Source organism: Streptomyces sp. WMMB 714 (assembly GCF_900090125.1).
GTDB lineage: Bacteria > Actinomycetota > Actinomycetes > Streptomycetales > Streptomycetaceae > Streptomyces > Streptomyces daqingensis.
This window is the reverse complement of the sequence record NZ_FMHJ01000004.1, coordinates 454595-511025: the sequence shown is the minus strand read 5'-3', so window position 1 is coordinate 511025 and position 56431 is coordinate 454595. Positions and strand designations below refer to the sequence as shown.

The window sequence follows — 56431 nt, the reverse complement described above, 5'->3', positions numbered from 1 at the left end:
GGGCGGCGCCGTCGTGCGGTACGGCGCCGAGGTCACGGCCGTCGACCGGCGCCTGGGGAGGGGCGTGGCCGTCCGCGTCCGCGGCGGCGGACCCGCGCGATCCGCCTCCCCGGCCGGCGCTTCCCCATCGGAATCCCGTTCCGGCGCCTCCCGTTCCGGGGCACCTTCGGGCGGCTCCCGTCCCGGCGTCCGTGCGGAGACGGCGCCCGGTGACGGCACGGTCGTGCGCGCCCGCGTGATGGTCAACTGCGCGGGCCTGTACTGCGACAGGCTGGCGCGGCTGACGGGGGACGACCCGCCGGCGCGCATCCTCCCGTTCCGCGGCGAGTACTTCGAACTGCGCCGCGAGCGTGAGGATCTGGTGCGCGGCCTCGTCTACCCGGTGCCCGACCCCGCGTTCCCCTTCCTCGGCGTCCACCTCACCCGCGGCGTCGACGGGGGCGTGCACATCGGCCCGAACGCCGTACCTGCGCTGGCCGTCGAGGGATACGACTGGCTGACGGTTCGCCCGCGCGAGCTGGCGGGGGTGCTCGCCCATCCCGGCACGTGGCACGTCGCCCGGCGCCACTGGCGTTACGGGGCAGGGGAGTTGCACCGGTCGCTGTCGAAGCGGGCCTTCACCGGGGCGGTACGGCGGCTGCTGCCGGAGGTCGCCGAAGCGGACCTCGTACCGTCCCCCGCGGGTGTACGGGCACAAGCGGTGCTGCACGACGGGACGCTCGTCGACGACTTCCTCATCACGGAAGGGCAGCACGCCGTCCACGTCCTCAACGCGCCCTCCCCCGCTGCGACGGCCTCGCTGCCGATCGGCCGGGAGATCGCGGGGCGGGCGCTGGCGGCGCTCGAGTCGCTGCGCCCGGCGGCGCGCACCGCGGCCGCCGCACGCGACCCCCACTGAGAGGCGCCGCCGGTGCGCGGCAGCCGTCCCCCGCCACGTTCCCGGCCCTGTCGGCGGCGCCCGTAGAGTGGAAGCACTGTGTCTGAGAAACCTGCCATGTTCCCCGACGGCACCGGCCCCTCCGCGGACCCGGCCGGTTCGCACCACGAACGGCGCATCCGCAGCTTCCAGCCCCGCCGCAGCCGCGTCACCCCAGGGCAGCGGGCCGCGCTGCGACGGCTGTGGCCGCGCTGGGGCTTCGAGATCGACGGGCTGCGGCGGCTGGACCTGGACGAACTGTTCGCGGAGGACGAGCAGGAGGCGTCCGGCCCCGGGCAGCCGGACCGTCCGGCCGAACGCCCCGTCGTGCTGGAGATCGGGTTCGGCATGGGGGAGGCGACCGCGGACATGGCCGCCGCCGATCCGGGGACGCGCGTCCTCGCCGTGGACGTGCACACCCCCGGCCAGGGCAACTTGCTGCGCCTCGCGGACGAACGCGGGCTGGCCAACGTCCGCGTGGGGAACGGGGACGCGATCATCCTGCTCCGCGAGATGCTCGCGCCCGGCTCCCTCTCCGGGCTGCGGGTCTACTTCCCCGACCCGTGGCCGAAGAAGCGGCACCACAAGCGGCGTCTGATCCAGCCGGAGTTCCTCGACCTCGCCGCGGAACCGCTCCGTTCAGGCGCGCTCGTCCACTGCGCGACGGACTGGGAGCCCTACGCCGAGCAGATGCTCGATGTGCTCTCGGGCCATCCGGCGTACGAGAACACGCAGCCCGACGGGGGGTTCGCCCCGCGGCCCGACGTCCGCCCCCTCACCCGTTTCGAGGAAGCCGGGCTGACGAAGGGCCACAAGGTCCGCGACCTGCTGTTCCGCCGCCGCTGACACGCTGACTTCCGCCCCGGCAAGCGCGGATGAAAAGCCGCCGCTGCAACCGCTGTTGACGCCCCCGCCGACCGCGGGATCGCGTCGGCCGGGCCCCGCCTCGGCGAGGCCCGGCCGACGGGCCTGCTGCCCGTCCCGCACCAACGGTGCGGGTCGGATCAGACGGTGCCGTAGGACGTGTCGTCGATCCCCTCGACCTCGATGCGCTCCTTGCGGACCTGGCCGTGCACGGTCTCCTGCTCGACGTGCTCCTCCGTGACGAGCCGGATCCGCTCCACGGGAACGGTCTCGGTCTCCACGACCGGACGCTCGTCGTGCAGGACGACCTCGTAGGCGTCCTCCGTGATCGCCGGGCCGCTCAGCGCGTCGTCCCTGTTGGCCTCGCTGATCGGCTCGCGTTCGATGCGCACCTCCTCGTGGCGCACCGGCACGGTCTGCTCGACGTCCTCGGTCACGACGTACTTGCGCAGCCGCGCGCGGCCCGTCTCGTAGCGCTCGGTGCCCACGCGCAGACGCTCCTCGGAACGCGTCATGGCGTCCTGGGCGCTGCCCATGCCGTAGCCCGTCGCGCTTCCGGTTCCGGCACGTTCGCTGCCGTACGGCATCGCGCCGGTGGACGTGGCTCCGGCCGTGGACGCCGAGCTCTCCTCGCCGGCCGCCGACCCGGCTGCCGCCGTGGATCCCGCTGCCGCCGTACCCGCACCGGCAGCGGTCCCCGCCGCGGTGCCGGCCGCGCCGGTGCCGCCTGCCGAGGTGTCCTCACCGCGGGACGGCATGGGCTCGTCCCAGTCGAAGCCGTAGAAGTTGTAGAGCTCCCGCTCCTGCTGCTCGGTGAGCCGCCCCTTCGAGACGTCCATGTGCGGGGCGTCCTTCACCTTGGTCTTCGGGACCGGCACCTCGAGGTAGTCGCCGACCACGCGGCCCTCGTGGATCGGTACGAACGTCTCCTGCGTACCGAACAGGCCCGTGCGGACCGTCGCCCACTCCGGCTCCCCCGTGCGCTCGTCGAGGAAGACGTGCCGGGCCTCACCGATCTTCTTGCCGTCCGCGTCGTAGATCATGTGGTCGACCACGGCGGGAATCTGCTCCTGGGAGATCATGAAGAGCCTCCTACTCCCAATGGCGTATCACTCCACTTCCAAGGCAAACGCCGTGCGGCACACCCCGCACCTCCCAGCCACACATCAGCGCGCAAATTGGGCCATATGAGTGAAAAACACCCTTCGAGGCTCTGAGTGGGGCTTGGTCCCCGGCGATCTCCGGCAATCCGGAACACCTGCCGCGAGCAGGCCTCCGCCTCGTTACTGTCGAGTGGTGGACGACGAGGCTTCCGGCGCGGCTGACGCGCCCACGTATGCGGAAGGCGCCGGTGCGGCCGACGGAGGCCGCGGCACCGGCGAGACCCCGGGGACGGAACCGAGGACGGGACCGGGGACGGGACCGGTCGGGGGCGCGGCCACGGGCGGGGACCAGGCCACGGGCGCCGGCCCCGGAGGGAGCGGTCCCTCATCCGACTCGTCCCGGAGATCCCAGCCTTCCCAGTCGTCACAGCCTTCCCAGTCGTCCCAGCAGTCTCTGCCGCCCCTGCCGTCGCGTCCGCCCCGGAGGCCGTCACAGACCGCGCCCGGGCAGGACCCGCTGGCACAGGGCCCCCTTTTTCCGCAAGCGGGGGCGGCGGCGCAACCGCGGGACGGCGGGCAGCCCCCGTCCCACATTGCGCAGCCCGCTCAGCAGGCCCCGTCCCACCCGTACCAGGAGCCGCACCCGCAGCCGGGACATCCGTACGGCGGACCGCCAGGACCCGCCGCGGGGTTCTCCCCGCCCCAGCAGCCCGCGCACCACCCTCCGCAGACGCATCTCGCCCCGGTGCCCGCCTACGCCCAGCAGCCGCAGTTCCCCGCGATGCCGGCCTCCCCCGAGGAGTGGCGCTACCACCCGCCCAAGGCCCCGTCCTGGTGGCACCGGCACCGGCGGACGCTGCGCGCTCTCGCCCTCGTCTCGCTCCTCGCCCTGTGCGGGCTGATCATCCTCGGGCTCGTCCGCGAGCAGACCGGCACCGTCGGCCTGCTCGTCGGCCTCGGCCTGGCCGTCCTGCCCGTGCCGCTTCTCGTCTCCGCGTTCCGGTGGATAGACGGCGTGGAGCCGACGCCGTGGCGCAACCACCTCTTCGCCTTCGCCTGGGGGGCCTGCGCGGCGACGCTCGTCGCGCTGCTCGCCAACAGCTTCGCCACGGACTGGCTCACCGGCGCCTCCATAGCGGACTCCGCCGGGCAGGCCGACGCCCTGGGCGCGACGGTCATCGCCCCCGTCGTGGAGGAGACGGCCAAGGGCACCGCCGTGCTGCTGCTCTTCTGCTTCCGCAGGCGCGACTTCGACGGGGTGACGTCCGGACTGGCCCTCGCGGGGATCACCGCCACCGGATTCGCCTTCACGGAGAACGTCCTCTACCTGGGCACCGCCTTCGGCGAGGACCAGATCCTCTCCCCCGACGGGCTGCACGAGTCCGTGACCGCGATGACGTTCTTCATCCGCATCGTCCTGGCCCCCTTCGCGCATCCGCTCTTCACGGCGCTCATCGGCATCGGTTTCGGCATCATCGCCGCCGTCCCCTCCATGCGCCGGGGGCTGAAACTCCCGCTCCCCCTCCTGGGATTGCTGACAGCCGTGCTGCTGCACGCCATCTGGAACGGCTCCGCGTCGCTGCCGGACTGGACGTTCGTCGCCGTCTACGCCCTCTTCATGATCCCGGTCTTCGTCACCCTCACGTGGCTGGCCGTCTGGTCGCGACGGCAGGAACTGCACACCATCCGCGACACCCTGCCCGCGTACGCGGCCGCGGGCTGGTTCGAGGAAGGCGAGCCCTGGGGCCTGTCGTCCATGCGGGCCCGGGCGCTGGCGCGTTCGACGGCGCGCCGTACGCACGGGACGGCCGCCGCCCGCACGGTCGCCGAGTACCAGCACTTCGCGACGTCGCTGGCGCTCCTGCGCGCCCGCGCCCAGCACGGCACGTCCCCGCCGGACTTCCACGCGCGCGAGCAGGAACTCCTCCACCACCTCTGGCAGCGCCACGCGCTCGCCGGCCCGGCCACGGCCTCGGCGGCGTTCAGCCTCAACCCGGCCTTGAACGGGAGGGGCTGGGGCCCGGGTCCAGGACCTGGCCCGGGACCGGGGCCAGGGCCAGGGCCAGGGCCGGGTGCTGGTGCCGGCCGCCCGAGTCCATACGCCGCTCCTCTGCAGTTCCCGGTGCGCTGAGCCCCCGGCGCCCCACCACCCGCGCCGATCCGGCCCCGGCCAGGCGGCGTCCGCCCGCACGCCCGGCCCTCCCCGGCATCGCCCGGACCACGCCCGTTCGGGACGGGGCATAGCCCGTACGGCGGCCGTCGGCGGGGCGGTGGGTCCAGGTCGTGGCAGCATCGGCACCGGCCCCACCACGCGACCGCGGAACACCCCCGAGCCGAGCGGGAAGTGCGAACCGACGATGCTGTCCCTGAGCGAAGCCCACCACGCCGCCCGCCGGTTCCTCGAAGGCGTCTACGTGGACGACTCGATGACGATCGTGATCCGGACGGACCTCACGGAGGACTACCCGTGGGCGTGGGCGGTCCGCTTCGACTCGCAGGAGCACATCGGCAGCGGCGACCCCGGCCGGGCGCCCTCCGTCAGCGTGGTCGTCGTCCCCAAGACCGGCGAGGTGCCCTACTTCCCCCCGAAGGACATGACGCCGGAGGAGTTCGCCGAGTACGCCTCGGCCATCCGGCCCACGGCACTGTGAGCCTTCCCCGCAGTGTCCTACGGCAGCGCGTATGCCACGGCCGCCCTCTGTCCCTCTTCGCGATCGCCGGGGGGTAGCAGCGGCTGAACGCTACGCGGCACGCACCACAGAGCCCAACATGTCTTACAGCAGGCCGAGTTGCCCCCGTAGAGCTACCGGGGCCCCACAGGGCCAACCGCCGCCGCGAACTAGGCTGACAGTATGACAAGTGTCTCCACTCTTCAGCCTGGCAGTGTCCACACCCGCGCCGAGATCTGCGCCGTTTTCGGGGGAAGCTCGCAAGGCGGAATTTGCCCTTCTGTAGAGACAAAACGCGTCATGCTCTTCTCTGATCCGAAAGTAGCGAAGAAGAACGGTTACCACCACGATGGCTGGCTGGCAGAAGAAGATGCACTCGGCCCGATATTCGAGTACACAGGGGCAGGACGCTCAGGCGACCAGGGGTTTGTCGGTCAAGGCGGCCCCACGGGGAACAAGGCCGTCCTCATTCACGCTCAGCAAGGCCGTACTCTCGAGGTATTTGTACGTGAGGGCACCGCTCCCAACTCGGAGGCTGCTACTCACCGATACCTAGGAACTTTCGCGGTAGACGAAGACCAGCCGTATGTACCACGGCAGGGCGCGGGAGCCGACGGCAAGATGCGAACCGCAATAGTCTTCCGCCTGCGCCCAATTGACGCCGTCGAAAAAACTGCTCGAGACGCAATAGTGCCAGCTTCGGATACCTTCGCTACGGAAGTTCCTCGCGCAGTCACAAGTGACATGCTGCAAACAGCAGTGAACAGCGGTGAATTCTTTGCCGCACCCGACATTAGAAGACAACACAATTCAGAAGCGCTCAGGGCTGCCGCACAAGGAAAACTTGTGCCCATGAGGGCGAGTAATGTCACAGAGTTTAAACGCGCAGCAGCCGTAGCAACAACTGTGCGTCGAGAAAAGGCCATTTTGATTGAGGAATATGTCAATCACCTTGAGTCAAATGGCCACATTGTCAATTGCTTGCAAATCACGATCAAGGGCAAGACTTCGATCTTGCGAACTGACTTCTTTGATTCGACAGAAAACGTTCTGTACGAAGCACAAGGAGCAAGTGACCGCGACTCAATAAGGCTCGCCCTAGCCCGCCTACTCGACTATCGGCGATACTCTGCAGATATCGCCAACCAAGATGGGCTCCCAGAATCTACCATTCTCCTACCTTCACACCCAGAAGACACTGACCTTCTGAAACTCTTGGAACACCACGAAGTCTCCCTCATCTATAGGTCACATGAGGGATTCATCAAAGCCGTGTGACCTTGTTAAGTTTCATCAACCACCAGAGCGCCTTCAAGCTCTGCTAGCCGCTGGGCCACTCTTGTGTGATCTTCCCGAGGAGGGTCTCCGAGCCAGCATATGGCACTAGATCGAGAGGGTCCATCCAGGCTTCTGAGAAATGCATATTCAGGTGAAGCAGCAAGGGCAAGAGGATGTCATCCTCAGAGGCATCAATGCGTATCAGCTTCGATCCCGGCACGGGTGTTCGCGTGATCTTCTTGCTCTGCTCATCCCACCATTGAAAATAGCCCTTCCCTAGAACCCAGACACTGTCAGGCCAATCATAGACCGGGCGAGAAGAACACCAATTCCAAAGGTGATCCCCAAGAGTCTCCAAATTTATGCTGTCGAATGCGACCACGATTCCACAAGTAGGAAAGTGCGAGAACGTTGCGCCGTAGGCGGTTATTTTTCGCTCGATCGGGCTCCGTATTCTCCGGTAGGCAGACTTCTCTAGGCTCCTGGCCCTACGCACCTTCTCGCAAGCATCAACCAATTGGTTGCCATTCAGAGTCGTCTTCACCTCGACTACGCCGTACACGCTTTCATTGGGGATTACCTGGTAGCCCTCAAGTGTGGTCAATGGCGGCGTTCCTCGATTGATGATGACTATGTCACATTGCGAGGAAACCTCCCCCGAGGCGGAGACAATTTCTGCATTCCGAACTGCCTTGACATGTCCGGGAAGGTAGGAGCGCAGAAAGTCATGAACTGTAACTTCTCGCGAAGTCCCGGCTTCACCGTTGTGCTCGAATACCGACGACTGTCTAAATTCTGCCCGCATTTTCTGCGCGACTGAACTTAGTATCCTTACAAGTTTCTCTTGTGACATCCGTAGATCCTAAGGTTTCTCGGGCGGTGATTCAGCGAAGGTGCGGGTCGCCCAACGCTTCGACCACCGCCGCCACCGCCGGCCGGTCCTGGTCGAGCCAGTCCACGTCGAAGGCCTCTTCAGGGGCGAGCCAGCGCAACTCGTCGTGGTCCTGCAGGGGTTGAGGTAGGCCCTTCAGCAACCGGGCCCGCCAGACGTGCAGCACCAGCCCCGGCGTGAGGGGCCACTCGCCCGCCACCCGGGCCACCGGCTCGACCTCGATCCCCAGCTCCTCACGGAGTTCACGCACGAGGGCCTCGTCCACCCGCTCCCCGGGCTCGACCTTGCCTCCCGGGAGCTCCCAGCGGCCGGCGAGTGCGGGCGGTGCCGTGCGCCTCGCCGCGAGCAGCCTGCCCTTGTCGCAGACCGCACCCCCGACGACCACGCGTCGCCCGTCCGTCCCGTCATCCATGGTCGACGAACCTAGGACACAAGGGCGTTCTCGCGGGCTCAACCGTCCAGTTCGCACCAGATCGTCTTGCCCGCGCGGTGTTGGACGACGCCCCAACGGTGCGTGAGGGCGTCGAGGAGGAGCAGCCCGCGGCCCGACTGCGCCTCCGTGCCGGGCGGCCGCGGGGCCGGCAGAGGGCCGGGCAGCGGGTCGGTGAGGGAGAGGCGGGGGCGGGGCCCGGCCATCGACGCATGCAGCGTGACCGGGGTGCCCGGGCCGACGTGGACGATGACGTTGGTGAGCAGTTCGCTGACGCAGAGCCGTGCCGTTCCGGCCGGCTCCGGCAGGCCCCACAGCTCGAACCAGGCGCCGACGCGGTGCCGTACCGGGGCGAGGGCCTCCGCCTCCGCGAGCAGCGGGATCGTCAGCGTGACGCAGCACCGGCGGGCGAGATGACCGCGGTTCTCCTCGGCCCGCAGCGCCGCGGCCGAGTCGTGGGCGGACGCGGGGGGCGGGGCCGGGTGCTCCGGCTGCGGTTCGGGGACCGAAGCCGACCGGGCCTCGTGCGGTGACGGGTGCATGGGACGCCTTTCCGTGCGCTGTGTGACGTTTCGCTCACAGCCTGGAAGAAGCGCGCGTAATGTGACAGGGAGTTACGTTCAGCTACGAACCGCGCTGAATCCGGAGGTCGTCAACTATGCCGCCACGCAAGGACGTCGACGCCGCGGCGAGCGTGCCCGCGTTCTACGGCGCCGAGTTGCGCTGGAAGCGGGAGCATGCCGGGCTGACGCTCCAGGAGCTGGCCGAAGGCTGCTTCTACAGCGTCGCCTTCCTGAGCCAGATCGAGATGGGCGACCGCCGGATGCCCCTCGACCTGGCACGCCACGCCGACCAAGTGCTCGGCACGGACGGCTTCTTCGAGCGTCGCTGCGGCGATGCCCGCAAGGCGCGCCGGGGCGGTCACGCCGAGTACTTCGCCGACGTCGTCGAGCAGGAGAAGCGCGCCCATACGATCGAGGAGTGGTCGCCGACGCTCCTCCCCGGGCTCTTGCAGACGGAGGCGTACGCGCGGGCCGTTGTGAGGGCGCAGTATCCGCTCGACCTCGCGGAGGACGTCGACCGGAAGGTGACTGCTCGCCTGGAGAGGGCAAGCCTCTTCGACGACCCCAGGACCCCGGAGTACTGGGTGATCCTTCACGAGTCGCTGCTCCGGCAGCCGATCATGGAAGCCGACGCCACTGCCGAACAACTCCGTCATATCGCGGAGTTGGCGCGCCGGGGCCGGATCATTACGCAAGTGCTTCCGCTGAACACCGGCGCGCACCCTTTCATGATCGGACCGGTGATGATGATGACCTTCGCCGACGCTCCGCCGCTGGCGTACACCGAGTCGCTGCACAGCGGTCAATCCATCGACGATGTGGCCCTCGTGGCGAAGTACACGAAGTCGTACGATCTGTTGAGGGCCGCCGCAGCACCGCCGAGGGCGTCCCTCACCATGCTCGAGGCCGCGGCAGAGGACTACGGACATGATCACTCGCGTTGACCTGAACGGCGCCGCTTGGCGCAAGAGCAGTTACAGCAACGGCGACGGCGGAAACTGCGTCGAGGTGGCCCACGGCGTGTCCGGTCACGTGCCCGTACGCGACAGCAAGCACAGTGGCGGCAGCAGCCCCGTCCTCGTCTTCCCCACGAACGGCTGGGGCGCATTCCTGACCGCCGTGAAAGACGGCCGGCTCTGACGTCGAGAGGACCGACCCGTGGACGAAGAACTGCTCGCACTGCTCTCCGAGCACAGGCTTGGCGTACTGGCGACGCTGAAGCGCGACGGGCGGCCTCAGCTGTCGAACGTCAACTACACGTATGACTCCGCACGCCGGCTGATCCGCGTCTCGGTGACGGCCGACCGGGCGAAGACCCGCAACCTGCTGCGCGACCCGCGCGCGAGCTTCTATGTCACCAGCCAGGACGGCTGGGCCTGGACGGTCGCCGAGGGCACCGCCGAGCTGACGGCCGTCGCCGCGGAGCCGGGCGACGACGCGGTCGAGGAACTGATCGACGTCTACCGGGCCGTCCAGGGCGAGCACCCCGACTGGGACGAGTACCGCGCGGCGATGATCTCCGATCGCCGCCAGGTCGTACGGCTCCGCGTCGAGCACGCTTACGGCCAGCCCCGGCGCTGACCCCGGAACCGGCATCCCCATCCCCTGAAGCGGACGGGAGCGTCACGACGCATCACGACGCATCCCTGTTCCCAGCTATTCAACTTTGACTAGAGTGACCCGGGTGAGCGAGAAGACGATCCCCATCCTTCCGTGCCGGACCATCCAGCCTGTTCTCGACTTCTACACCGCGATCGGCTTCGAGGTGACCTACCAGCAGAAGAGCCCGAACCCCTTCGCGGTCGTCGAGCGGGGCGGCATCGTGCTGCAGTTCTTCGGGATGAAGAAGTACGAGCCGGCCGAGTCGTTCAGCACCTGCTACGTCCTCACCGACGAGGTGGACGCGCTGCACGAGGCGTTCCGGGCCGGGCTGAAGGCGGCGTACGGGAAGATCCCGACCAGGGGGCTGCCCCGTATCGGGCCGCTGAAGGACATGTCGTACGGCGTCCGGCAGTTCCTCATGACGGACCCCGGCGGCAACTGCATCCGCATCGGGAAGAAGACGAGCGAGGACCAGAGCCACCGTCCGGCGCCGAAGGAGACCTTCGCGCGCGCCGTGCACAACGCGGCGCTCTTCGCGGACTCGCGCGACGACCCCCGGGGCGCGGCCAAGATCATCGACCGGGCGCTGGCACTCGACGGCGAGCACCCCACCCCCGTCCAGCTCATGCGCCTGCTCGTGATGCGCTCGGACGTCGCCGGACGGCTCGGCGACGACGCGACCGCAGCCCGGGCCCTGGAGGAGGCGGAGGCGGTCCCGCTCACGGACGAGGAGCGGGAGTCGGCCCGCGACGACCTGGCGCGGCTGCGCGAACTGCGGGACCAGGGCGCGTAGCCGCCGGTACGGGCAACGCCCTGCCGCCCCGGCCCCCCGTCGCCGCGGGGACCAGGGCCCAGCCGGGCCGCATCTGGTTCGGCTACGCGGACGCCGCCGTCAGCCGGTCGGCCTCCTCGGACGTCAACTCGACGTCGGCGAGGGCGAGTAGCGGCCTGAGCTGCTCCAGCGAGCGTGCGCTGGCGATCGGCGCGGTGACCGTCGGGCGGGTCAGCAGCCACGCCAGGGCCACGGTGGCGGGCTCGGCGCCGCGGGCAGCGGAGACGTCGTCGAGAGCGGCGAGGACGCGCCGCCCGCGCTCCGACTCCAGGTAGCCGGCCGCCCTCTCCGCGCGCGGGCTCCCTTCGGCCGCCGCGCCCGGACGGTACTTGCCGGTGAGGAAGCCCATCGCGAGCGCGAAGTACGGCATGACGGCGAGGCCGTGCGCGCCGGCGGCCTCGGCGGGAGCGCCCTCGTACGTGTCGCGGGACACGAGGTTGTAGTGCGGCTGAAGGGCGGTGTAGCGGGCGCAGCCCGACTGCTCGCTGAAGTCGAGGGAGGCGGCGAGGCGTTCGGGCGAGATGTTGGAGGCGCCGATCTCGCGGACCTTGCCGGCGCGCACCAACTCGTCGAGAGCGGTGATGATCTCGGAGACCTCGACGCTCTCGTCGTCGAAGTGCGTGTAGTACAGGTCGATGTGGTCGGTGCGCAGGCGGCGCAGTGAATCGTCCGCCGCCGCCTTGATGTTGGCAGCGGACAGGCCCTTGCGGTCCGGGTGCGCGCCGACCTTCGTGGCGACGACGACGTCGTCGCGGTTGCGGCGGAGGGACATCCAGTCGCCGATGACGGTCTCGGAGTCCATGCCGCCGCTCACACCGTGGCGGATTCCCGAGTAGACGTCCGCTGTGTCGACGAAGTTGCCGCCGGCGGCCGTGTAGGCGTCCAGCACGTCGCGGGAGGCGGCTTCGCCGGCCGTCCAGCCGAAGACGTTGCCGCCGAGACACAGCGGGGAGACGGAGAGGCCGCCGAGTGGGCGGCGCCGGGAGACGCCGGACGCCTGCGTACTCGCGGCTGCTCGGGCGTGCGCTCCGGAGCTGCCGCCGGTGCGGGCTCCGGGGTGGCTTCCCGCGTTCGGGGCGGATTCGCCGTTGCCAGGCTCGGCGTTGTCACGTTCGGCGTTGTCATGCTCGGCGTTGTCAGGCATGACCTCGACCGTAGCGCCGCCGCGCGGCCGCCCGCCCCGCACGGAGGCATGTGGCGGGAAAAGACCGACGACCCTGGTGTCGGGGGGTGGTCCACCAGGGCCGCCGGGGTATGTGAGGGGTTCGGAAGCCCCCGTCCGCCGCCGCCTCGTCCCCTCCTTGCTGCATGCCGGGGGGGCAGGGGCGAATCGTGCGTCGATCCAGCGCACCCCGGCGGTGCGAGGCGGCGGCGGCGCGGATGGTCTTCGGGACGGTACGCCCGGCGGAGCCGGAACGGAACCGGTGGAACCGGGGACGCCCGCCGTCACCTTGCGGGGCGGTCCACGGGTCCCGGGCCGGAGAGCGCGCCAGGTGCGTACGCCGGATGCGTCCGGTACGTCACGCGCCGGACGCCGCCTCCAGTACGTCGCGTAAGGCCGCCGCGGTCCGCGACCGGCCCGGCGGGAGGGCCCCCTGCCCGGCAGGGGGCGGGCAGGGCAGCCCGGCAGCGCTCCGCGGAGGAAGCAGCGGATGCGCCGCGTGAGCCGTCCGGGCCTGTGTCATCGCAGCACCGACCGTCAGATGCTGAGGCCCTTGCCCCTCAGCCAGGACAGCGGATCGATCGGGGAACCGCCCCCGGGCCGTACCTCCATGTGGAGGTGGGCGCCGGTGACGTTGCCGGTGGCGCCGACGCGTCCGATGGTGTCGCCGGCGGCGACCTTCTCGCCCGCCGAGACGCTCACGGACGACTGGTGGGCGAACCACACCTCGGTGCCGTCGTTGAGTTCGAGGATCGTGCGGTAGCCGTACGAGCCGGCCCAGCCGGCCTCCTTGATGGTGCCCGAGCCGACGGCCTTGATGGGCGTACCGGTGGAGGCGGCGAAGTCCTGGCCCGTGTGGTCGTTGCTCCACAGGCTGCCCGACTCGCCGAAGCTGGAGGTGAGTTGGGAGCCGGAGACGGGAAGAGCGAAGCTCTTGGCCAGCTTGGCGAGGCGGGCCTTCTCGGCCTTGCGCTTCTTCTCCGCCTCGGCCTTGGCCGCCTTGGCCTCGGCGGCCGCCGTGGCCTTCTTCGCCGCCGCTTCACGTGCGGAGGCGTCCGCCTGTGCCTGGGCCTGCTGTGCCTGGGCGAGGATGCGGGAGCGCAGTGCCTCGCCGGCGTCCGTACGGCCGGCCTTGGCGTCGTCCTCGGTGACCGCCGCCTGCGTCAGCGGCGAGCCCGCCACGGTCTCGTCGGAGTCTCCGCCGAAGAGGCTCGCGGCGGAGTCGGTGGCGGCGGAGACGTCCTGCATGGAGATGGCCGGCGGCCTCTCCTGCGCGGTGGCGATGCCGCCGGCGCCGACCGCCGCGATCATGCCCACGCCGAGGACCGCGCCGCTGCGGGCCATGCTGCCGCCGCGCTGCTTGACGACCTTGTGGCGCCCGCGGACGGGGCGCACCGAATCGGCGGTGGGGTTCCACTCCTCGCGGGGAGGCTCTTCGTCGTCACGGGCGGCGAAGAGGGAGGCCGGGACGGCGCTCGCGTCGAAGCGGGGTGCCGTGTCGCCGGCTGAGCCGCCCTCCGGCGCCCGGGCCTCGTCGGTGACAGCCGGCTGCTCGTACGTCTCGGTCAGCTGCGAGGCGTACGTGTCGAACTGGCCGGTCTGCGCGAGGTCGAACTGGCCGGTGTCGAACTGACCGGTCTGCGCGAGGTCGTACTGGCCGGTCTGCACCGCGTCGAGCTGACCGGTGTCGAACTGACCGGTCCGGACCGCGGCGAACTGACCGGTGTCGAAGTGACCCGTGGCGTACTGGCCGGTGTCGAACTGGCCGCCGTACGTGCCGTAGTCGTGCTGGGCGCCGAAGGAGTCGTGTACGGCGCCGTACGTGCCGGACTCGTCATCGTCCCGGTACGGGCCGTACGTGCCCTCGGGGGCATACCTGTTGGACGCCACGGGGGCGTTCTCCTTTCCTTCCTTCTCGCCTACCGGGTTAGCTGACGGGTTCGGAGCAGGAAGGTCTCCTACGAACTGCCCGCCCATGAACGGGACTTGTCGATTCACCCCATCCTCGCCTGGATGTCCGGCAAGGGTTGGTTCCCCGGTTCCTTTGGTGCATCTGTATCGAGTTGTGGCTCGCGGTGGTGCACTTTCAGGATTCGGCGACGGCGCACGGTGCCGTCTTTCGTGACGGCAGTGACGACCGCGCTGCGTTATCGAACGTTAATAGGCGCGCGGCTCGGATTCCAAGCGCTTCCGGCGGAATTTGTAGCGGCTTGACAGTCACCTACCGGACAGCCATGGCCAATCCAGACACATGCTCACCCGGAGCGGTGCGTGGCGTCGCTGCGAGTGACGGGTGAACCTGCGGTGAAAGACCGTCAGTTGAGGCTCTCGTCCGGAATGCTCCAGCCGCTCTCCTGCCGGGTTCGGGACACCGGCAGCCGGTCCCGGACGGGGGACCGGACCGCCAGCAGCGCCATGTCGTCCACCGACTCCCCGCCCGTGTGCGCTCGTACGTCCTTCAGCAGTGCGTCGAGCAACTCCTCGGGGCCGGGGAAGAAGCGTCCGGCGAGCCGCGCCTCGGGCTCGTAGAAGCGGCCGTGCCGGTCACGCGCCTCTGACAACCCGTCCGTGTACAGCAGCAGTTGGGCGCCGGAGGGGAAGGGCACCTCGTCGGCGCGGTCCGTCCGGCGGGCGAGGTCCGTCATGCCGAGAGGCAGAGCCGGTACGGAGGGCTCGACGTAGCGTGCGCCGCCGTCGGCGAGAAGCAGCGGCGGCGGATGCCCCCGGTTGACGACGCGCACCGACTCCCGTGCGGCGACGGGGATTTCGACGAGGACTGCCGTCGTGAAGCCTTCGTGGCCGTCGATGTCCCCGCGCTGTGCGGCCTCCCGCTCCAAGGCGCGGTCCAGGCGGCGGGCGACGCCCTCGAGGCTCCCCTCCTGCTCGGCGGCCTCCCGGAACGCACCGATCACCAGCACGACGGTGGTGACCGCGGCGGTTCCCTTGCCGCGCACGTCTCCGACGATGAGGCGGACGCCGTACGGCGTGCGCTGCGCCGCGTACAGGTCCCCGCCGATCCGGGCGTCGACTTGTGCGGCACGGTAGCGGGCCGCCAGGTCGAGTCCCCCGAGCCGGGAAGGCGGCGCCGGCAGTACGGCGAGCTGAGCCGCCTCGGCGATGTTGCGGGCCGACGCGAGGGCCGCCCCGCTGCGCCGGAGAAGCCTGTTGACGCCGACGGCGAGCAGGGCCACGACCGCGACGGTCGCCGTCTGGACCAGGACGTCCATGCTGCTGAAGTCCTCATCGTGCGACCGCACCAGCGCGACGCCCACCACAGAGGCGACGCCCGTGAGGACGGTGACGCGGGTCCGGGTGAACGGCGCGGCCACCAGCGGAGCGATGAGGAAGAGCGGCGATCCGGGCAGCCCGCTGTCGAAGACGGTGTTGAGCAGGACGCCGGAGAGGATCAGCAACGGCGGCAGCCAGAACGCCATCCGGCGGACGGCGCGCACCCCGCCCGTGCGCCTCTCCGGGACGGCCCGTCCTCCCCACCTGTCCACCGGGTCGAGGTTCCGCTGCGCGCTCCTCTCGGCCGTCTTCCGCCTCCGCTGCCTGCTCCGTGTCTCCGTCCAGGGCCTCACCGTCCCAATCTGTACGGTCCCGGAGTCCGCGGCCAGCGGAACCCCTCCCTCGGGCGGGCGGGCGGACGGGCGGACGGGCGGACGGGCGGACGGGCGGACGGGGCAGCGCACACCGTCGGGGCCCGGTCCCGGCGGCGCCGGTCGACGCGATTCTCCGACGCGGCTCGGCGGGCCGCGGGACGGTCCGGCAATCCCGACGGCGTCGTTTGCCGGTGCCCCAGAGGGGCACCGGGCGGTATGTCCTATTCACAGAAGCTCCTCGCCTGCGCGACCGCCGTCCGCTCGGTGCTCCCCGACCCGCAGCGGCCGGGGCGCGTGCTGTCCGCCGTCGACAAGATCGAGAAGGCCGACGTCCTCGATCCCGCCCTCATGAAGCTCCGGCAGGCTGTGAAGTCGCTTCCGATCGGGGAGGACCTGCGCGACGTCATGCACGGACGGTGGCTCGGCCACCCCGTCCACCCGCTTCTGGTGCAGGTCCCCGTCGGCACCTGGGTCTCCGCCGCCGTCCTCGACCTGGTGCCCGGCAAGCGGTACACGGCCGGGCTCCTCGTGGGCACCGGCCTCGTCGCCGCCCTGCCCGCCGCGGTGACCGGCTGGGTCGACTGGGCCGAGATGCGGAAACCGCAGATGCGGGTGGGCGTGGTGCACGCCGCCGCGAACAGCGTCGCGGTGGGCTGCTACGCCGCCTCGCTCTTCTCGCGGCTGCGCGGCCGGTCGATTCGCGGACGCGCCTGGGGATACGCGGGACTGGCGGCCGTGGGCGTGGGCGGCGCGCTCGGCGGTCACCTGGCTTACCGGCAGGCAGCGGCCGTCAACCACGCGGAGGACATCTCCGTACGGACGGAGCCCGGCTGGCACTCGCTCGGCGCGGCGTCGGACCTGCCCGTCGGCGAGGCCGTGCGGCGGCACGTGGGCGACGTACCGGTCGCGGTCGTACGGGAGAGCGGCGGCGCCGTGCACGTGCTCGCGGACCGGTGCAGCCACATGGCGGGCCCGCTCTCGGAGGGGAAGGTCAGCGACGGCTGCGTGACCTGCCCCTGGCACGGGAGCGTCTTCCGCCTCACCGACGGCTGGAACGTGAGCGGGCCCGCTACGTCGCCGCAGCCCGCCTTCGAGACGCGGAACGTCGACGGGCGCGTCGAGGCACGCCTGAACCAGTGATCCGCGGGACCACCCAGCCGCGGAACGGCAGCATCCATGCGCCGCGGAGCGGCCGGTGGTACCCGCACCCCTCCTCCGAGCGCCCGCACTCCGAGCCGGATGGCTCCGCGTACCCGAGACTGAGGGGAGCCGGAGCAAGCGGGCAGTGGTGCCCGGCGCCCGACGGAGGGACGAGGGAACGTGGGCACGGGCAGTGTGATCGCCGAACGGCAGGACCACGCGGGGCACGCACAGCGCGGCGGGCGTACGGCGTGGCTCCCCCGGTGGGTGCGTCTGCTGCCGCCGGGTCTGCTGCTGGTGGCGCTCGTGATGGAGCTGTCCGCACCGCCCCGCTACTCGTTCGCGTCGCTGCTCACCGCGGCCGTGGTGCTCGCGGCGCTGCTCTCACGCTCCCTGCTCACGGTGGTGCTCGGCTGCATGGCGGTCGCCCTGCTGGTGTCCATGCACGTGCTCGTGGAGGACGTCTACCCCGACGACATCACCGGGCCCGTGATCACCCTGGTGCTGGTGACCGGTTTCGCCACAGCGCTGGCCCGGGTCCTCGAACGCACCACTCTGCAGCTCGTCCAGGTGCAGGCCGTCGCCGAGGCCACCCAGCGCGCCCTGCTGCGCCCCCTCCCCGACTCGCTGGGGCCCGTACGCCTCGCCGGCGTCTACCGCGCCGCCGACGAAGCGGCCCTCATCGGCGGCGACTTCTACAGCGCGCGGAAGACACCGCACGGCGTACGCGTGATCGTCGGCGACGTACGCGGCAAGGGCATCGGCGCGACCGAGTCGGTGGCCACGATCACCTCCGCGTTCCGCGAGGCCGCCACGTCCAGCCCGAGCCTCCAGGGGGTCGCCGAGCGGATCGAGAGCGCGATGGCCATGGACCGGCTGGACCTCGAGTCCGGCGGTTCACTGGCCGGGAACGGCCCGGGCGGGACTCCGTCAGGGCTGGCGGGAGAGCTGTTCGCGACGGCCGTGCTGCTGGAGTTCGCCCCGGACGGCGGCCTGCTGCGGGTGCTGGACCGCGGCCATCCGCCGATGTGCCTGATCCGCGCGGACGGCGGTGTCACCCGCCTCGACCCCGGGCCGGACTACGCGCTGCCCCTCGGCTACGCCGACCTCGCCCCCGCCGCGGACCCGGAGCCGAAGGAGTACCGCCTGGCCGAAGGGGACACCCTCGTGGCCTACTCCGACGGCGTCACGGAAGCCCGCAGCAGCCGCGGCGGCTTCTATCCGCTGGAGCAGCGGCTGGCGGAGCGCTACGGCGGTGCGGACGGCGCCGGCGCGGGGGCGGCGGCCGTCGAACCCGCGGAGGTCGTGGGCTTCGTCAGCCGGGACGTCACCCGCTGGGCCGACGCCGTCAACGACGACATGGTGGTCGTCGTCATGCAGTACCGGCCGCGGGGCGGCGAAACGCGACCGCCCGGGCACGGCGCCGGATGACGGCCGTGCCCGGGCGGTCGGTGTGCTGCGCCCCTCCGCGCCGGGTGATCCTCGGCGCCGGGGTGGTCCTCGGCGCCGGGACGACCCCCGACGCCGGGACGGTGCCGGTCAGTCCCGCTCGGCGCCCTTGGGAAGCTGACGCAGGTCGAGCTTGGCGGTCTTCTGCTCGAAGGCCCAGTCGAGCATCTTCTTCGCGTCGGGGTAGCGCTCGCCGCTGTTGAGGATCGCGCCGACCACGGAGCGGTCGCCCTTCGTCGCGGCGAAGACGAGGCAGGGCCCGGCCTTGGTGCCCGTGCCGGTCTTGATGCCGATGACGCCCTTGTACGAGCCGAGCAGCTGGTTCGTGTTGTACCAGGTGTACGTGCGGCCGTTGGTCGCCTTCTGCTTCGTCGACGTCGACTTCGCGACCTTGCGGATGTTGGTGCTGCCCAGCGAGTACTTGCCGAGCTTCGCCATGTCGCGCGCGGTGGAGTAGTTCTTCCCCTTCTTCGAGATGCCGTCGAAGGAGTCGAACTCCGTGTTCTTCATGCCCAGTTGACGAGCCTTCGCGTTCATCTTGGCGATGAAGGAACTCGTCCGCGCGGACGTGGTGCTCCCGGTGCCCACCGCGTCGGCCAGCGCGTACGCCGCGTCGCAGCCGGAGGGGAGCAGCAGGCCGTACAGCAGCTGCCGGAGGCTGAGCTTGTCACCGGTCCGCAGGTCGGCGGTGCTGCCGCCCCACTTCGCGACGTAGTCGCGGTAGGCCTGCTTGACGGTCACCTTCCGGTCCAGGTCGATGCCCTTGGTGCTCACCACGACGGCGGCGGTCATGACCTTGGTGGTGCTGGCCATCTGGCGCTTGGTGTCGGCGCCCTTGCCCCACATCTCCTCACCGGACGAACTGTCCAGCAGGAACGCGCCCTTGGCCTTCACGCCGGAGGGACCGGCGGCCTGTGCCGGTACGACAAAGGGCCCGGCGGCCAGGACGGCTCCGGCCACCACCCCGGCAGCACCCAGCCGGCGGGCCCTTTTCGATACACGAATCAACTCAACGCTCCATCGTCGTCGAGGCCGGTCGGCTCCGGCTCGCGGTGCCGTTCGGCCGTCGGAAGGCCTGTCGCTCCAGAGACAGCGCAGCACCCCGTTTGGTTGCACGGGACCCGTCCCGGATTTCTGTTCGCTGCCGACGTCTGCCCCGGCTCGTCGCGGAGACACACGGACACGTGAACCGATCCTTCGATTGCCCGAAAACTTGGCGACGGGCGACGGGCGACGGGCGGCGAGCGGGGCCCCCGGAACACCGACTCGCGCGTCAACCGGCGTGCGGCGGCGGCCAGTTGCCGCCGCACTGGCGAGACCGTACACGACGGGAGCCGCGCTCGGCACAGCCGCACCGGGCCTCGGGACGGCCGCTTCAGGACGCACCGCGCCAGGGCCTGGAGAGGCGGGACGTTCAGGGGCGCGAGGTTCAGGGGCGGGAAGTCCTGCCGGACGTGCGTGCCGGGATGGCGTCACCGGCCGGCGCGTCCCCGCGTCCGTAGTGGTGCGTGGTGAACATGTAGAGCAGCCCGGTCCCCAGGACCACTCCGCCGCACAGCAGCACGATCCAGTTGTCGTACCAGGGCTGGTCCGGGTTGCGCGCCCAGGAGATGTTGACGATGGCGAAGATGCCGTACGCCAGTCCCGCCGCGTTGATGAGCAGCCCCCAGCGGCCGAGTGTGAAGTCGCCGCTGGGCCGCCAGCCCTTCAACCTGGCCCGCAGGGCCGCGAGGACGACCATCTGGAAGGCGCCGTAGATGCCGAGGATGGCGAACGAGACGATCTTGGTGAGGGCGTCCTCGGAGATCAGCGATCCGAAGGCGATGACGGCCGGGACGACGGCGGCGACCAGCAGCGCGTTGTGCGGCACGGCGCGCGCGTAGGAGAAGGACCGCAGCATCCGGTGGCCGACGATCATCTTGTCCCGCGCGTAGGAGTAGATGAGTCGTCCCGCCGCTGCCTGGAGGCTGACCGTGCAGGACAGGAACGAGATGAGCACCACGCCCATCACCATCCTGGCCCCCACCTCCCCCAGCGCGTCGAACAGCACCCGCACCACCGGGTCGGTGTCCTTCCCGGCGATGACCGCCTGGTAGTCGGAGACGGCGAGGAGCAGCGTCAGGCAGGTGAAGGTGGCGGCCGCCCCGCCGACGTAGACGGTCCTGCGCATCGCCCTGGGGATGACGATGCCGGGACGTGCGACCTCCTCGGCGAGGTCCCCGCACGCCTCGAAGCCGTAGTACTGGTAGAAGCCGATGATGGCCGCCGAGAGGAAGACCGGAAGGTACGAGCCGTCCCCGGAGGTGCCGAAGTCGTCGAAGACGACGCCGAGTCCGTGGAAGCGGTGCGTGGTCAGCAGGTAGACCCCGACGACGACGGCGCCGACGAGTTCCGCGGTGAAGCCGATGACGGCGGCCTTCGAAAGGGCCCTGGTCCCCGCGTAGTTGATGAGCGCGGCGACGACGATGAGCACCACGGTGCACAACACCGTGGTGTGCACTCTCGGTTCGAAGCCGAACAGGATGGCGATGTAGGGGCCGGCTCCGTAGGCGACCGCGGTGATCGTCACCAGCAGCGCCCACATGTAGACCCAGCCGGTCATCCACGCCCAGCGGATGCCCCACAACCGGCGGGCCCACGGGTAGACGCCCCCGGCGATGGGGTACTGCGCGACGATCTCGCCGAAGACGAGGGCCACCAGGAACTGGCCGGCGCCCGCCAGCACGAACGCCCAGATCATCGGAGGGCCGCCGGTCGCCAGCGCCGTCGCGAAGAGGGTGTAGGTACTGACGACGGGGGAGAGGTAGGTGAAGCCGAGCGCGAAGTTGGCCCAGGGCCCCATCTCCTTGCGGAACTCCGAGCCGTGCTCGGCGGATCCCCCGGGGCCTCCTGCGGCGGCAGGCATGCCGGCGTCGGTCATCAGCGCTCCATTCCCTGCGTTCCCGGCGTTCCCGGCATCCCCTGCGTCCCCGGTGTTCCCGGTGTTCCCTGTGCTCCTGGCGGCCAGCCCGCCCCCGCGTCCTCGCGCTGCGGGGCCGCACGGCCGGTGATGAGGTCGACGGCCCGCTCCGCGGCCAGCAGCACCGTCACCATGGGGTTGACGGTCGGCTGCGTCGGGAAGACGGAGGCGTCCACCACGCGGACGCCCCGCTCTCCGCGCAGCCGCAGCTGCGGATCGAGTACGGCCAGCGGGTCGCCGTCCGCGCCCATCCGGCAGGTGCCTGCGGGGTGGTAGACGGTGTGGGCCGCCCGTCGCCCGTACTCGGAGAGCTCCTCGTCCGTCGTCAGTCCTGGTCCCGGCGCGACCTCCCGCACGAGCCAGTCCCGGAGCGGCCCGGTGGCGGCGACCTCGCGCGCGATGCGCAGACCGTCGACGACGGTGCGCTCGTCGTGGCCCTCGGGGTCGGTGAAGTAGCGGAAGTCCAGGGCGGGTTGCGTGCCGGGGTCCGGGCCGCGCAGCCAGATGCGGCCCCGGGAGCGGGACTTGGGGATGTTGGGCGTCATGCAGACGCCGTGGGGCGGCGTCGGATAGCCCAGCCGTTCGGTGTTGGCCGTGAACGGCACCTGGTAGAAGTGGAACATCAGGTCGGGGCCCGGCTCCCGCGGGTCGCGCCGCACGAAGAGGCCCGCGTCCGAGTCCATCGCGGAGTTGGGCGGCAGCGGCCCGGTCTCCCAGACGATGACCGACTCCGGGTGGTCCAGCAGGTTCTCGCCCACGCCGGGAAGGTCGGTGAGCACGTCGACGCCCACCTCCCGCAGGTGCCCGGCGGGTCCGATCCCGGAGAGCATCAGCAGCCGCGGTGTGTCCACCGCTCCCGCGCACAGCAGCAGTTCACGTTCCGCCCGGACCGTGACATCGGTGCCGTCCGCGCCTCGGACCAGGGCCCTCGTCAGCCGCCCGTCCCCCGCCCGCATCAGCCGGTACGCGCGGCTCTCCAGCTTCAGCGTCAGGTTGGGCCGGGTGAGGACGGGATGCAGATACGCCACGGACGCCGAGGAGCGGTGGCCCGTCGCGGGGTCGTACGCGAGGGAGAAGAAGCCCGCGCCCTCGGTGAAGGGGCGCGCGTTGAAGTCGTCGACGACGGGGACGTCGAGGGCGTCGACGGCGGCCGTCACGAAGTCGTGGGCGATGGCGTTGCGGTCCTTCTCCGCCACGGGCCGGATCGTGTTCCGCAGCCGGGCCCGGTAGGGCAGGACCGTCTCGGGGTCCCAGCCCTCGGCGCCGAGCTCCACCCACTCCCGCAGGTCCTGGGGGAACGGCAGGAAACTGATGAGGGTGTTGTGGGACGAGCAGCCACCCAGGACGCGCGCCCGCGAGTGGACGATGTGGGAGTTGCCGCGGGGCTGCTCGACGGTGGTGTAGCCGTAGTCGTACTCGGTCTCGAGGAGGTTGATCCAGTTCCGCAGCCTCAGCACCCGCTCGTCGCCGACGTCGCTGGGACCGCCCTCCACCACGCAGACCCGGCAGTCCGGGTCCTCGCTCAGCCGGGCGGCCAGTACGCATCCGGCGGTGCCGCCGCCCACGATGACGTAGTCGTAGGGCTCGTCACCCCTGCTTCCGTCGCTCATACGTTCACCTGTCTCCGGCCGTGCGGGGCCGTGAAGCGGCCGGTCATCCCTTGAACCAGCCGGACGGCGCGGGCGACAGGTTCTGGTAGATGTGCTTGGCCTCCTGGTACTCCCGCAGACCCGTCGGCCCCAGCTCGCGGCCGATGCCGGAGCGGCCGAAGCCGCCCCACTCGGCCTGCGGGACGTAGGGGTGGAAGTCGTTGATCCAGACGGTGCCGTGCCGCAGCCTCTCGGCGACCCGCTGGGCGCGGCTCGCGTCGCTGGTCCACACGCCTCCCGCCAGCCCGTAGCGGGTGTCGTTGGCCAGCTCCACCGCCTCCTCCTCGGAGTAGAAGCGCTCGACGGTCACGACCGGCCCGAAGATCTCCTCCTGCACGACGCGCATCGAGGACTTGCAGTCGGCGTAGACCGTCGGCAACAGGAAGAAGCCGCGGGAGAGTTCGGGATCGTCCGGACGCCGCCCGCCGGTGACGAGCCGCGCTCCGTCCATGCGGGCGATCTCGAAGTAGGCCTCGACCTTCGCCCGGTGCTCGGCGGAGCTCAGCGGCCCGCTCTCGGTGAGGGGTTCGAGCCCGTCGCCGAGGCGTACGGCCTCTGCCCGCGAGGCCAGCTCCGCGAGGAAGCGGTCGTGGATCCCGTACTGGACGAGGAGCCGCGAACCGGCCGAGCAGACCTGCCCGGAGTGGAGGAAGGCGGCGTCGAGGGCGTAGTCGAGCGCGGCGTCGAAGTCGGCGTCGTCGAACACGATGTTGGGGTTCTTGCCGCCCAGTTCGAGCGCGATGTTCTTCACGCCGGAGGCCGCGTTCTCCATGATCTTCCGGCCGGTGGCGAGGCCCCCGGTGAACGAGACCATGTCGACCTCGGGATGCGACGTCATGGCCGAGCCGACCGTGCCGCCCGCGCCGAGCACGAGGTTCGCGACGCCCGGCGGCGTACCGGCCTCCGCGAGCAGCCCCATCAGGGCGATCGTCGTCAGCGGCGTCGTCTCGCTCGGCTTGAGGACGAAGGTGTTCCCCGCAGCGAGCGCCGGCGCGATCTTCCACGACGCCTGGAGCAGCGGATAGTTCCACGGCGCGATCAGCGCGCAGACCCCGACGGGCTGGTGGACGACCCTGCTGAGCACGTCCGGCCCCACGTCGACGACCCGTCCGGCGTCCTTGCCGACGATCTCCGAGAAGTACCGGAAGGCGTTCGCGATGTCCTCGATGTCGAGCCGCGACTCGGCGAGGGTCTTGCCCGTGTCGAGGGTCTCCATGCGGGACAGCTGCTCCAGATCGCGCAGCAGCAGCTCGTGCACGCGGTAGAGCACGTCCGCGCGCCGCCGCGAGGGCGCCCACGCCCAGTCGGCCCGCTGGAACGCCCGTTTCGCGGCCCGCACGGCGAGGTCGACGTCCGTCTCGTCCGCCTCGTCGACGGTGGTGATGACGGACGAGTCGAAGGGGTTGACGACCTCGCGCCGCGCGCCGGACACGGCCCCCGTCCACTCGCCGTCGATATACAGCTCGGCCATCGCGATGCCCCTCACTCTCCGGCGGCGTCCACCGCCCGCCCGTAGCAGGCAGACGGGCACCAACATCGTGCGGCGCACCGCCGCCAGCCACGGGGCGCACCGTGGGGGGCGGCCGGGGGTGAGGGATGTTGACCCGCGTGGACTAGGGCCTCTCGGGCGTTTCGCCCGGATCAACGCGGATCAGGTCGCGGCCCGCGGAGCTGCGAAAGGCAGGCCCCGGGGCATGGCGTTCGCATCCACGTGGCGCGGCCGGGCCCCGCCGGCGTGTGACGGGGCCCGGCCGTGGATCTCGCCTTGGACCCGGCCGTGGACCTGGCCGGCGTCCGCCCGCACGGCGTACGCGGGACGCACGCGCGGGCCCGGCCGGCCGAGCGGGATCAGGAGCGGCGTGCCGCGTTCGCGAGGATCGCGGAACGCAGGTACTCCGCCATTCCCGGCTTGATCGTCTCGAAGTGCGCGGTGAAGCGCTCGTCGGCGACGAACATCTCCGCGAGGCAGGTGTGGATCTCGTAGGTGCAGTCGTAGTGGTAGCGGCAGATCTGCTGCCGGTGCTCCTCGGCCAGCTCCATCGCCGCCTCGGACTCCGGGCCGTCGCCGCTGTCCATCTGGGCGGCGAACCGGCGGCCCCACTCCTCCTGCTCCTGGGTGATCCGCTTCCAGTCCTCCTTCGTGTACGACGCCGTCTTGCGCTGGGACTCCCGGTAGGCGTCCGTGCCGCCCCAGCGGCGTTCGGCCTCCTCCGCGTACTGGTCGGGGTCGAAGTCGCCGAAGACCTCGAACTTCTCCTCGGGCGTGAGGTTGATGCCCATCTTCCGTGCCTCCATCGCGTGCTCCACGGCGGCAGCCATCTTCCGCAGCTTCTCGATCCGGTCGGACAGCAGTGCGTACTGCCGCCGCAGGTGCTCCTGCGGGTCCGTGTCCGGGTCGTCGAGCAGGGCCGCCACCTCGTCGAGCGGAAAGCCGAGCTCCCGGTAGAACAGGATCTGCTGCAGCCTGTCGAGGTCCGCGTCGCCGTACTGCCGGTGCCCGGCACGGCTGCGCTCGCTCGGCACCAGCAGCCCCACGTCGTCGTAGTGGTGCAGCGTGCGCACAGTCACTCCGGCGAACTTGGCCACCTGTCCTACGGACCAGCTCATCTCCGCTCCCTTCTCGGTACGCACTTCACGATGAGCCCTCACGTGACGTGAGGTGCAAGCGCAATTCCGAGGGGCCGCGCGAAGAAGGCCGGGCGCACCGCCGCCGGGCCGGGCCGCTCTGCCGCACTCCGGGCGCCGGACCCGGACGCCGGGCGCCGGACGCCGGACGCCGGACGCCGGACGCCGGACGCCGGACGGGGAGCCTAGAGCTGCTTGACGGTCTCCGCAGCGGTCTTCAGAGGGAGCTTGGGGTGCTGTCGGCGCAGCTCGCGGACCGCTTCGGCGAGCCCCTTGTCGTCCCGGACGCGCCGCAGGCCCTCGGTGTCGAGGGAACGCAGGAACTCCTCCTGCGAAGCGAACTGCCGGCCGAACCAGTCGCTGCGCCGCCTGCGCTGCGCGTACACCTCGGCCAGGCCCGGACAGACGACGACGAGGACGAACCCCACGTAGGCCAGGGGGAGTTGCTCCTGGGAAAGGGCGATGAAGATCAGGAAGAGACCGCCGAGTGCAAGGCACCACAGCAGCACGCGTGGACCGTACAGGGGATTCACCTCTCCGCTCTCTCGGGGGATGGGAGGGAACGTACAGGAAAGACGCGCGGCCGGGGCCGGGCGGGACGGTCCGGCTGCGCCGCACCGTCCCACGGGGCCGTGCTCAGGCGGTGCCGGACGGCCACTTGCCGCCGGGGAACGCCGAGTTGTCCTGCGCCTCGCCCTGGACGACGGCCATCTGCTGGGCCTGCGTGCCGAGCGCGGCGACGAGGGTGGTGACGGCCGCGATGATGAGGGCCGAGTTGACGCCGGCCTCCTCCACGATGAGGGCGGCACCGGCCCAGGAGAAGACGACGGAGCCGAGCGCCGCGATCGCCGCGATCGTGGCGGCGATGAACTTGACGAGGATGACGCCGATGGCCACGTAGAACGCGAGCCCCGCCACCGCCGAGAACGTCAGGGCAGTGGCGATCTTGTCGGCGCTGGTCTCGATCGAGGTGGCGGCCGTGGTCTGGTCCTTGACCGCCTTGCTGTAGGCGGTGCCCGCGTCGCCCTCCCACTTGTCGGGGGCCTTCAGGGCGTCGGCGGCCGTCTCACCGGTCACGGTGGACGCCTTGCCGCGCACGTCGCCCTGCCAGTCGTTCGCGTAGAAGAAGAAGGTGATGGGCGCGGCCGCGCCCTCCAGCACCTCGCCGATCTTCTTCAGCAGCCAGCTTCCCGCCTCGATGAGCTTGTTCGCGCACCAGATCAGGGCGTCCGCGATGGGCTTCGGGACGTACCACTTGTTGGCGGTGGACTCGGCCTTCGGGCCCACGTCCTTGAGCTTCGCCGCCAGGTCCTCGGTGCCCTTGACGAGCTTGTCGATGGTGGCCTGGTACTGAGCCGAGCTGAATGACATCCGGTTCCCCGTTCCGCCTTAGTAGGCGCCCTCGATGGAGGCGGTCGTGTCCGCCTCTCTGTTGTCGTACGCCGTCGCGTTCTTGACGAGCGCGTCCGCGATCTCTCCCATCCGCTCGCTTCCCTCGTTGCAGCGGGCGGAGAGCTCGTCGACCGCCTTCTCGTAGGCCGAGAACAGCACTTGGAACATGCCTGCCTCGAGCCGCGTGAGGCGCAGTCCCTCGATCGTGTTGTGCACGCCCTTCATCGTCTCGGCCTGCCGGTCCCACATGCGCGCCTCGCTGCGCAACGCGTCGGTGACCGTCTTCAGAGTGGGTGCCATGGTCAGTGCTCCTGTCGGGATGCGTCAGAGTCCGCCGGTGAAGCGCTTGGGGTCGCGGAGGATGGCCAGTGCCTCGTCGAGGAGCCCGTCCAGCTGGCGGTCCTGCGTGGCCTTCCCGGCGGAGTCCTCCAGCCGGGCCAGTGCCGCACGGCCGTCGGACAGCGCCGCCTCGACGGCCTGCCCGAGCGCGACGGCCGACTTGCCTTGCGCCCAAGAGGCGTCCACGCGGCACGAGTTGAAGTTTCCCTTGCTCAGGACGACGGTGACCCTGTGTCCGGAGTCCTTCCCCTCCACCTGCGCGTCCGCGAGGGAGTCCAGGTTCAGGCCCGACACCGAGTCGAAGGCGTTCATCATCTCCTCGGCGACCTCGCCGATGGGACGGGGAACGACGAACCGCAGGTCGCGGCCGGGGACGTCGACAGGGGCCGGGTCGTCGCCCGGCCCGCCGCCGGGAGCACCCGGGGACGGGGGGCCCGCGGGCACCGGGGGGCCCATGGGGCCGGCACCGCCGGGTGCCCAGCCCGGGGCGCCCGGGTCACCGCCCGGGGCCTGACCGGGAGCGCCCGGGTCACCGCCGCCGGTCCAGCTCGGCGCGCCGGGGTCACCGCCGCCGGTCCAGCTCGGCGCGCCGGGGTCGCCGCCGGGGGCCTGGCCGGGCGCACCCGGATCGCCCCCGAACGGTCCTGCGCCCGCGTCGCGGCCCGACGTGGAGGAGCGGGGGGCAGCGCCGTCGCCGCGCTCCATCTCCTGCCGCAGCTCTTCCGCGCGGCCTTGCAGGTCCATGCCCTCCATCGCCCGCTGCATGGCGGCCATGGACGCGCTCATCGCGGCACCGTAAGCCTCGGTGACGGCGTTGCCCAGGGCCTCGGGTTCGCACTTCCGGGGCCAGTCCCGCGCGAACGTCACCGTCTCGGGCAGGCCGTCGCCTCCCAGCCGGACGGTCACCGCGCCGCCCGCGTCGCGTCCCTCCGCGCCCGGGGGCATGCCCCGCTGAACCTCCTGCAGGAGCCCTTGCAGCCCAGCGGTGTACTGCTGGAAATTGCGCAGCGCTGCCAGGATCTCGTCGGCCATCCCGTGTCCCCCTCGTCTTAGCCGCCCCGCAGCCTGCTGCAGGGCGACGGCGCCAGAACCCTCGTCCGGAACGCTGGCTTCTGTCAATCCCCAGCGTCCTCGAACGCTTCCAACTGATGGGCATTCACCTCGAAAAGCCGCCGATCGGCTGAGGTGCGCGCGGTGTACCGCTCGGGACGGACGAAGGGGCCTGGCGCCGGACCACCGGGACGGCGAGCGCTGCGTCCGCGCGCCCCAACTGCCTCCGTGCTCCGGCACGTTCAGACCCGGGGCCCGGGGCCCGGGGCCCGGCGAGCGGGAACGCGGGAACGCGGGAACGCGGGAACGCGGGAACGCGGGAACGCGGCGGGGAACCTACTGGTCGGCCTTGATGCTGTAGTTGATCTTGTCTCCGTCGACGGAGGTGACCTTGACGGTCACGCCGAGGCTGGTGCCGTCGCTCGCGGTGAGCTTGCAGCGCGTCGTCGTCCCGACCTTGCCGGCGAGGTCCTCCGGGCAGGCGACGTCCGGCTTCGGCTGGCCCGTCTGCGCGGCGAGCTTCTCGGCCACCGTGTCCCCCAACTCGTCCTTGGGCAGCTTCGCCTCCGACGAACAGCCCGTCAGGAGCGCGCCGGCGGCCGCGGCGGCCAGACCCCAAGTGACAGCGGAAGAAAGGGACTTGAGCATGGGGTAATGGCTCCGTTTCAGGGGTGTGGGGCCGCGAGGGCCGGAAAGGCGACGTTCGTCGGGCTGTGTCTAACAGCGCCGGATCGCGGTCCTGCGGGTCTTCACCACCTCCCGTCGCCGCCCGTCGACGATCTTCACTGGTGAACCCGACCGTTCCGGAGAGCCCCGGCCCAGGGACACCGGGAGCGACGGCCACCGCCTCGGCACCGAGCTCGCATCAACCCGTTCAAAGCCGTTCGGGGTAAGGGGTTTGCTGCGGGCTTCGGGTTGGTCATCTCATGAGGGGCTGATCAACCACGAGACCGGCACCGTCCTTGAGCACGAGCTGCTGCTCGACACCGGCGAGAGTCTGCTCGCCGCCGCGAGCGTCGAGAGTCGGGCCGAGCCCGCGTTCACCTCGCCCCCGGCCGCAACGAGACCACGTTCCGATCCGGCGATTCGAGCCCCGATCCGCGCGCCGCGACCACGCTGCGGTGGTGTTCCGCGCACTGGTGAGCACCGAGTCTGCTAGAAGCTGCTGACGGAGCCGTAGAGGAGAAAGAGGAAGAGGAAGATGCGCACGAGGATCTCATAACCCAGCGTTGGCCTTTTGGTGGAAAGCCAGTAGCGCTCCCGCTGCTCCCAACGTAGTCGTAGCCGGAAGAACAGTATGTCGAGCGGCGCCCCTACGAGTGCTACAGCGAGGGCAGTCCAGAACACCCAAGTGATTGGTCCCATGTGTTCTGGCAACTGCGCCACGGCAACGGTTCCACCCACACTCCAACTGGCGGCGGATCCGATCCAGGCCGCGCGCAGCAGCAGCTTGCGTAGGTGCTCCTGCTCTGCCTGCGCCCGGATTTTCGGGTCTTGGGGCGGACTCGGCTTGGAGGTGGACGACGATCGTCCGTACTGGTGGATGTGTTGCTCACCATGGATCACCGTCGGGCCTTGAAACTCGCTGTCGTTGACGCTGTGGTCCTGGTCGCTCGTCACGCCCGGCCTTCGTAGGTGATGGTCTGCGAACCGTTGGCGACCACGGGCCCGTTGAACGTGTTGTTCGACATGACGACGGAGACGTCTCCGCCCTCGACGTCGGTGCCCTGCTCGTTCGCCAGGGCGAGCAAGTCGTCGATGATCGACGGGTCTTGTTCGGCGAGCTGTCGCACGAGCTCCTGCAACTGAATCCGGGCAGCCTCCCGCCGCTCCTCAGAACCTTCGTCACCTGCCGCGGTGAGCTCCGCGTTCAGCTCGTCCAGCGTCTCCAACTGCGGCATCTCGCCCGCGTCTCCGTACCTGCGGAACAGTGCCGCCAGTCGCGGACGCACCATCGCCGCGTATGCGTCAGTCACAAGCAGTCCGCTTAATGCGGTCATGCCCTGCCGCAGCAGCTCCATGAGTTCCATACCAACGCAACCCCCTTCGTCCAAGGACCCTTGATGGCAAGCGTACGAATACCGGCCCCTTCCGTCATAGCCTCCACAAGCGCAGCAACGCCCTTCCGGGCGATCACATCGTGACGTCGCAATACCGCATTCCCGTCCGCGATCTGCGGTCGGACCGGCTCCTCGATGTCCTGCCGCTGACCGAGGTCAGCGTCGAGGACTGCATCGGCAAGGCCGGCACCTTCGACACCTACCTCGAACACCGCACACTGCGTACCACCCGCACAGCGAAGGGAGTTGATCAGCTCGGCATTGCCCGAGACCTCGTCGACTACGCCCAAGCCCAACCCGGCGGCGACATCGGCATCACCTACGACACCGGCACACTGCGGCCTCGCTCATGCTCGCCGCCGACGTTGACGACCGACGTTGACGAAAAGATCGTGTCCGAGACGCTCGGACACAGCAGCACATGGTTCACCCGAGACACCTACGAGTCGGTCATGCCGAAGGTGGCCGCCGCGGCTGCCGAGGCAACCGCCGCTCTGGTCCCCCGGGGCCCCTCACGCGCGCCTCAACCAGTCCCGCATGAGGAGGGTCGGCCACACAGATAGGCAAGTTGGTGTCGGTGGGCGCCGAGGCCCTGCCCGGTGGCCACACGACGGCCACACACGGGGGGGCAAAGATCATCGCGTTCCCCGGACCGAAAGGGCGCGGCAAAGGAAAAGACCAGGTCAGGACCTAGCTGACCTGGTCTCATCCGGTAGGCCGTGTGGGACTCGAACCCACAACCAATGGATTAAAAGTCCACTGCTCTGCCAATTGAGCTAACGGCCCGCCCCCGCAGCATAGCCCGGCGCACCGCCGGGCTTCGAAGGCATTGGCCTTCGTGCTGGGGAGGTGTCAGCCGTTGCGCTTCCAACGCGGCTTGTCCGTGCGGCGGTCGAAGGAACGGCCGCCGCCGCGGTGGTCGTCGCGCCGGGCGTAGGGGCGCCTGTCGTCGCGGCTGTGCGAGCCCGGACGGCGGTCGTCGCGGCGGAACCCGCCACGGTCACCCTCACGCCGGTCACGGTTGTACGACGGCCGGTCGTCACGGCGGAACCCGCCGCGGTCGCCCTCACGCCGGTCCCGGTCGCGCCCGCGGTTGAACGACGGGCGGTCGTCACGGCGGTCGCCGTCGCGCCGGTCGCGGTCGCGGTTGAAGGACGGGCGGTCACCGCCGCGGGGGTCGTCGCGCTTCGTGTCACGGCGCTGGTCCCGCTGCTCGCGCAGCTCCCGCTCCTCGCGGCGCTGCTCCCTGCGCAGCTCCTTCGCGATCTCGGCCTCGACCTCGGCGGTCAGCGCCGCGGCGGCCTCGGCGACCGCCTCGTCGGGGTCGTCGCCCCGCTCGCGCGCTGCCCGCGCCGTCAACCGCTCGGCCTCCTCGCGGAGTTCGGCCGCACGCTTCTGCGCACGCTCCAGCTGCCGGGTGAGCTTCGCCGCCTCGCGCTCGGCCTGCTTGGCCGCGTTCGCGGTGGCGTCCGCCTGCACCTCGGTCAGCGAGCGGGCGCCCGTGATGCGGGTCACTTCCTCGTCGAAGACGTCGCCCCGTCCGATGATGTGCCGCGAGGCGTCGACGCCCGCGTCCTCCATCAGGCGGAAGATCTGGCGGCGCTGGTGCGGCAGGGCCAGCGAGACGACCGTCCCCGACAGGCCCGCGCGGGCCGTGCGCCCGGAACGGTGCAGGTAGTCCTTGTGGTCGCCGGCCGGGTCGACGTTCAGCACCAGGTCGATGTTGTCGACGTGGATGCCGCGTGCCGCGACGTCCGTGGCGACGAGCACGTTGACCTTGCCGTCCTTGAAGTCGGCCATGGTGCGCGTGCGCGCACCCTGCGTCATCCCGCCGTGCAGCGCCTCGGCGCCCACGCCGCCCTCCCGCAGCTGCTCCGCGACTCGGTCGGCGCCGAGCTGCGTGCGGACGAAGATGATCGTGCGGCCCTTGCGCGCGGCGATCGCGGACGTCACGGGCGCCTTGTCGCGCGGCTTCACGACGAGCACGTGGTGGCTCATGGTCGTCACCGCGCCCTGGGCCGCGTCGACCTCGTGGAGCACCGGGCTGTCGAGGTAGCGGCGGACGAGCGTGTCGATCTCCTTCTCCATCGTGGCGGAGAAGAGCATCCGCTGCCCGCCCTCGGGCAGCTGGTCCATCAGCTCGGTGACCTCCGGCATGAAGCCCAGGTCGGACATCTGGTCGGCCTCGTCGAGGATCGCGACCTCGACGTCCGCCAGCGAGCACGAGCCGCGCCCGATCAGGTCGCGCAGCCGGCCCGGCGTCGCGACGAGGATGTCGACGCCGCGCTCCAGCGCGGTGATCTGGTTCTGCATGGACGTGCCGCCGCAGACGACCTTCAGCTTCAGGCCGAGCACGTCGCCGTACGGCTGGAGCGCGTCGGAGACCTGCATGGCCAGCTCACGCGTCGGCGTGAGGATGACGCCGCGGGGGCGCTTGCGCTCCGTGCGGGCGCCGGCGAGCTGCGTGAGCAGCGGCAGGCCGAACGAGAGGGTCTTGCCGGAGCCGGTACGGCCGCGGCCGAGGATGTCCTTGCCCCGCAGCGCGTCCGGGATGGTCGCGGCCTGGATGGGGAAGGGGGTGGTGACACCGTTCTGCGCGAGCTTGCGCACGACCGCCTCGGGGAGTCCGAGATCGGCGAAGGTGACGGTCTCCTCGTCCTCGGGCAGGAGAGCGTCGATAGAAGCAACAGACATGCGAAATGCGAACCTTCCGGAGTTCAGCAGCACGCGCCCAGACTCCGTGAATTCGCAAACGACCGCCTCTATGCGGTCAGCCACGGCTAAGAGAAACGCGCCACGCGGCGCGCTCTTCAAGGGCGCCGGGCAAATGGGATCAAACGATCAACCAGCATACGCACCCTGCGGGTCGCTGCGCAAATGACGACCGGGAGGGGCCGGACCCCTCCCGCGGCCCCTTAGCCGCTGGTCGGCGGCGTCGGCGACGTCGGCTGGGGCCCGGGCGGCGTCGGAGTGGGCTTCGGCACACTCGTCGCCGGCGGGGCGGGCGGACGGGGACGCGAAGTGCGGGGCGGGGCAGGGGGTTTGGGACGCGACGGGGGCCGCCCCTCGTCCGGGGCGGAGCCGCCTCCACCGCCGGTCCCCCCGGAGCCCCGCCGTCCCGACTCCTTCGACGGGCCCTCGCGGTGCCCGTCCTTCCCGCCCGCACCGCCGCCGTCCCGCCCGGCGCCGTGCCCGCCGGACATGCGGTCTCCCTTCCCGTCCCGGCCGCCTCCGCTCCCCGGACGGCCGCCGCCTTCGCGCTCACCGGCACCAGCGGCGGCCGCGCCGTCCGCGCCCGCCGCCCCGGACCCGGCCGGACGCGCCCGGCCCCCGGGCGAAGTGCCGTCCGCCTCCGCGCCGTTGACGGTCATGCAGCCCGAGGCGCACGAGAGCACGGCCGCCGTCAGCACCCCGGCGAGCGCTCCGCGCGCTGCGGCGCGGCCGTCACGGAGCAGCGGGGCCGCCGGGAACCGCGGGACCACCGCGTCACCGGGACTCCCGGGCGGCGAAGACGGAGACGATGACGCACGACGGCGCACGGCGGTACCTCCAGGGCACGGGACGGGACGCCGTGCCCAACTCCCTCTTCGGGCAAAGGGTCACGCCGCCAGTCCGCGTCCGAGCGCCAGCCCCAGGAAGACGGCGGCCAGACCGGCGGCGAGCGAACCGGCCACGTTCGCGGCCGCCTGCAGTCCACGGCCCTTCTCGGCCAGCCGCAGCGTCTCGTACGAGAACGTCGAGTACGTCGTGAGCGCTCCGCAGAGCCCGGTGCCCAGCAGCGCCGTCACCTGCGGACCGGCGGCGCCGGAGACCGCCGCACCCGTCAGCAGGCCCATCAGGAGGCTGCCCGCGACGTTGACGGTGAAGGTCCCCCACGGAAAGAGCGAGTCGTGCCGGGCCTGGACGGCCCGGTCCGTCAGGTAGCGCAGCGGCGCGCCCACGGCGCCGCCCGCGGCCACGAGCAGCCAGTTCACCGCACACCCCCGCCGACGTCCGGACGGTGGCCGCCCGGGCCGCTGCCGCGCCCCGGCGTCAGCGCCGCACGCGTGGCCGACGCTCCGGCCCACACGGCGGCCAAGGCGCCCAGCACGGTGCCGCCGAGGTACGCCGCCGCCACACCGGGGCGCCCGCCCTCCAGCAGGAGCGCCACGTCGGCCGCGTACGTCGAGAACGTGGTGAAGCCGCCGAGGACGCCCACCCCCAGGAAGGGCCGCACGAGGGCGTGGGCACGCCCCTCCCGGCCCCCTTCGCCGACCAGCGCCATCAGCACTCCGATCAGCGCGCAGCCGAGCAGGTTGACGGAGAAGATCGCCCAGGGGAAGCCGGTCCCGTTCCCTCCCGCGGGCAGCCACACCTGCATGGCGTGCCGCGCGAGCGCGCCCAGGGCACCGCCGGCGCCGATGACGGCGACGACGGTCAGCCCGTGGCGGCCCCGCGTCTCGGCCCGCTGGGCGGGCACATGCAGATCGACGTCCGGGTCGACCGCCTCACCCCGCGGATCCGGGACGCCGTCCGGGCCGCCGGGGCCGTCCGGAGCGCCGCCGCTCATCCGTATCCCAGTTCGTGCAGCCGCTCGTCGTCGATGCCGAAGTGGTGCGCGATCTCGTGCACGACCGTCACCTCGACCTCGGTGACGACGCCGTCCCGGCCCCCGTCCTCCGCCTCGACCATCCGCAGCGTCGGACCGCGGTAGACCGTGATCCGGTCCGGCAGCACACCCGCGTACCACTCGCCCCGCTCCGTCAGCGGCGTCCCCTCGTACAGGCCCAGCAGCTCCGGGTCCTCGGGCGGCGGTTCGTCCTCGACGAAGACCGCGACGTTGTCCATCAGCCTCGTCAGCTCCGGCGGAATGCGGTCGAGCGCCTCGGCCACCAGCTCCTCGAAGTCCTCGCGCGTCATCTCCAGCACCCGGCCATTGTCGGCCACCCGTTCCCCGGCGTGCACGCCTCCCCCTGTGCCCGTCCGGCCCGTTCCCGCATAGGCGGCGGGCCGGACGGGCATAGGGGGCCTCATGGGCCGTGACGTCAGCAAGCCCCGCAAACCGCACCGACTGCCGCAATGGGTGCGCCGGGCCCTCCCGGGCAGCCGGACGCGCTCGACGACCACCGCCCTCACCCTCACCAGCACGCCGCGCCCGTACGCACGCGCCCTCGGACTCGCCGCGGTCGCCTTCTTCGGCGCCTGGCTGGGCCTGCTGATCGTCGGCAGCGTCGACGCGCCCGTCGGGCCCATGGACACCAAGATGACGCTGCGCCCGTCCCTCACCGGCGGCACGAAGGTCAACGTCTCCCCGCTCGGCGCCCTCGAACTGCGCAGCCACTACGCGCCGCTCCGCCTCGACGTCGACGTCGACCAGCTCGACCAGGAGCGCGCCACCGCCCTCGTCGACCATCCCGAACGCCTGGAGGGCCTCGAAAGCGAGATCACCTCGGACGTGCGCTCCGGAACCGCCGACCTCGCCCTGCGCGCCACCGCCGCCGCGGTCGTCGGCGCCTGCGCCCTGGGACTCGCCGTCTACCGGCGCCCCCGCCGCGCCCTGGCCGCCGGGGGTCTCGCTCTCGCGCTGTTCGCGGTCTCCGGAGCGACCGCCTTCGCGACGTGGAACCCGAAATCCGTACTCGAACCCAAGTTCTCAGGACTTCTCGCCAGCGCCCCCTCCGTCGTCGGCAACGCCCGCAGCATCGTCAGCGACTTCGACATCTACCAGCGGGAGCTGGCCCGTCTCGTCTCCAACGTCACGAAGCTCTACGAGGCGACGTCCACCCTCCCCGCCTACCAGCCCGACCCCTCCACCACCCGCGTCCTGCACGTCTCCGACATCCACCTCAACCCCGCCGCCTGGGAGATCATCAAGTCGCTGGTCGAGCAGTACGACATCGACGCGATCATCGACACCGGCGACACCATGGACCACGGCACGTCCGCCGAGAACGGCTTCCTGGAGCCCGTACGCGATCTCGGCGCCCCCTACGTGTGGGTCCGCGGCAACCACGACTCCGACACCACCCAGAAGGCGCTGGAGGACATGGCCGAGGAGAAGGGCAGCAACGTCCACGTGCTCGAGGACGGCGTGCCGTACAACATCGCCGGGCTGCGCCTCGCCGGCTGGGGCGACCCGCAGTTCACACCCGACCGCTCCGTACGGCCGGAGGGCGACCCGAAGGAGCGCGAGGAGGGCCGGAAACTGGCGGCGGCGCTGCGCGCCCAGAAGGCGGCGGGCACCCCCGTCGACATCGCGATCTCCCACAACCCCGTGCTCGTCAAGCAGGCCGACGGCCTCGCCCCCCTCGCCCTCGCCGGCCACACCCACCAGCGCAGCAACGAGATCCTCCGACACGACACCCGGCTGATGATCGAAGGCTCGACGGGCGGCGGCGGCCTGCGCGCCGTCGAGAAGGAGGAACCGCAGAACGTCTCGGCGTCCGTCCTCTACCTGGACCGCGACGACGGCGAGCTGCAGGCATGGGACGAGATCACCCTCGGCGGACTCGGCCTGTCCACCGCGGAGGTCACCAGGCACCTCGCGGAGGACGGCGAGCCCGGCGCACCGGCCTCTCCCAGCCCCTCCGACTCCACCAGTCCCTCCGGCCCGGCCAGTCCCTCCGGCTCGCCGGGGGCGTCCCGCTCGGGCAGCCCGGAGGAGGACTGACGGCCCGGGGCGGAGCGGCCCGGAGAGCCCGGCGGACGACCCGTCGCGCTCGGTCACTCACCGGGCGCCGCACCGGCCGCCCTCCGCAGGCGGACCGCGGCCCGGCCAACTCCCCGTAACCGTTTTGGCGAACGCTCCCGCTATCCCATATGCTTCTCACGTCCCCGACGCGCTGACGTACAGGAAGCGCCCAGGTGGGCCATCAGCCCTCATCGTCTAGTGGCCCAGGACGCCGCCCTTTCAAGGCGGTAGCACGGGTTCGAATCCCGTTGGGGGCACGCACCACCCTGTGCGAGACTTGTGCTCGCACGATGCTTGGTCCTGTGGAGCAGTTTGGAGTGCTCGCCACCCTGTCAAGGTGGAGGCCGCGGGTTCAAATCCCGTCAGGACCGCTGCGGCTGGGTAGCTCAGTTGGTACGAGCGTCCGCCTGAAAAGCGGAAGGTCGCCGGTTCGACCCCGGCCCCAGCCACCGCAGATGAACAGCGAAAAGCCCCCGTCGAGTTCGCTCGGCGGGGGCTTTCGCGTGCGCCGGATGACGCCGATTCCGACGCCTACCAGCGTCCCGCTCTTACTTTGGTCCTGGGCCGCACCTCCCATCCAGGAGGTGCGGCCCAGATCATGGCTTCCGGGGGCACGTTGTAGAGCTGTCTGCCTTTCGCCGCAGTCTCGGGGGTCTCAGTCCATACCCCGAGCCGTTGCGCGGAGAAGACTCAAGGAGCCAGCAGAAGGATGTCCGCGCGCTGCTTGGCTGCGGTGTAGCGCTTGGCGACGTCCTGCCAGTTGACGACGCGCCACATGGCTTCGATGAAGTCGACCTTCTGGTTCTTGTACTGGAGGTAGAAGGCGTGCTCCCAGGCGTCGAAGACGAGGATCGGGGTGGAGCCCTGGCCGATGTTGCCCTGGTGGTCGTAGACCTGCTCGACGACGAGCCGACCGCTGAGGGGCTCGAAGGCGAGGACGCCCCAGCCCGAACCCTGGGTGGTGGCTGCGGCCTTGGTGAGCTGGGCCTTGAACCCCGCGAAGGAGCCGAAGGATTCGGTGATCGCATCTGCGAGTTCGCCGACGCCGTCCTTGTCCAGGGGCTCTCCGCCGCCGTCGCCGGTCATGTTGTGCCAGTAGATGGAGTGCAGGATGTGGCCGGAGAGGTGGAACGCCAGGTTCTTCTCCAGGCCGTTGATCGATCCCCACGCCTCCTTGTCGCGCGCCTCAGCCAGCTGCTCCAACGTGTCGTTGGCGCCCTTCACGTAGCCGGCATGGTGCTTGTCGTGGTGCAGTTCGATGATCTCGGGGCTGATGACGGGCTCGAGTTCGGCGTAGTCGTAGGGGAGTTCGGGGAGCGTGTAGGTCGCCATGGCTGGTCCTCCGCATCGTCTGTGGCTTCGGCTCCTTAGCTCGGGCCACTTGTTGCACACGGTACGCAGGTGAAGGGTAGTGGCAGGAAGGTTGTTCCCCCTGGAGGCGAGGGCGTCCGCGGCGTTCTCCCCTCTTGGCGCAGTGGTACGACGGCGAACGGCCGGGACGGTTCCAGCGATCGGCCCGGTTCACCTCGTCGCTGTTAGCGCGTCGACCAACTTGCAGAGCAATTCACCGAGTTGACCTGCGGGGATGCCGCCGCCCTGGGCGACCTCGTCGTTGCCGCCGCCTCGGCCCTGGAGAGCTTCCTTGACCAGGGCGTTCGCGGAGAGCCCGGCTGTACGGGCAGCAGGGGTGAGGGCGACGGCCATCAGGCCCTTGTCGCCGTCGCGTGCCCCGATGGCGGCGATGCCGGGCCGGTCCTGGGCGAGCTTGTCGCGCACGGCCTGTGCCATCTGCCGCGCTGCGGAACCGTCTCCGTCGATCACCGATGTGGCCAGACGTGTGCCAGCGACCTCCCTGCTGTCGGCAGCCAGTTCGGCTGCTCGGGCATCGTTTGCGCGCTCGCGCAGACGCTGGTTCTCCTGGTCGGCGGCCTTGAGGCGGTCGAGGAGTGTGGCGATGCGGTCGGGGAGCTCGGCACGAGGGGCGCCCAGTTGTTCGGCGATGCGGGTGACGAGGTCGCGCTCTCGTGCCAGGTGGCCGAACCCCTCGCTGCCGACGGCTGCTTCGAGGCGGCGCATGCCGGCGCCGACGGAGGACTCGCCGGTCAGGGCGACGACTCCCACCTGGGAGGCGTGGGCGACGTGGGTGCCGCCGCACAGCTCACGGGACCAGGCTCCCCCGATCTCGACGACCCGCACCTGCTCGCCGTAGGTCTCGTCGAAGAGCGCGAGTGCCCCGAGCTCCTTCGCCTCGGACAACGTCATCCACCGCACGTCCACGGGCAGATCGCGGCGCAGTGCGCGGTTGGCGGCGTCCTCGATCTCGCTTCGGGCGGATGCGGACAGCGCGCCGCGCCAGGGGAAGTCGAGGCGGAGGTGGCCGGGGCGGTTGTAGGAGCCGGACTGCAGGGCGCCGGGGCCGAGGATCTCGCGCAGGGCGGCATGGAGGACATGTGTGCCCGAGTGCGCCTGCCGCGCGCCGAGGCGCCATTCGGGATCGACCTCTGCGTGAACCAGGTCGGTGACGGCCAGTTCTCCTGCGGTGATGCGGACTTGGTGGACGACGAGTCCGGGGAGGGGGCGTTGCACGTCGAGGACGTCGGCCTCCACGGATGCTCCGGCGAGGTGTCCCGCGTCGCTCTCCTGCCCGCCGGATTCGGCGTAGAAGGGGGTGCGGTCCAGGACTACCGTGACGATCTCTCCCGTGCGGGCGACGGGCTGCGATCCCTGGGGGCCGAGCAGAGCGAGGACACGGGAGTCGGTCGCGAGCGTGTCCCAGGCACGCCAGTCCGTGGCGCCGTGTTCGTCGAGCACGGCGCGCAGGGCGGAAGTGTCCGCCGTGCCACCGGACTTGCGGGACCGGGCATCGGCACGCGCGCGCTCGCGTTGCTGCTCCATCAGGGCGGTGAAGCCCTCACGGTCGACGGTTACGCCCTGTTCGGCGGCCATCTCCAGGGTCAGGTCGATGGGAAAGCCGTAGGTGTCGTGCAGCAGGAATGCCTGTGAGCCGGGCAGCCTGTTCTCCCCCTTCTCCCGCACCTCGGCGACGGCGGTGTCGAGGATCGTGGTGCCCTGCCGGAGAGTTGAGCGGAACGCGTCTTCCTCGGCGTAGGCCTGGTCGGCGATCCGGTCGAAGGAGTCCGCGACATCGGGGTAGCTGGGCGCCATGCAGTCGCGGGCCACGGGCAGCAGTTCGGGCAGGGCCGGGTCGTCGTGGTGCCCGAGCAGACGCATGGACCGCACGGCGCGGCGCAGGATGCGGCGCAGGACGTACCCGCGGCCCTCGTTGCCCGGGGTGGTGCCGTCGGCGAGGAGCATCAGCGCTGTGCGCACGTGGTCGGCGACGACGCGCAGCCGAACGTCGGCTTCCTCGTCGGCCCCGTAAGCCACACCGGCGAGTTGGGCTGCACGGTCGAGGACGGGCCGGGTCTCGTCGATCTCGTAGAGGTTGTCGACGCCTTGCAGGAGCGTGGCCATGCGTTCCAGGCCCATACCGGTGTCGATGTTGCGGCTCGGCAGTTCGCCGAGGATCGGGTAGCCGGACTTGCCGTGGCCCTCGCCCCGTTCGTACTGCATGAAGACGAGGTTCCAGAACTCCATGTACCGGTCCTCGTCGACGTCCGGACCCCCTGCGGCTCCGAGTTCGGGGCCGCGGTCGTAGTACAGCTCCGAGCAGGGACCGCAGGGCCCGGGAACGCCCATGGACCAGTAGTTGTCCTCATCCCCGCGGGAGACGATCCGCTCGTGCGGCAAGCCGGCGACGCGCTGCCAGAGGCGGCGTGCCTCGTCGTCGGTGTGGTGGACGGTCACCCAGATCCGGTCCGGTTCCAGGCCGTATCCGCCGTCGGAGACGGGCGTGGTCGACAGTTCCCAGGCGAAGGCGATGGCCTCTTCCTTGAAGTAGTCGCCGAAGGAGAAGTTGCCGTTCATCTGGAAGAACGAGCCGTGCCGGGTGGTGCGTCCGACTTCCTCGATGTCCAGCGTGCGTACACACTTCTGCACGCTTGCCGCTCGCGGCCACGGAGCGGCCGTCTCACCGGTCAGGTAGGGCTTGAACGGCACCATGCCGGCGTTGACGAACAGCAGCGTCGGGTCCGGCGTGGGCAGCGGAGCGCTGGGAACCACGGTGTGCCCGTGTTCGGCGAAGTAGTCGAGGAAGCGGGTGCGGATCTCGGCGGTGCGCAAGGTGACTCCGGGGCGGTCAATAGCGGTCGGCAGCGGTCAGAAGGGGAGTTCGGCGGGATGCCCGGGGCCGAGGAAGGCGGCGACTCCCCGCCCGGCCGGAGCAGGGTGGGTCGCCTGACGCCAACCGAGCCGCCGGTAGAAGCGCAGCGCGGAGTCGGCTCGGACGGACGTGAGGAGCCAGCAACGGCCGTCCGCTGCGGCGGTCGTCACGGCCTCCAGCAGCGCGGTTCCCACGCCGCGACCTCGTGCTGCGGTGCCCACCGCGAGCTCGTCGACCTCCATACCGCCGCAGAGCCACTCCTCGGTACGCAAGGGACCGAGAGCCGCGGCCACTTGGGGATAGCAGCGTCCGGATGGGAAGGGCGTGGGCGTCGTCCAGCCGACGGCGAAGCCCAGCAGACGTGCGCCGTTCAGGGCCAACGCTGCGGCGAATCCGGGCCTTTCGACGTCGCTGGCGAGGCGCTTCAGATATGCCGCGGCCCGTTCGGCGCTCTCGTCCCAGGGCGGCGAGCCGAACGCGTCCAGGTAGATCCCCCGTATCCCGTCCGCGTACGACAGCAACGTGTCCGCGTCGACGCGGCGCACCTCTGTGGTCATACGGCGGCCCGCGCTCCAGTCGTCGGACGGAGTGCGGCGAACTCCAAAGGCGCCGATGGGTCGATGGATACATCGAGCGGCGCCGGGGGAGAGTCGGCACGGACCAGCAGGTCACCGACGGCGGCGATCATCGCGCCGTTGTCGGTGCACAGACGCATGGGCGGTACGCGCAGCGTGATTCCCGCCGTACGACAGCGCTCCTCCGCCAGGGCCCGCACCCGGGAGTTGGCGGCGACCCCGCCGACCACCACGAGCGTGTCCACACCGTGGTCCTCGCACGCGATGAGGGCCTTGCGGGTCAGCACGTCGGCGACAGCCTCCTGAAGCGCTGCCGCTCCGTCCGCGACGGGCAGCGCCTTCCCGTTGCTGCGTAGGCGCTCGGTCCAGCGGGCGGCGGCGGTCTTCAGCCCGGAGAAGGAGAACGCGTACGGATCGTCCCGGGGGCCCGTCAACGGCCGCGGGAACGACACCGCCGTGGGATCGCCGTCCCGCGCCGCTCTGTCGATGGCCGGGCCGCCCGGGTAAGGGAGGCCGAAGACGCGGGCGACCTTGTCGAAGCACTCACCCGCTGCATCGTCCAGGGTGTCGCCCAGATGCACGATCGGCTCACGCACCAGGTCGCGGACGAGCAGCAGCGAGGTGTGGCCACCTGAGACGATCAGCACCATGCACGGGTCGGGCAATGCCCCGTGTTCCAGCGTGTCGGCGGCCACATGGCCCGCCAGATGATGCACGCCGTGGAGCGGCACTCCCAGTCCGTACGCGAGGCCCTTCGCCGCCGCGACGCCGACCTGAAGGGCCCCTGAGAGCCCTGGTCCCGTCGTCACCGCGACGGCCCCGATATCCGTGAATGCCAGGCCCGCTTCATCGAGCGCCTGACGGATCACGTGCTGGATGGCCTGGACATGGGCGCGTGCGGCGATCTCCGGCACCACTCCGCCGAAGCGTGCGTGCTCGTCCATGCTCGATGCGAGCGCATGCCCCAGCAGACGCCCGTCCTGCACCAGTCCCGCACCCGTCTCGTCGCAGGACGACTCGATACCGAGCACCACTCCTGAGGCCACGGCCGCACCCTTCTTGCAGCTAGATCGTTATTGCAAAGTATATGCAACAAGCCCCCAGGAGTCGGGGCCCCGTGCCCGGGGGCAGCACGGACACGGTCTGCGGGCAGGCATGGCTGACGCCAGTGTTGACGCCAACGAGCGCGGACATCGACGGCACCGACAGACGTCAGCGCAGCCCTGAACCAGGCACGAGTGTCAATCCCCCCTTCCTCCTCCGCCTGAAAAGCGGAAGGTCGCCGGTTCGACCCCGGCCCCAGCCACCGCAGATGAACAGCGAAAAGCCCCCGTCGAGTTCGCTCGGGGGGGGGCTTTCGCGTGCGCCGGATGACGCCGATTCCGACGGCAACGGCGGCGGTCCGCGTTGTACGTTGGCCGCATGACCGACTACCGAAAGGGCTATGCCGCGTAGGCGCCCCTCAGCCGTGCGCGGCGCCTTGCCTCAACGCATCCGCGGTCGCCGTCGCCATCCGTCCATCGACCACCTGTCAGGATCGTGCGCAGCCGACCTGCGCCGGCTCGAACGGGCCCGCTTCCGGCCCGACTCGACGGCCAGGGCGTTCCGGCACTGGCGAACTCTGGCGCACGGCCCACTCCGACGAGTCACAGACCCGTTCTTGGCAACTCGCTGCGAGATCCCCGAATGCGGCTGTGACCCCGGCCTTGCCCGCGATCACCTCGAAGCAGTGCTTCACGCCCTGCCGAAGAAGAGCGCACGCGAACTGCGCGCACTTGTGCGGTCTCTTGACGACAGGATCCTCACGAGGGCCAAGGTCATTCGGTACGACAACCCGGACGCGCCATGGTGGCGAGGGCAGGTCTGAAGGGCCGGCAGCCTTGCTGGATCAACTCGATGGGCAGCACCGGGGGTTGAGTCAGCCCACCAGGTCGTCGCTGCGCCGGCGGTGACCGGTCAGTCCCTGCGAGTGGTGCCTGAGGGGCGCGTGCGGGTCGCCGCCGGCGGGGGTGTGATCGGTGTGCACGGTCGCGGCGGTCAGCCGGGGTACGGCATGGATCAAGGCGTGTTCGGCCTCGACGGCCAGCCGATGCGCGGTCACGACGGTCAGGTACGGGTCGACGACGATGTCGGCCTCCGCACGCAGGGCGTGGCCGATCCAGCGCATTCGCACCTGGCCCACACCCCGCACGCCGTCGACGTCACGCAGGGCGTCCTCGGCTCGCTCGACCAGGTGGGGGTCGACGGAGTCCATCAGACGCCGGTACACCTCTCGTGCCGCGTCCTTGAGGACGGACAGGATGGCGGCGGTGATGAGCAGACCGATGACCGGGTCCGCGTACCGCCAGCCGAGGGCGGCGCCGCCGGCGCCGAAGAGGACGGCGAGGGACGTGAAACCGTCGGTGCGGGCATGCAGTCCATCGGCGACGAGAGCGGCTGAACCGATCCGCCGCCCGGTGCGGATGCGGTAGCGGGCGACCCACTCGTTGCCCAGGAATCCCGTCAGGGCCGCGGCGGCGACTGCCCACAGGTGGGTGATGTCGCGGGGGTTCAACAGCCGGTCCAGCGCCGCCCATGCGGCGAGGGCCGCGGAGGCGGCGATGGTGGCGACGATGAGGATGCCGGCGAGGTCCTCGGCGCGCCCGTAGCCGTAGGTGTAGCGGCGGTTGGCCGCTCGCCGCCCGAGCATGAAAGCGATGGCCAGTGGCACGGCGGTCAGCGCGTCCGCAGCGTTGTGGATGGTGTCCCCGAGCAGGGCGACCGAGCCCGACAGGGCGACGATGACCGCTTGGATCAGGGTGGTGAGGCCGAGGACGGCGACGGATATCCACAGCGTGCGCATCCCCTCCCGGGAGGTCTCCATCGCCGCGTCCACCTTGTCGGTGGACTCGTGACCGTGCGGCGTCAAGACGTGCGCAAGCCGGTGCCGAAGTCTTGCTGTGCGGGACCCGCCACCGTGTCCGTGGTCAGTGATGTGGTCGTGCTGTTTCCCCTCCATGACAGGCCACCGTGGCACAAGGAGCCCATTGCAGCCACAGCCGTCATACCTACTCCGACCAGCTGCGATACGTTCGCAACTACCCTCGGGGGGTATCAAGCTGGGGTATCAAGCTCCGACCGGGGGCGGAGCTGCCGGAGACCCGCTCGTGAGACCGCGCGCCGATCGGGCCCGGTCCCGCTCCCGTCAGTGAGGCCGTCCCGTGCCCGCACCGCGTCCGGCTGCGACTGCCGAGCAGCAACTGACCGTGTCCGTGGGCGCCTTGACGCTCCGCCGCGCCGCGAAGGGCGACGCGCGCGGAGAGCGTCGAGAGCGCCGAGGCGCGTCCATCAGCATCTCAAGAGGCCGCTCGCCGTGTTCGCCGCCGGCGCTTCTCAAGGGTGCGCCGTCGCCTGTCTCCGCAGCCCGTGCGCGGCTCGGCCGGAGGGCGAACGCATCAGACCGTTGTTCGCGGGTACCGGCGAGAGTGAACCCGGGTGTGCGGAACCGCCGGACTGCCGACGGTGCGTGCCGGATACCGCGAACTCCGCCGGGCACCGAACGACTTGGGTACACATGACCGATCAGCTTCGCGTGACGACGATGAACGTCCTGGATCTTCGGCAAGCCGACGGACCGCACCGGCGGGACGTGATCCGGGAGGGCATCCGGGCGTTGCAGCCGGACCTCGTCGCCCTTCAGGAGGTGGGCAGCGAGGCCGGGATCGACGACGTGGAGGACCTGCTCGGAGGCGGCTGGCACATCGCCGCGCATCCGCGCTGGGGTGAGGACGGCGTCGGTGCCGCGCTGGCGAGCCGCTGGCCCGTGGGTGAAGTCCGCTCCGACGATCTCCAGGTCACGGAGCGGACCAAGCAGACGCCCTGGTGCGGCGTGGTCGTAGCGGAGATCCACGCGCCCGGACCGCTGGGCACCTTCGTGGTCGCCCACCACAAGCCGAGCTGGCCCTACGGCTGTGAACGTGAACGCGAACTGCAGGCCGTGGAGTGCGCCCGGCTCGTCGAGGGCTTCGCCCGGGACGGCCAACATGTGGTGCTGCTCGGCGACTTCGACGCCGAGCCGGAGTCCGCGAGCATCCGGTTCTGGACGGGCCGGCAGTCCCTGGAGGGCGTCAGCGTGGCCTACCGCGACGCGTGGGACGCGCTCCATCCGGGCGAGCCGGGGCACACGTTCTCGCCCGGGGACAACGTCCTTGCCGCCGAAGGCCAGTCGGAGGTGGAACCGCCTCGCCGGATCGACTACGTGATGGTGCGCTGCGATAGCGACGGGCCGCCCACGCTGCGCGTCACGGACTGCCGAAGAGTCTTCGTGGAACCCGTGGCGGGCACGCAGGCCAGCGACCACTACGGCGTCTTCGCCGAGTTGACCCTGCCCCCGCGCACTCGACGGTCGGGGCCCGCTGCCCACTCGTTCTCCGGGAGATCTGCCGGAGCGGCATGAGCGGCCTTCCGGAACTGCCGCGCTGAAGCATCCGGAAGCGGGCACCCGGAAGCCAGTGCTCGGAAGCCGGAGCTCGGAGGACGGGACTCGGGGGACGGAACTCGGAGGCAGAGGACGGGACTCGGAGGCCGCCAGCCGGAAGTCCCGGGCCCCGGACTGTGGTTCGGCGGCGTCCGCTGCGGGCCCGTCGCCGCTCCCGGGCGTCACGGTCTTCCGGCGCATGCGCCCGCACTGATCCGTGCCCCTCGACGGGGTCGGCCCCGGGCCCCGTACGTGAAGAAGCAAAGCGAATCGACTGAGAGGAGAGACCCGTGGACTGGATGCTGGACGCCGCCTGCCGGGACGAGGACCCCGAGCTGTTCTTTCCGATCGGCACCACCGGGCCGGCCGTTCTGCAGGCCGAGGAGGCCAAGGCGGTCTGCCGTCGCTGCCCTGTCATCGAGCGGTGTCTGGAAGCGGGGGCCGACCAGCACTACGGAGTGTGGGGCGGGCTGTCCGAGACCGAACGGCAGGCCCTCAGGCGCCGCAACCGCAGGGCCGCCCGCCGAGTGAACCAGTGACGCGCACTCCTCCGCCGGCGGCGCCTCGCCGGGCGAGGTCCGCTCCCGGGGGTCGCCGGACGGACGCGCGTCCGCGGACGGCAGCGCGTCGGCGTACGGAAGCGCGTCGGCGTACGGAAGCGCGTCGCCGGGCGGACGGCAGGTGCTTCCGGCGCTCCCGTCCCCGAGGGGGCGGCACGCGGTGAGGCGAAGGACGCCAAGGACGCGGAGGACACGGAGGACGCGGAGGAACAAGCCTTTACCAACGCGTAACTTACCGCCGGGTTACTTGCGGTAAGCCCTCGCTGCTAGCTTGCGCGCATCCCACCGGAGCGCAGCGAGGAGTGAGCGATGAGCCCCGAGAGCACCCGTTCGTGTTCCGCCCGCGGCACCGCGCGTCCGGGGGCCCGCGGGGGCTCCGGCTCCGGCCGTCTCCCCCGTACACGCCGGCGCGCAGGCAGCGTGCGGGTCTGGGGACTCGCTGTCGCCGCGGCGGCCTGTGCGGCTCTGTGTGCCGTGCCCGCCTCCGCCGCCGAAGGGTCCGAGTCCGTGGCCTCCCGGGGAGCGACCATTCCGGAGTTCTACGACCCGCCTTCCGAACTCCCCGATCGGGACGGCGAGTTGGTCCGCCACGAACCGCTGCCGCTCGGGCTCTCCCTGCCCGGTCCGGACGGCCGCCCGATGCCGGGAACGGCGACCCGGCTGATGTACAAGTCCACGGATTCCAACGGGAGTCCGGTCGCGGTGAGCGGCGCGTACATCGAGCCGTCGGCCGAGTGGAAGGGCGAGGGGCCGCGGCCGCTCGTGGCTCTGGCATCGGGCACCATGGGGCAGGGAGACCAGTGCGCGCCCTCGCTGGCGCTGGAGCATCCGCTGACCCTGAACGGCCGGACCGTCTCCGTCGCGTACGAGGACCTGGCGGTCTACCGCCTCCTCTCCAAGGGCGCGGCGGTCGTGGTGACCGACTACGCCGGGCTCGGTACGACCGACCGGCTCCACACGTACGTCAACCGCGTCGACCAGGCGCACGCCCTGCTCGACGCCGCCCGCGCCGCACGCTCGGTGCCCGGGGCGTCGGTCACTCCCGGGTCGCGCGTCGGGCTGTACGGGTACAGCCAGGGCGGCGGAGCGAGCGCCGCGGCGGCGGAACTCCAGCCCACGTACGCTCCCGAGATCGAGCTGGCGGGAACCTACTCGGGCGCGCCGCCGGCGGACTTGACCGAGGTCATGAAGGGGATCGACGGCAGCGCCCTGGCGGGAGCGCTGGGCTGGTCGGTCAACGGCTTCGCCCAGTCCGACGCCGACGTGCGCGACATCGTCGAGGCCAACGTCAACGCCACCGGCCGCGACGCGCTGAAGGACCTCTCCACCATGTGCGTCGGCGACGCGATCTTCCGGTACGGCTTCACCCGGAGCGGCAAGTGGACGGAGAGCGGCAAGTCGCTCGGCGAGATCATCGCCGCCGAGCCGGAGGCGCAGGCCGTCCTCGACGACCAGCGCGTCGGCGACCGCAGGCCCGCGGGTCCGGTGCGGGTGGCGACCGGCGTCCAGGACGACATCGTCCCCCACGAGCAGGCCCGCCGGCTGGCCGTGGACTGGTGCCGCCAGGGCGGGAACGTCACGTACGAGGCGATCGAGCTGCCGAATCTCGGCGACAAGCTCCTCACCAACCACCTCGTCCCCCTCATCACGGACCAGGGCAAGGCCGTCTCGTGGCTGACGGACCGCCTCTCGGGCGACGCGGCGCCCTCCGGCTGCGCGGCTCTGCCCGGCAAGCGGTGACGGGTTCCGGCACACTGCGACCCGGTCCGGCACGGGCGGCGCCCGCGGTAGTCCCCCGTGCCGCATACGACCGGGCGAGTGGGGCGACCGGGCGACCGGCTGATCACCCTCTGGTCAACCGCCCATGCGCACAGGACACTTGGGCGTCCTTCCGGCGCGGCGGCGGTAACCGGCGACGAACTCCGGTACGTCCGCCGCGTCGGGTTCCGTGACCTGAGAGGAACCGGTGAAGCTCAGACGCCCCAGATCCGCGGCGAAGGCGGCCTCGGCCGCCGCGACCGCCGTACTGGCCCTCACGATCGGCGCGGCCGGCTCCGGCACCGCGCACGCACAGGAGGCACCGGCCGGCAAGGCCGCGAACCCCTGCCACTACTCGGCCGCGAAGCCCGCCCTCCAGCTCGGAGACACCGGCCCCGCCGTCAAGCAGGCGCAGTGCTACCTGCTGCACACCTTGATCATCGACGACATCATCGAGGTCAGCGGCACCTTCGACCAGAAGACCGAGATCCGCGTCGGTCAGTTCCAGCGCTGCGCCGGTCTCCCGTCGGACGGAGTCGTGGGGGCGACGACGTGGTCCGCGATGGAGCGGTTCATCAACAGCGGCCGCGTCTGCTGAGACCGCCGGTGAGCAAGTCCCGCGCGGCCCGTCACGTGAGGGAGACCGCGGCTGTACGCGGATGCCGTGAGACACACCCGGGCGGGTACGCGGGTTCGGTCCCGTGAGTGAGGCCTGAGCGATACGCGGGCACCGCAGCCGCGCATCGCTCAGGCCGTGACCGGCCGGCCGGGTGCTGGGACGGCGAGACCCGGCCGGCCGAGCTCGTCAGTCCGGCGGGTAGAGGTACGTGCCGTTCTCGTTGGCGAAACCGGACCCGAACCGGGCGCCCGCAGCGGGCAGTTGCAGGTCGACGGGGTTGAAGGCGAGCGAACCCGCCGCGGTCAGGCCGGACGAGGTGCCGCGCAGCGACCAGACGGCGCCGGTGCCGTTCTCCTCCGGTGCGGCGACGGCGAGTTCGGCCCGCGAGTCGCCGTCGACGTCGAGCAGGTGCACGGCTCCCCCGAACCGGTCGCCGGCCTCCGCGACGCCGGGGATCTTCGAGGTGTCCTGGTGGAAGGCCTGCGCACCGGTGCCGCTCAGCCCGCCGGAGCGGCCCTCGAGGAGCACCACCGCGCCCGCCGCGGGCTTCGTCCCGATGGCTTCGAAGGGCACCCCCACCGCCAGGTCGGCGTAGCCGTCGCCGGTGACGTCCCCCGCGTCGAGCCGGGCGCCGAACTGGTCGCCCTTCTCGCTGACTCCGGGAACGCCGGCCGTGTTCTGCGTGATCGTCTTGACGCGCGTGCTGCTCGGACCGCTCGACGTCCCGTAGTGGACCTTCACCGTCCCGGCGTCGTAGGGAAGGTTCTCGGTGATCCCGCCGGGGACCGTGCGGATCGCGAGGTCGCCCTTGCCGTCCTTGTCGAAGTCGCCGACGACCGCCGTGTCGGCGGAGTCCAGCGGAGCCGGGCTCGTGGAGAGGCCCGAGGCGGTGCCGCGCCAGAACTTGCCGCCCTCGGCGTGGTTCTGCCAGGAGTAGAACGTGGCGAGGTCGTCGATCCCGTCGCCCGTCATGTCGCCGGAAGCCACGGACGAGATCGAGTTGTCGGTGCTGTGCATGTCGACCCGCTGCTCGTCCGCGGGCTCGCCGGAGCGGGTGAACGGGCCGGCCAGCAGCGAGCGGAACTCCCAGTCGTCGCCGTGCCGCATGACGAGGTCCGCGTCGCCGTCGCCGTTGAAGTCGCCCGCCGCGAGGTCGTCGCCGACCTGCCAGCCGCTCGTCCCCTCCGGCGCCTCGATCGTCGTGGCGCCCTGCCCGGTGAGGCCGCCGGCGCGCCCCCACAGGACGGTCACGGTGCCGTAGCTGTTCGTCGCGGTGACCGACTCGCCGGAGCTGCGCACCGCGAGGTCGGTGAGGCCGTCGCCGTCGAGGTCGCGGGCGACGATCTTCTGGCCGAAGCGGTCGTCGCTCTCCGCCGTGCCGGGCACTCCGGCGGTGTTCTGGCTGATGAGCGTGGTCGACGAGGGGTCCGGCCCCTTCGCCGTGCCGTACGTGACGACGATGTATCCCGCCCTGGCCTGCCCGGAGACGGTCGCCTCGGAGGCGGCCGTGGCGACGTCCTGGTGTCCGTCTCCGTCGAAGTCCTCCCGCACGGACTTCGCGGAGGGGGCTTCGGCCGCGGCGGCCACCGTTCCGGCCCCCGCCGCGGACGCTCCGGCGGCGGACGCCGTACCCGCACCGGAGACGGCCGCTCCCGCGAGAGCGACCCCCGCTCCCACCACGGCCGCACAAAGCCGTCGAACGCGCATAACTCCTCCAAGTCCCCCCGATATGGCGGTTCGGAAGTGAGACACGCGGAACCCGCGAACGGTTGCGCGGATCATCCGTCAACTTGCGGATCGTTTCCGTCCGTTGGCGTAGGCCGTTCCCGTCCCTTGCGTACGCCGTACAGGGCGTTGGCGTACGCCGTTCCGTCCGTGGCGCACGCGGGGCGGAGACCGGCCGCGGCAGCGCACGGCAGCAGGACGGCCGTGCTCACCGGGCGAACGGCCGGCCGGGCGTGCCGCAACGGCCGCGGGGGAGCGGGCAGACGGGGCCGGGAGCGACCGCTGCGGCCCGAAGCCGGGGGCGCACAGCAGAAGCCGGCAGATGACGCCGAACCGGTTACCTCCTGGTAACCGATCTGCTTACATGGCGAAGGACTGATCCCCCACCCCCACGGGAGACGACATGCCACCCTCAAGCCGCCGGGTACGGAAGCTCCTTCGCGCTCAGAGCCTCGCAACCATCGGCGCGCTGGCCGCAGTCACCCTCGTCGCGAGCGGTTCCTCCGCGAACGCCTCGCTTCCCGACGCACCGCCCCAGGCGGCGCCCGCTTCGTCCGCCGAGGGCACCAGCGCCCCAACGGCTGCCGGAAAGGCGGAGGAGGCCGGGAAGGCGGAGGCTGCCGGAAAGGCGGAAGCCGCCGACACGCCCGCCCTGAAGGTGCTCAGCTACAACACCTTCCTCTTCCACAAGCTCATCTATCCCGACTGGGGCCAGGACCACAGGGCCGACGCCATCCCGGACGCCGACTTCTTCCAGGGCCACGACGTCGTCGTCCTCCAGGAGGCCTTCGACAACGGCTCGTCCGACACCGTCCAGGAGAAGGCGAAAGCCCAGTACCCGCACCAGACTCCGGTGATCGGGCGGAGCAAGGACGGCTGGGACGCGACCGGCGGCTCCTGGTCCGACATCGCTCCGGAGGACGGCGGGGTGACGATCTTCAGCAAGTGGCCGATCGTCCACAAGGAGCAGTGGGTCTACGACCACGGCTGCGGTGCGGACTACCTCTCCAACAAGGGCTTCGCGTACGCCGTACTCGACGTGAACGGCGCCAAGGTGCACGTCGTCGGCACGCACCTCCAGGCGGGGGACTCGGCGTGCGGTGACGGCGAGCCGCAGGAGATCCGCGCGGACCAGCTCAAGGCGATCGACTCCTTCCTCGACGGCAAGTCCATCCCCGCCGACGAACAGGTCATGGTCGCGGGCGACTTCAACGTGAACTCGCGCGGCGAGGAGTACCCGTCCATGCTGGCGAACGCCGACCTCGCGCCGGCGGACGCCCGTACGGGCCACCCCTACTCGTCGGACCACGTGGAGAACACCATCGCGAAGGGGCGCAACGACAACGGCAGCCGCTCCGACCTGGACTACGTCCTGCACCGCAACGGCCACGCACGCCCCGCGGGCTGGCAGAACGAGGTCATCAAGGAGGTGAGCGCCCCCTGGGAGTCGAAGGAGGGCACCTTCACCAACCTCTCCGACCACTACCCCGTCATCGGGGGCCCGGCCTCCTGACGCATCCGCATCGGCGCCGCTGACGTCGGCCCCCGGCCCGGGCCTCTTCAACCCCCGGGCCGGGGGCCGCTCACTCCCGGCCCGGGGCTGCTCACTCCCGGCCCGGGGCTGCTCACTCCCGGCCCGGGGCCTCGGACGTTCAACCGGGGCCCTCCCGGCGGCCGGTGCCCTCCTGGGAGCCGCCGCTGTCCGCGGCGGCGGGCGGTCCCTCCGCCGCGGACTGCCCGCGCAGCCGCTCGTCGAGGGTGAGGAAGACCGTCATCCCCGCCAGCGCCCAGGCGGACAGCACCAGATAGGGCCAGACGTGCACGTTCCCCGGGAAGTACACGGCGGTGTGCTGGGCGTTGACCGAGGCGCCCGGAGGGAGCCACCGCCCGACCGTGCCCAGCAGAGACGGCAGGAGCGGCCACGACACCGCCCCGCCCGACGACGGGTTGCCCAGCAGCACCAGCAGGAACCAGGTCGGGATCATCGCCCAGCGCCCGAAGAGGGTGTTGAACATCGTGAAGACCATGCCCGCGGTAAACATCGTCAGCGAGAGAATCGCCCAGGAATGGACGAAGGGCAGGTGCACCGCGCGCAGCAGCCAGCCCACCATCGCCGCGATGACGAACCCGCCCAACAGGGAGTACGCGGCGATGACCGCCAGGCGGGGCCACCTGGCGAGGCCCGGGACGTTGGCGTGGAGCTGGATCGCGCCGATGAAGCCGATGATGTCGGCGGCGAGGGTGATGTAGAAGATCGTCAGTCCGCGCGGGTCGCCGCGCCCGAGCGGCTTCAGGTCGCGGACGGTCACTTCGACGCCCGCCGCCTTGCCCGCCTTGGGGGCGGCCGACCGCAGCACTTCGGCCACGGAGGCGCCCGCCGCACCCGAGAGGTCCATGACCACGTCGCCCTCCGCTCCGACCCGCAGGACGGCGAAGACCTTCTGCTCATCGACCGCTTCCTCCGCCTCCGCGTACGTCCCGTACCGGTGCAGCTTCAGCGAGGAGCCGAGCCCCTTCTCCATGGCGGTGACGAAGTCCCGCGCCTGCCGTTCGTCCTGGGCGCGGCCCACGACGGCGGTGGGGATGTCGTGCGGGGTCGGGTCGGCCATGGCGTAGGTGTAGGAGGCCGCGAAGAGCCCGGCCCCGGCGGCGACGATCAGGACCAGCACGGAGGCCGGGAAGAAGGGGGAGCCGGTGAAGGCCTGCCACCGCGAGCGCCAGAACCCGGACCGCGACGGGCCGGACCGCGACGGGCCGTGGGACGTGCCGGATCGCGGCGTGCCGGACCGCGACGTGCCGGACCGCGGCGATCCGGGAGAGGGGCGGTCGGAGTCCGCACTGGAGCCCGGGTCGTTGTGCTCGTGGTGCTCGCTCATGCACGTCACACTAGGCAGCTTCTGCGGCAATAGTTCCTTAAGTCGCTTTCGTTCGCCGCCGCTCGTGCCGTACGGAGGTCCGCGCTTCCCCGTGTGAACCGGCCCGCGTGAACCGACCCACGGGGAATTGGCTGGCAGCCGGATTCGGTGTAGTGCGATCCTGGAGCAGGTATGCCGACATCCACTTCTCCCGCCCCGTCCTTCGACGCACTGCGCGAACGCCTGCCCGAGCTGCTCCTGCGCGACCGGCAGCGCCTGGGCCGGCGCCTCGACGGCGCCCGGAAGATCCGCAAGCCGCAGGCCCGGGAAGCGGTGCTCAGCGAGATCGCCGCCGCGATGGACGACTCCGAGCTGAAGGTGGCGGCGCGGCGCGAGGCCCTGCCCGAGATCAGTTACCCGGAGCAGCTGCCCGTCAGCCAGAAGAAGGACGACATCCTCGAGGCGATACGCGACAACCAGGTCGTGATCGTCGCGGGCGAGACCGGCTCGGGCAAGACGACGCAGATCCCCAAGATCTGCATGGAGCTGGGCCGCGGCGTCCACGGCGTCATCGGCCACACGCAGCCCCGGCGTATCGCGGCGCGCACGGTCGCCGAGCGGGTGGCCGACGAGCTGGGCACGGAGCTCGGCGAGGCCGTCGGCTGGAAGGTCCGCTTCACGGACCAGGTCAAGGACCACACGCTCGTCAAGCTGATGACGGACGGCATCCTCCTCGCGGAGATCCAGCAGGACCGCGAGCTGCGCCAGTACGACACGATCATCATCGACGAGGCGCACGAACGCAGCCTCAACATCGACTTCCTGCTCGGCTACCTGGCTCAACTCCTGCCCAGACGCTCGGAGTTGAAGGTCGTCATCACCTCCGCCACGATCGACCCGGAGCGCTTCTCGCGCCACTTCGGCGACGCTCCGATCGTCGAGGTCAGCGGCCGCACGTACCCGGTGGAGGTCCGCTACCGGCCGCTCCTCGAAGAGGACTCCGAGGGGAAGGACCGCGACCAGGTCACGGCCGTGTGCGACGCCGTCGACGAGCTCCAGGCGGAGGGCCCGGGCGACGTCCTCGTCTTCCTCTCCGGCGAGCGGGAGATCCGGGACACGGCCGACGCGCTGGAGAAGCGGAACAACCGGGGAGGCCGCACCGCCGGCAGGGAGACGGAGATCCTCCCCCTCTACGCACGTCTCTCGCACGCCGAGCAGCACCGCGTCTTCCAGCGGCACTCCAATCGCCGCGTCGTCCTCGCGACGAACGTCGCGGAGACGTCGCTGACCGTCCCCGGCATCAAGTACGTCGTGGACCCGGGCACCGCCCGCATCTCCCGCTACAGCCACCGCACCAAGGTCCAGCGGCTGCCCATCGAGCCCGTCAGCCAGGCCAGCGCGAACCAGCGCAAGGGCCGCTGCGGCCGTACGTCCGACGGCATCTGCATCCGGCTCTACTCGGAGGAGGACTTCCTCTCCCGCCCGGAGTTCACCGACCCCGAGATCCTGCGGACGAACCTGGCGTCCGTGATCCTCCAGATGACGGCCGCGGGGCTGGGCGAGATCGAGAAGTTCCCCTTCATCGACCCGCCGGACCACCGCAGCATCAAAGCGGGCGTGCAACTGCTGGAGGAACTGCACGCGTTCGACACCGAGCAGGGCGGCAGGAAGCGCCTCACCGCCACCGGCCGCAAGCTCGCGCAGCTGCCGGTGGACCCGCGGCTGGCCCGCATGGTCCTGGAGGCGGACCGCAACGGCTGCGTCCACGAAGTCATGGTGATCGTCGCGGCGCTGTCCATCCAGGACCCGCGCGAACGCCCCGCGGACAAGCAGCAGCAGGCCGACCAGCAGCACGCCAGGTTCCTGGGCCCCTCCTCGGGCAAGGAGGGAGAGCCGAGCGACTTCCTCGCGTTCCTCAACCTCTGGCGGTACGTGCGGGAGCGGCAGCGGGAGCTGTCCTCGTCGGCGTTCCGGCGCATGTGCAGGGCGGAGTTCCTCAACTACCTGCGCATACGGGAGTGGCAGGACATCCACGCCCAGCTGCGCCAGGTGGCGAAGACCATGGGCATCCACACGGCGCCGGCCCACAAGGGCGGCGAGGAGGCGGAGGTCCCCGCCGACGCGGTCCACCAGTCACTGCTCGCGGGGCTGCTCTCGCACGTCGGCCTCAAGGACACCGAGAAGAACGAGTATCTCGGCGCCCGCAGCGCGAAGTTCGCCGTCTTCCCGGGTTCGGCGCTGTTCAAGAAGCAGCCGCGCTGGCTGATGTCGGCCGAACTGGTCGAGACGTCGCGGCTGTGGGCGCGCGTCAACGCCAAGATCGAGCCCGAGTGGGTCGAGCCGCTGGCGCAGCATCTGGTCAAGCACACCTACAGCGAGCCGCACTGGGAGCAGAAGCAGGCGGCCGTCATGGCC

Annotated in this window: 48 protein-coding genes, 4 tRNA genes, 1 pseudogene and 1 riboswitch (2 of these 54 cut by a window edge); of the genes and pseudogenes, 22 read left to right on the top strand and 31 right to left on the bottom strand. The window is 70.9% G+C overall.

Annotated elements, in window-relative coordinates:
- Positions 1–898, top strand: partial view of an L-2-hydroxyglutarate oxidase gene (locus H181DRAFT_RS10090; RefSeq protein ID WP_254666784.1) — the 3' portion only. It extends 764 nt beyond the left edge of the window; only the last 898 of its 1662 coding nucleotides appear in the window; the start codon falls outside the window, past its left edge; it ends in the stop codon at positions 896–898.
- A gap of 96 nt (positions 899–994) precedes the next feature.
- On the top strand, positions 995–1762 hold the full coding sequence (gene trmB / locus H181DRAFT_RS10085; RefSeq protein ID WP_078895627.1) for a tRNA (guanosine(46)-N7)-methyltransferase TrmB: 768 nt from the start codon (positions 995–997) through the stop codon (positions 1760–1762).
- Positions 1763–1920: 158 nt separating this feature from the next.
- Here trmB and H181DRAFT_RS10080 read toward each other — a convergent pair whose 3' ends face one another.
- Positions 1921–2862 (bottom strand): DUF2382 domain-containing protein, encoded by a 942-nt coding sequence (locus H181DRAFT_RS10080; RefSeq protein WP_045863899.1) that lies wholly within the window; start codon positions 2860–2862, stop codon positions 1921–1923.
- Between the two features lie 802 nt (positions 2863–3664).
- Here H181DRAFT_RS10080 and H181DRAFT_RS10075 point away from each other — a divergent pair.
- The 3 genes from H181DRAFT_RS10075 to H181DRAFT_RS29150 all read left to right on the top strand — a co-directional run bounded on the left by H181DRAFT_RS10075 (position 3665) and on the right by H181DRAFT_RS29150 (position 6830).
- The gene (locus tag H181DRAFT_RS10075; protein WP_078895638.1) at positions 3665–5014 is read left to right on the top strand and encodes a PrsW family intramembrane metalloprotease; all 1350 of its coding nucleotides are present in this window, start codon (positions 3665–3667) and stop codon (positions 5012–5014) included.
- 226 nt (positions 5015–5240) lie between these two features.
- Positions 5241–5534 (top strand): YrhB domain-containing protein, encoded by a 294-nt coding sequence (locus H181DRAFT_RS10070; RefSeq protein ID WP_052708535.1) that lies wholly within the window; start codon positions 5241–5243, stop codon positions 5532–5534.
- A 201-nt stretch (positions 5535–5735) separates the two neighbouring features.
- Positions 5736–6830, top strand: a complete 1095-nt coding sequence (locus H181DRAFT_RS29150) for an SRA domain-containing endonuclease (RefSeq protein ID WP_139131694.1) — start codon at positions 5736–5738, stop codon at positions 6828–6830.
- Between the two features lie 43 nt (positions 6831–6873).
- Here the strand turns inward: H181DRAFT_RS29150 and H181DRAFT_RS29145 are convergent, their stop codons facing one another.
- From H181DRAFT_RS29145 to H181DRAFT_RS10060, 3 genes are read right to left on the bottom strand one after another with little or no spacing between them, the layout of a single operon-like run.
- Entirely contained in the window at positions 6874–7683 is an 810-nt protein-coding gene (locus tag H181DRAFT_RS29145; RefSeq protein WP_139131693.1) for a DUF6602 domain-containing protein, read from the bottom strand.
- Positions 7684–7714: 31 nt separating this feature from the next.
- Positions 7715–8134 carry a (deoxy)nucleoside triphosphate pyrophosphohydrolase gene (locus H181DRAFT_RS10065; protein ID WP_045863897.1) on the bottom strand — a complete coding sequence of 140 codons (420 nt, stop codon included), beginning with the start codon at positions 8132–8134 and terminating at the stop codon, positions 7715–7717.
- Positions 8135–8172: 38 nt separating this feature from the next.
- Positions 8173–8694, bottom strand: coding sequence for an ATP-binding protein (locus H181DRAFT_RS10060; protein WP_052708534.1), 522 nt, complete (start codon positions 8692–8694; stop codon positions 8173–8175).
- 116 nt (positions 8695–8810) lie between these two features.
- Between H181DRAFT_RS10060 and H181DRAFT_RS10055 the strand changes: the two genes are divergently transcribed.
- The 4 genes from H181DRAFT_RS10055 to H181DRAFT_RS10040 all read left to right on the top strand — a co-directional run bounded on the left by H181DRAFT_RS10055 (position 8811) and on the right by H181DRAFT_RS10040 (position 11110).
- The gene (locus H181DRAFT_RS10055) at positions 8811–9659 is read left to right on the top strand and encodes a helix-turn-helix domain-containing protein (RefSeq protein ID WP_045863896.1); all 849 of its coding nucleotides are present in this window, start codon (positions 8811–8813) and stop codon (positions 9657–9659) included.
- Positions 9643–9855 (top strand): DUF397 domain-containing protein, encoded by a 213-nt coding sequence (locus H181DRAFT_RS29375; RefSeq protein WP_045863895.1) that lies wholly within the window; start codon positions 9643–9645, stop codon positions 9853–9855. Before H181DRAFT_RS10055 ends, H181DRAFT_RS29375 begins: the two co-directional genes overlap by 17 nt.
- Before the next feature lie 18 nt (positions 9856–9873).
- A complete protein-coding gene (locus H181DRAFT_RS29370; protein ID WP_045863894.1) occupies positions 9874–10296 on the top strand; it encodes a PPOX class F420-dependent oxidoreductase in 423 nt (140 codons plus the stop codon).
- A gap of 103 nt (positions 10297–10399) precedes the next feature.
- Positions 10400–11110, top strand: a complete 711-nt coding sequence (locus tag H181DRAFT_RS10040; RefSeq protein ID WP_045863893.1) for a bleomycin resistance protein — start codon at positions 10400–10402, stop codon at positions 11108–11110.
- 82 nt (positions 11111–11192) lie between these two features.
- Here the strand turns inward: H181DRAFT_RS10040 and H181DRAFT_RS10035 are convergent, their stop codons facing one another.
- The 3 genes and pseudogenes from H181DRAFT_RS10035 to H181DRAFT_RS10025 form a co-directional block, all read right to left on the bottom strand.
- Positions 11193–12293 carry an aldo/keto reductase gene (locus H181DRAFT_RS10035; RefSeq protein ID WP_078895626.1) on the bottom strand — a complete coding sequence of 367 codons (1101 nt, stop codon included), beginning with the start codon at positions 12291–12293 and terminating at the stop codon, positions 11193–11195.
- A 555-nt stretch (positions 12294–12848) separates the two neighbouring features.
- A pseudogene (locus H181DRAFT_RS29860) lies at positions 12849–13733 on the bottom strand (M23 family metallopeptidase); the annotation flags it as partial.
- A gap of 480 nt (positions 13734–14213) precedes the next feature.
- Positions 14214–14419, bottom strand: a riboswitch (cyclic di-AMP (ydaO/yuaA leader).
- Positions 14420–14626: 207 nt separating this feature from the next.
- Positions 14627–15811 (bottom strand): PP2C family protein-serine/threonine phosphatase, encoded by a 1185-nt coding sequence (locus H181DRAFT_RS10025; protein ID WP_045863892.1) that lies wholly within the window; start codon positions 15809–15811, stop codon positions 14627–14629.
- A gap of 318 nt (positions 15812–16129) precedes the next feature.
- Between H181DRAFT_RS10025 and H181DRAFT_RS10020 the strand changes: the two genes are divergently transcribed.
- A complete protein-coding gene (locus tag H181DRAFT_RS10020; protein WP_045863891.1) occupies positions 16130–17053 on the top strand; it encodes a Rieske (2Fe-2S) protein in 924 nt (307 codons plus the stop codon).
- A gap of 180 nt (positions 17054–17233) precedes the next feature.
- Positions 17234–18484, top strand: a complete 1251-nt coding sequence (locus tag H181DRAFT_RS10015; RefSeq protein WP_052708530.1) for a PP2C family protein-serine/threonine phosphatase — start codon at positions 17234–17236, stop codon at positions 18482–18484.
- Between the two features lie 108 nt (positions 18485–18592).
- Here the strand turns inward: H181DRAFT_RS10015 and H181DRAFT_RS10010 are convergent, their stop codons facing one another.
- The 12 genes from H181DRAFT_RS10010 to H181DRAFT_RS09955 form a co-directional block, all read right to left on the bottom strand.
- Positions 18593–19507 (bottom strand): D-alanyl-D-alanine carboxypeptidase family protein, encoded by a 915-nt coding sequence (locus tag H181DRAFT_RS10010; protein ID WP_045864022.1) that lies wholly within the window; start codon positions 19505–19507, stop codon positions 18593–18595.
- 424 nt (positions 19508–19931) lie between these two features.
- A complete protein-coding gene (locus H181DRAFT_RS10005) occupies positions 19932–21422 on the bottom strand; it encodes an APC family permease (RefSeq protein ID WP_045863890.1) in 1491 nt (496 codons plus the stop codon).
- On the bottom strand, positions 21422–23071 hold the full coding sequence (locus H181DRAFT_RS10000) for a GMC family oxidoreductase (RefSeq protein WP_078895624.1): 1650 nt from the start codon (positions 23069–23071) through the stop codon (positions 21422–21424). The genes H181DRAFT_RS10005 and H181DRAFT_RS10000 overlap by 1 nt, the downstream gene beginning before the upstream one ends.
- A 43-nt stretch (positions 23072–23114) precedes the next feature.
- Positions 23115–24581: an aldehyde dehydrogenase family protein gene (locus H181DRAFT_RS09995; protein WP_045863889.1), complete on the bottom strand. Its 1467-nt coding sequence runs from the start codon at positions 24579–24581 to the stop codon at positions 23115–23117.
- A 377-nt stretch (positions 24582–24958) separates the two neighbouring features.
- Positions 24959–25717 carry a MerR family transcriptional regulator gene (locus H181DRAFT_RS09990; RefSeq protein WP_045864020.1) on the bottom strand — a complete coding sequence of 253 codons (759 nt, stop codon included), beginning with the start codon at positions 25715–25717 and terminating at the stop codon, positions 24959–24961.
- A gap of 203 nt (positions 25718–25920) precedes the next feature.
- Complete coding sequence (locus H181DRAFT_RS09985) at positions 25921–26244, bottom strand: hypothetical protein (protein ID WP_107068714.1); 324 nt, start codon at positions 26242–26244, stop codon at positions 25921–25923.
- Positions 26245–26371: 127 nt separating this feature from the next.
- Entirely contained in the window at positions 26372–27106 is a 735-nt protein-coding gene (locus H181DRAFT_RS09980; RefSeq protein WP_045863888.1) for a hypothetical protein, read from the bottom strand.
- Positions 27107–27124: 18 nt separating this feature from the next.
- On the bottom strand, positions 27125–27427 hold the full coding sequence (locus H181DRAFT_RS09975) for a type VII secretion target (RefSeq protein ID WP_045863887.1): 303 nt from the start codon (positions 27425–27427) through the stop codon (positions 27125–27127).
- Positions 27428–27451: 24 nt separating this feature from the next.
- The gene (locus tag H181DRAFT_RS09970) at positions 27452–28498 is read right to left on the bottom strand and encodes a YbaB/EbfC family nucleoid-associated protein (protein WP_052708529.1); all 1047 of its coding nucleotides are present in this window, start codon (positions 28496–28498) and stop codon (positions 27452–27454) included.
- Between the two features lie 354 nt (positions 28499–28852).
- A complete protein-coding gene (locus H181DRAFT_RS09965; protein WP_045863886.1) occupies positions 28853–29164 on the bottom strand; it encodes a DUF4333 domain-containing protein in 312 nt (103 codons plus the stop codon).
- A 507-nt stretch (positions 29165–29671) separates the two neighbouring features.
- Positions 29672–30136 (bottom strand): hypothetical protein, encoded by a 465-nt coding sequence (locus H181DRAFT_RS09960; RefSeq protein ID WP_045863885.1) that lies wholly within the window; start codon positions 30134–30136, stop codon positions 29672–29674.
- On the bottom strand, positions 30133–30546 hold the full coding sequence (locus H181DRAFT_RS09955; RefSeq protein WP_045863884.1) for a hypothetical protein: 414 nt from the start codon (positions 30544–30546) through the stop codon (positions 30133–30135). The genes H181DRAFT_RS09960 and H181DRAFT_RS09955 overlap by 4 nt, the downstream gene beginning before the upstream one ends.
- A gap of 110 nt (positions 30547–30656) precedes the next feature.
- Between H181DRAFT_RS09955 and H181DRAFT_RS28765 the strand changes: the two genes are divergently transcribed.
- On the top strand, positions 30657–31139 hold the full coding sequence (locus H181DRAFT_RS28765; RefSeq protein ID WP_052708527.1) for a hypothetical protein: 483 nt from the start codon (positions 30657–30659) through the stop codon (positions 31137–31139).
- Positions 31140–31289: 150 nt separating this feature from the next.
- Here the strand turns inward: H181DRAFT_RS28765 and H181DRAFT_RS09945 are convergent.
- The 5 genes from H181DRAFT_RS09945 to H181DRAFT_RS09920 form a co-directional block, all read right to left on the bottom strand.
- Positions 31290–31362: transfer RNA gene (locus H181DRAFT_RS09945), tRNA-Lys, on the bottom strand.
- 66 nt (positions 31363–31428) lie between these two features.
- Positions 31429–33270 (bottom strand): DEAD/DEAH box helicase, encoded by a 1842-nt coding sequence (locus H181DRAFT_RS09940; protein WP_045863883.1) that lies wholly within the window; start codon positions 33268–33270, stop codon positions 31429–31431.
- A gap of 905 nt (positions 33271–34175) precedes the next feature.
- Positions 34176–34550 carry a fluoride efflux transporter CrcB gene (gene crcB / locus H181DRAFT_RS09930; protein ID WP_045863882.1) on the bottom strand — a complete coding sequence of 125 codons (375 nt, stop codon included), beginning with the start codon at positions 34548–34550 and terminating at the stop codon, positions 34176–34178.
- Positions 34547–35125, bottom strand: a complete 579-nt coding sequence (locus tag H181DRAFT_RS09925) for a fluoride efflux transporter FluC (protein ID WP_052708525.1) — start codon at positions 35123–35125, stop codon at positions 34547–34549. Before H181DRAFT_RS09925 ends, crcB begins: the two co-directional genes overlap by 4 nt.
- On the bottom strand, positions 35122–35484 hold the full coding sequence (locus H181DRAFT_RS09920) for a metallopeptidase family protein (protein ID WP_189039635.1): 363 nt from the start codon (positions 35482–35484) through the stop codon (positions 35122–35124). Before H181DRAFT_RS09920 ends, H181DRAFT_RS09925 begins: the two co-directional genes overlap by 4 nt.
- A 103-nt stretch (positions 35485–35587) precedes the next feature.
- Here H181DRAFT_RS09920 and H181DRAFT_RS09915 point away from each other — a divergent pair, with 103 nt between their 5' ends.
- The 4 genes from H181DRAFT_RS09915 (at position 35588) to H181DRAFT_RS09900 (ending at position 37695) form a co-directional block, all read left to right on the top strand.
- Positions 35588–37225 (top strand): metallophosphoesterase family protein, encoded by a 1638-nt coding sequence (locus H181DRAFT_RS09915; protein WP_052708524.1) that lies wholly within the window; start codon positions 35588–35590, stop codon positions 37223–37225.
- 205 nt (positions 37226–37430) lie between these two features.
- Positions 37431–37503 (top strand) — tRNA-Glu (locus H181DRAFT_RS09910).
- 39 nt (positions 37504–37542) lie between these two features.
- Positions 37543–37617, top strand: a tRNA-Asp gene (locus H181DRAFT_RS09905).
- A gap of 4 nt (positions 37618–37621) precedes the next feature.
- Positions 37622–37695 (top strand) — tRNA-Phe (locus tag H181DRAFT_RS09900).
- 241 nt (positions 37696–37936) lie between these two features.
- Here H181DRAFT_RS09900 and H181DRAFT_RS09895 read toward each other — a convergent pair.
- The 5 genes from H181DRAFT_RS09895 to H181DRAFT_RS09875 all read right to left on the bottom strand — a co-directional run bounded on the left by H181DRAFT_RS09895 (position 37937) and on the right by H181DRAFT_RS09875 (position 45041).
- A complete protein-coding gene (locus H181DRAFT_RS09895) occupies positions 37937–38578 on the bottom strand; it encodes a superoxide dismutase (RefSeq protein WP_045863881.1) in 642 nt (213 codons plus the stop codon).
- Positions 38579–38767: 189 nt separating this feature from the next.
- The gene (gene alaS / locus H181DRAFT_RS09890; protein WP_045863880.1) at positions 38768–41428 is read right to left on the bottom strand and encodes an alanine--tRNA ligase; all 2661 of its coding nucleotides are present in this window, start codon (positions 41426–41428) and stop codon (positions 38768–38770) included.
- A gap of 36 nt (positions 41429–41464) precedes the next feature.
- Entirely contained in the window at positions 41465–42025 is a 561-nt protein-coding gene (locus H181DRAFT_RS09885) for a GNAT family N-acetyltransferase (protein ID WP_045863879.1), read from the bottom strand.
- Complete coding sequence (tsaD, locus tag H181DRAFT_RS09880; RefSeq protein WP_045863878.1) at positions 42022–43089, bottom strand: tRNA (adenosine(37)-N6)-threonylcarbamoyltransferase complex transferase subunit TsaD; 1068 nt, start codon at positions 43087–43089, stop codon at positions 42022–42024. Before tsaD ends, H181DRAFT_RS09885 begins: the two co-directional genes overlap by 4 nt.
- Before the next feature lie 872 nt (positions 43090–43961).
- Complete coding sequence (locus H181DRAFT_RS09875) at positions 43962–45041, bottom strand: cation diffusion facilitator family transporter (protein ID WP_045863877.1); 1080 nt, start codon at positions 45039–45041, stop codon at positions 43962–43964.
- Positions 45042–45596: 555 nt separating this feature from the next.
- Here H181DRAFT_RS09875 and H181DRAFT_RS09870 point away from each other — a divergent pair.
- The 4 genes from H181DRAFT_RS09870 to H181DRAFT_RS09855 all read left to right on the top strand — a co-directional run bounded on the left by H181DRAFT_RS09870 (position 45597) and on the right by H181DRAFT_RS09855 (position 49415).
- A complete protein-coding gene (locus H181DRAFT_RS09870; RefSeq protein ID WP_045863876.1) occupies positions 45597–46478 on the top strand; it encodes an endonuclease/exonuclease/phosphatase family protein in 882 nt (293 codons plus the stop codon).
- A 311-nt stretch (positions 46479–46789) separates the two neighbouring features.
- Positions 46790–47038 carry a WhiB family transcriptional regulator gene (locus H181DRAFT_RS09865; protein WP_045863875.1) on the top strand — a complete coding sequence of 83 codons (249 nt, stop codon included), beginning with the start codon at positions 46790–46792 and terminating at the stop codon, positions 47036–47038.
- A gap of 330 nt (positions 47039–47368) precedes the next feature.
- Positions 47369–48799, top strand: a complete 1431-nt coding sequence (locus H181DRAFT_RS09860) for a lipase family protein (RefSeq protein WP_078895623.1) — start codon at positions 47369–47371, stop codon at positions 48797–48799.
- 226 nt (positions 48800–49025) lie between these two features.
- Positions 49026–49415, top strand: coding sequence for a peptidoglycan-binding domain-containing protein (locus H181DRAFT_RS09855; RefSeq protein WP_045863874.1), 390 nt, complete (start codon positions 49026–49028; stop codon positions 49413–49415).
- 207 nt (positions 49416–49622) lie between these two features.
- On the opposite strand, the gene H181DRAFT_RS09850 is transcribed toward H181DRAFT_RS09855, so the two are convergent.
- A complete protein-coding gene (locus H181DRAFT_RS09850) occupies positions 49623–51116 on the bottom strand; it encodes an FG-GAP and VCBS repeat-containing protein (protein ID WP_254666770.1) in 1494 nt (497 codons plus the stop codon).
- Between the two features lie 448 nt (positions 51117–51564).
- Here H181DRAFT_RS09850 and sph point away from each other — a divergent pair, with 448 nt between their 5' ends.
- A complete protein-coding gene (gene sph, locus H181DRAFT_RS09845) occupies positions 51565–52674 on the top strand; it encodes a sphingomyelin phosphodiesterase (protein WP_078895622.1) in 1110 nt (369 codons plus the stop codon).
- 139 nt (positions 52675–52813) lie between these two features.
- Here sph and H181DRAFT_RS09840 read toward each other — a convergent pair whose 3' ends face one another.
- The gene (locus H181DRAFT_RS09840; RefSeq protein WP_052708523.1) at positions 52814–54037 is read right to left on the bottom strand and encodes an ABC transporter permease; all 1224 of its coding nucleotides are present in this window, start codon (positions 54035–54037) and stop codon (positions 52814–52816) included.
- A gap of 171 nt (positions 54038–54208) precedes the next feature.
- On the opposite strand from H181DRAFT_RS09840, the gene hrpA reads away from it, so the two are divergent.
- A protein-coding gene (gene hrpA, locus H181DRAFT_RS09835) for an ATP-dependent RNA helicase HrpA (protein ID WP_045863872.1) crosses the window boundary here: on the top strand, positions 54209–56431 show its 5' portion. It continues 1878 nt past the right edge of the window; 2223 of the gene's 4101 nt are visible here — the first part of the coding sequence; it begins with the start codon at positions 54209–54211; the stop codon falls past the right edge of the window.

Excerpts from the sequence above, each read along its gene's own strand:
- H181DRAFT_RS10035 (WP_078895626.1), bottom strand. The coding sequence starts at position 12,293 with ATGCCTGACAACGCCGAGCATGACAACGCCGAACGTGACAACGCCGAG.
- H181DRAFT_RS09875 (WP_045863877.1), bottom strand. The coding sequence starts at position 45,041 with ATGGAGGGGAAACAGCACGACCACATCACTGACCACGGACACGGTGGC.
- sph (WP_078895622.1), top strand. The coding sequence starts at position 51,565 with ATGCCACCCTCAAGCCGCCGGGTACGGAAGCTCCTTCGCGCTCAGAGC.
- H181DRAFT_RS29145 (WP_139131693.1), bottom strand. The coding sequence starts at position 7,683 with ATGTCACAAGAGAAACTTGTAAGGATACTAAGTTCAGTCGCGCAGAAA.
- H181DRAFT_RS09980 (WP_045863888.1), bottom strand. The coding sequence starts at position 27,106 with ATGTCATTCAGCTCGGCTCAGTACCAGGCCACCATCGACAAGCTCGTC.
- H181DRAFT_RS09895 (WP_045863881.1), bottom strand. The coding sequence starts at position 38,578 with ATGGCGACCTACACGCTCCCCGAACTCCCCTACGACTACGCCGAACTC.
- H181DRAFT_RS09885 (WP_045863879.1), bottom strand. The coding sequence starts at position 42,025 with ATGACCACAGAGGTGCGCCGCGTCGACGCGGACACGTTGCTGTCGTAC.
- H181DRAFT_RS10060 (WP_052708534.1), bottom strand. The coding sequence starts at position 8,694 with ATGCACCCGTCACCGCACGAGGCCCGGTCGGCTTCGGTCCCCGAACCG.
- H181DRAFT_RS10080 (WP_045863899.1), bottom strand. The coding sequence starts at position 2,862 with ATGATCTCCCAGGAGCAGATTCCCGCCGTGGTCGACCACATGATCTAC.
- H181DRAFT_RS10020 (WP_045863891.1), top strand. The coding sequence starts at position 16,130 with ATGTCCTATTCACAGAAGCTCCTCGCCTGCGCGACCGCCGTCCGCTCG.
- H181DRAFT_RS09970 (WP_052708529.1), bottom strand. The coding sequence starts at position 28,498 with ATGGCCGACGAGATCCTGGCAGCGCTGCGCAATTTCCAGCAGTACACC.
- H181DRAFT_RS10075 (WP_078895638.1), top strand. The coding sequence starts at position 3,665 with ATGCCGGCCTCCCCCGAGGAGTGGCGCTACCACCCGCCCAAGGCCCCG.
- H181DRAFT_RS09840 (WP_052708523.1), bottom strand. The coding sequence starts at position 54,037 with ATGAGCGAGCACCACGAGCACAACGACCCGGGCTCCAGTGCGGACTCC.
- H181DRAFT_RS09915 (WP_052708524.1), top strand. The coding sequence starts at position 35,588 with ATGGGCCGTGACGTCAGCAAGCCCCGCAAACCGCACCGACTGCCGCAA.
- H181DRAFT_RS10065 (WP_045863897.1), bottom strand. The coding sequence starts at position 8,134 with ATGGATGACGGGACGGACGGGCGACGCGTGGTCGTCGGGGGTGCGGTC.
- H181DRAFT_RS09955 (WP_045863884.1), bottom strand. The coding sequence starts at position 30,546 with ATGGAACTCATGGAGCTGCTGCGGCAGGGCATGACCGCATTAAGCGGA.
- H181DRAFT_RS10000 (WP_078895624.1), bottom strand. The coding sequence starts at position 23,071 with ATGAGCGACGGAAGCAGGGGTGACGAGCCCTACGACTACGTCATCGTG.
- H181DRAFT_RS10070 (WP_052708535.1), top strand. The coding sequence starts at position 5,241 with ATGCTGTCCCTGAGCGAAGCCCACCACGCCGCCCGCCGGTTCCTCGAA.
- H181DRAFT_RS10055 (WP_045863896.1), top strand. The coding sequence starts at position 8,811 with ATGCCGCCACGCAAGGACGTCGACGCCGCGGCGAGCGTGCCCGCGTTC.
- H181DRAFT_RS09965 (WP_045863886.1), bottom strand. The coding sequence starts at position 29,164 with ATGCTCAAGTCCCTTTCTTCCGCTGTCACTTGGGGTCTGGCCGCCGCG.
- H181DRAFT_RS10005 (WP_045863890.1), bottom strand. The coding sequence starts at position 21,422 with ATGACCGACGCCGGCATGCCTGCCGCCGCAGGAGGCCCCGGGGGATCC.
- H181DRAFT_RS09990 (WP_045864020.1), bottom strand. The coding sequence starts at position 25,717 with ATGAGCTGGTCCGTAGGACAGGTGGCCAAGTTCGCCGGAGTGACTGTG.
- trmB (WP_078895627.1), top strand. The coding sequence starts at position 995 with ATGTTCCCCGACGGCACCGGCCCCTCCGCGGACCCGGCCGGTTCGCAC.
- H181DRAFT_RS09995 (WP_045863889.1), bottom strand. The coding sequence starts at position 24,581 with ATGGCCGAGCTGTATATCGACGGCGAGTGGACGGGGGCCGTGTCCGGC.
- H181DRAFT_RS09975 (WP_045863887.1), bottom strand. The coding sequence starts at position 27,427 with ATGGCACCCACTCTGAAGACGGTCACCGACGCGTTGCGCAGCGAGGCG.
- H181DRAFT_RS09925 (WP_052708525.1), bottom strand. The coding sequence starts at position 35,125 with ATGAGCGGCGGCGCTCCGGACGGCCCCGGCGGCCCGGACGGCGTCCCG.
- H181DRAFT_RS09860 (WP_078895623.1), top strand. The coding sequence starts at position 47,369 with ATGAGCCCCGAGAGCACCCGTTCGTGTTCCGCCCGCGGCACCGCGCGT.
- H181DRAFT_RS29150 (WP_139131694.1), top strand. The coding sequence starts at position 5,736 with ATGACAAGTGTCTCCACTCTTCAGCCTGGCAGTGTCCACACCCGCGCC.
- H181DRAFT_RS09870 (WP_045863876.1), top strand. The coding sequence starts at position 45,597 with ATGACCGATCAGCTTCGCGTGACGACGATGAACGTCCTGGATCTTCGG.
- H181DRAFT_RS29375 (WP_045863895.1), top strand. The coding sequence starts at position 9,643 with ATGATCACTCGCGTTGACCTGAACGGCGCCGCTTGGCGCAAGAGCAGT.
- H181DRAFT_RS09940 (WP_045863883.1), bottom strand. The coding sequence starts at position 33,270 with ATGTCTGTTGCTTCTATCGACGCTCTCCTGCCCGAGGACGAGGAGACC.